37 protein-coding genes, 2 tRNA genes and 3 rRNA genes (2 of these 42 only partly in view) are annotated in these 57,671 nt (G+C 33.8%); 19 read left to right on the forward strand and 23 right to left on the reverse strand.

All coding sequences use genetic code 11. The features are described 5' to 3' along the window. Positions 1-80, forward strand: a 5S ribosomal RNA gene (gene rrf / locus ACVEGE_RS11770) (it extends 30 nt beyond the left edge of the window). A gap of 146 nt (positions 81-226) precedes the next feature. Here the strand turns inward: rrf and ACVEGE_RS11775 are convergent. From ACVEGE_RS11775 to ACVEGE_RS11795, 5 genes are read right to left on the reverse strand one after another with little or no spacing between them, the layout of a single operon-like run. Next, a complete protein-coding gene (locus tag ACVEGE_RS11775; protein WP_192501650.1) occupies positions 227-1,210 on the reverse strand; it encodes an ISAon1 family transposase in 984 nt (327 codons plus the stop codon). After that, positions 1,194-1,556 (reverse strand): ISAon1 family transposase N-terminal region protein, encoded by a 363-nt coding sequence (locus ACVEGE_RS11780; RefSeq protein WP_458008540.1) that lies wholly within the window; start codon positions 1,554-1,556, stop codon positions 1,194-1,196. Before ACVEGE_RS11780 ends, ACVEGE_RS11775 begins: the two co-directional genes overlap by 17 nt. Before the next feature lie 13 nt (positions 1,557-1,569). Beyond that, complete coding sequence (locus ACVEGE_RS11785; RefSeq protein WP_458008541.1) at positions 1,570-1,863, reverse strand: transposase; 294 nt, start codon at positions 1,861-1,863, stop codon at positions 1,570-1,572. Continuing rightward, positions 1,847-2,581, reverse strand: a complete 735-nt coding sequence (locus ACVEGE_RS11790) for an ISAon1 family transposase (protein WP_458008651.1) — start codon at positions 2,579-2,581, stop codon at positions 1,847-1,849. Before ACVEGE_RS11790 ends, ACVEGE_RS11785 begins: the two co-directional genes overlap by 17 nt. Continuing rightward, positions 2,571-2,864 carry an ISAon1 family transposase N-terminal region protein gene (locus ACVEGE_RS11795; protein ID WP_225738034.1) on the reverse strand — a complete coding sequence of 98 codons (294 nt, stop codon included), beginning with the start codon at positions 2,862-2,864 and terminating at the stop codon, positions 2,571-2,573. Before ACVEGE_RS11795 ends, ACVEGE_RS11790 begins: the two co-directional genes overlap by 11 nt. Positions 2,865-3,223: 359 nt before the next feature. Here ACVEGE_RS11795 and ACVEGE_RS11800 point away from each other — a divergent pair, with 359 nt between their 5' ends. From ACVEGE_RS11800 to ACVEGE_RS11820, 5 genes are all read left to right on the forward strand, one after another. Further along, positions 3,224-3,376, forward strand: coding sequence for a hypothetical protein (locus tag ACVEGE_RS11800; protein ID WP_458008652.1), 153 nt, complete (start codon positions 3,224-3,226; stop codon positions 3,374-3,376). A gap of 32 nt (positions 3,377-3,408) precedes the next feature. Continuing rightward, positions 3,409-3,693 (forward strand): transposase, encoded by a 285-nt coding sequence (locus tag ACVEGE_RS11805; protein ID WP_225738037.1) that lies wholly within the window; start codon positions 3,409-3,411, stop codon positions 3,691-3,693. Between the two features lie 84 nt (positions 3,694-3,777). Beyond that, on the forward strand, positions 3,778-3,906 hold the full coding sequence (locus ACVEGE_RS11810) for a hypothetical protein (RefSeq protein WP_255505322.1): 129 nt from the start codon (positions 3,778-3,780) through the stop codon (positions 3,904-3,906). 1,691 nt (positions 3,907-5,597) lie between these two features. Continuing rightward, complete coding sequence (locus ACVEGE_RS11815) at positions 5,598-6,110, forward strand: CAP domain-containing protein (protein WP_192499794.1); 513 nt, start codon at positions 5,598-5,600, stop codon at positions 6,108-6,110. Between the two features lie 176 nt (positions 6,111-6,286). Then, complete coding sequence (locus ACVEGE_RS11820; protein ID WP_192499795.1) at positions 6,287-6,805, forward strand: CAP domain-containing protein; 519 nt, start codon at positions 6,287-6,289, stop codon at positions 6,803-6,805. 4 nt (positions 6,806-6,809) lie between these two features. On the opposite strand, the gene ACVEGE_RS11825 is transcribed toward ACVEGE_RS11820, so the two are convergent. The 9 genes from ACVEGE_RS11825 to ACVEGE_RS11865 all read right to left on the reverse strand — a co-directional run bounded on the left by ACVEGE_RS11825 (position 6,810) and on the right by ACVEGE_RS11865 (position 22,733). Further along, positions 6,810-8,747, reverse strand: coding sequence for an OmpA family protein (locus tag ACVEGE_RS11825; RefSeq protein ID WP_192499796.1), 1,938 nt, complete (start codon positions 8,745-8,747; stop codon positions 6,810-6,812). 50 nt (positions 8,748-8,797) lie between these two features. Beyond that, positions 8,798-9,154 (reverse strand): tetratricopeptide repeat protein, encoded by a 357-nt coding sequence (locus tag ACVEGE_RS11830; protein WP_225738036.1) that lies wholly within the window; start codon positions 9,152-9,154, stop codon positions 8,798-8,800. 40 nt (positions 9,155-9,194) lie between these two features. Next, a complete protein-coding gene (locus ACVEGE_RS11835) occupies positions 9,195-10,106 on the reverse strand; it encodes a tetratricopeptide repeat protein (protein WP_192499797.1) in 912 nt (303 codons plus the stop codon). Between the two features lie 11 nt (positions 10,107-10,117). After that, positions 10,118-11,026 carry a PorP/SprF family type IX secretion system membrane protein gene (locus ACVEGE_RS11840; RefSeq protein WP_173857373.1) on the reverse strand — a complete coding sequence of 303 codons (909 nt, stop codon included), beginning with the start codon at positions 11,024-11,026 and terminating at the stop codon, positions 10,118-10,120. A 75-nt stretch (positions 11,027-11,101) separates the two neighbouring features. Beyond that, the gene (locus ACVEGE_RS11845) at positions 11,102-17,770 is read right to left on the reverse strand and encodes a DUF7507 domain-containing protein (protein ID WP_458008542.1); all 6,669 of its coding nucleotides are present in this window, start codon (positions 17,768-17,770) and stop codon (positions 11,102-11,104) included. Between the two features lie 48 nt (positions 17,771-17,818). Further along, positions 17,819-18,271 carry a hypothetical protein gene (locus tag ACVEGE_RS11850; RefSeq protein ID WP_173854720.1) on the reverse strand — a complete coding sequence of 151 codons (453 nt, stop codon included), beginning with the start codon at positions 18,269-18,271 and terminating at the stop codon, positions 17,819-17,821. 960 nt (positions 18,272-19,231) lie between these two features. Beyond that, complete coding sequence (locus ACVEGE_RS11855; RefSeq protein WP_173854719.1) at positions 19,232-20,122, reverse strand: Ppx/GppA phosphatase family protein; 891 nt, start codon at positions 20,120-20,122, stop codon at positions 19,232-19,234. A 48-nt stretch (positions 20,123-20,170) separates the two neighbouring features. Next, a complete protein-coding gene (ppk1, locus tag ACVEGE_RS11860) occupies positions 20,171-22,240 on the reverse strand; it encodes a polyphosphate kinase 1 (protein ID WP_173854718.1) in 2,070 nt (689 codons plus the stop codon). Positions 22,241-22,247: 7 nt separating this feature from the next. Further along, positions 22,248-22,733, reverse strand: coding sequence for a SixA phosphatase family protein (locus ACVEGE_RS11865; protein WP_192499800.1), 486 nt, complete (start codon positions 22,731-22,733; stop codon positions 22,248-22,250). A gap of 711 nt (positions 22,734-23,444) precedes the next feature. Between ACVEGE_RS11865 and ACVEGE_RS11870 the strand changes: the two genes are divergently transcribed. From ACVEGE_RS11870 to ACVEGE_RS11880, 3 genes are read left to right on the forward strand one after another with little or no spacing between them, the layout of a single operon-like run. After that, on the forward strand, positions 23,445-32,990 hold the full coding sequence (locus tag ACVEGE_RS11870; protein ID WP_458008543.1) for a T9SS type B sorting domain-containing protein: 9,546 nt from the start codon (positions 23,445-23,447) through the stop codon (positions 32,988-32,990). 52 nt (positions 32,991-33,042) lie between these two features. Continuing rightward, positions 33,043-33,954 carry a PorP/SprF family type IX secretion system membrane protein gene (locus ACVEGE_RS11875; RefSeq protein ID WP_173854651.1) on the forward strand — a complete coding sequence of 304 codons (912 nt, stop codon included), beginning with the start codon at positions 33,043-33,045 and terminating at the stop codon, positions 33,952-33,954. A gap of 10 nt (positions 33,955-33,964) precedes the next feature. Then, positions 33,965-35,902, forward strand: coding sequence for an OmpA family protein (locus ACVEGE_RS11880; protein WP_192499803.1), 1,938 nt, complete (start codon positions 33,965-33,967; stop codon positions 35,900-35,902). Between the two features lie 470 nt (positions 35,903-36,372). Here ACVEGE_RS11880 and dnaN read toward each other — a convergent pair whose 3' ends face one another. The 5 genes from dnaN to ACVEGE_RS11905 all read right to left on the reverse strand — a co-directional run bounded on the left by dnaN (position 36,373) and on the right by ACVEGE_RS11905 (position 41,244). After that, a complete protein-coding gene (dnaN, locus tag ACVEGE_RS11885; RefSeq protein WP_173854653.1) occupies positions 36,373-37,491 on the reverse strand; it encodes a DNA polymerase III subunit beta in 1,119 nt (372 codons plus the stop codon). Positions 37,492-37,599: 108 nt separating this feature from the next. Beyond that, positions 37,600-39,285, reverse strand: coding sequence for a gliding motility-associated ABC transporter substrate-binding protein GldG (gene gldG / locus ACVEGE_RS11890; RefSeq protein ID WP_192499804.1), 1,686 nt, complete (start codon positions 39,283-39,285; stop codon positions 37,600-37,602). Continuing rightward, entirely contained in the window at positions 39,285-40,010 is a 726-nt protein-coding gene (gene gldF / locus ACVEGE_RS11895) for a gliding motility-associated ABC transporter permease subunit GldF (RefSeq protein ID WP_192499805.1), read from the reverse strand. Before gldF ends, gldG begins: the two co-directional genes overlap by 1 nt. A gap of 53 nt (positions 40,011-40,063) precedes the next feature. Next, positions 40,064-40,360: a putative quinol monooxygenase gene (locus tag ACVEGE_RS11900; RefSeq protein ID WP_173854656.1), complete on the reverse strand. Its 297-nt coding sequence runs from the start codon at positions 40,358-40,360 to the stop codon at positions 40,064-40,066. A 53-nt stretch (positions 40,361-40,413) separates the two neighbouring features. Further along, positions 40,414-41,244 carry an SAM hydrolase/SAM-dependent halogenase family protein gene (locus ACVEGE_RS11905; protein WP_192499806.1) on the reverse strand — a complete coding sequence of 277 codons (831 nt, stop codon included), beginning with the start codon at positions 41,242-41,244 and terminating at the stop codon, positions 40,414-40,416. Positions 41,245-41,439: 195 nt separating this feature from the next. Between ACVEGE_RS11905 and ACVEGE_RS11910 the strand changes: the two genes are divergently transcribed. Both ACVEGE_RS11910 and ACVEGE_RS11915 read left to right on the forward strand, forming a co-directional pair. Continuing rightward, positions 41,440-42,390: a PhoH family protein gene (locus ACVEGE_RS11910; protein ID WP_173857488.1), complete on the forward strand. Its 951-nt coding sequence runs from the start codon at positions 41,440-41,442 to the stop codon at positions 42,388-42,390. A 107-nt stretch (positions 42,391-42,497) separates the two neighbouring features. Next, complete coding sequence (locus tag ACVEGE_RS11915; protein ID WP_192499807.1) at positions 42,498-43,313, forward strand: SDR family NAD(P)-dependent oxidoreductase; 816 nt, start codon at positions 42,498-42,500, stop codon at positions 43,311-43,313. Positions 43,314-43,359: 46 nt separating this feature from the next. Here ACVEGE_RS11915 and ACVEGE_RS11920 read toward each other — a convergent pair whose 3' ends face one another. Continuing rightward, positions 43,360-43,791, reverse strand: coding sequence for an RrF2 family transcriptional regulator (locus ACVEGE_RS11920; RefSeq protein ID WP_192499808.1), 432 nt, complete (start codon positions 43,789-43,791; stop codon positions 43,360-43,362). 11 nt (positions 43,792-43,802) lie between these two features. Continuing rightward, positions 43,803-45,002, reverse strand: a complete 1,200-nt coding sequence (gene hmpA / locus ACVEGE_RS11925; protein WP_192499809.1) for an NO-inducible flavohemoprotein — start codon at positions 45,000-45,002, stop codon at positions 43,803-43,805. 234 nt (positions 45,003-45,236) lie between these two features. On the opposite strand from hmpA, the gene ACVEGE_RS11930 reads away from it, so the two are divergent. From ACVEGE_RS11930 to ACVEGE_RS11940, 3 genes are all read left to right on the forward strand, one after another. Beyond that, the gene (locus ACVEGE_RS11930) at positions 45,237-46,067 is read left to right on the forward strand and encodes a Cof-type HAD-IIB family hydrolase (protein ID WP_192499810.1); all 831 of its coding nucleotides are present in this window, start codon (positions 45,237-45,239) and stop codon (positions 46,065-46,067) included. 74 nt (positions 46,068-46,141) lie between these two features. Beyond that, on the forward strand, positions 46,142-48,496 hold the full coding sequence (locus ACVEGE_RS11935) for a S9 family peptidase (protein WP_192499811.1): 2,355 nt from the start codon (positions 46,142-46,144) through the stop codon (positions 48,494-48,496). 90 nt (positions 48,497-48,586) lie between these two features. Beyond that, complete coding sequence (locus ACVEGE_RS11940) at positions 48,587-49,534, forward strand: phosphoribosylaminoimidazolesuccinocarboxamide synthase (RefSeq protein WP_192499812.1); 948 nt, start codon at positions 48,587-48,589, stop codon at positions 49,532-49,534. Between the two features lie 93 nt (positions 49,535-49,627). Here the strand turns inward: ACVEGE_RS11940 and ACVEGE_RS11945 are convergent, their stop codons facing one another. Both ACVEGE_RS11945 and ACVEGE_RS11950 read right to left on the reverse strand, forming a co-directional pair. Then, positions 49,628-50,227 (reverse strand): DUF2238 domain-containing protein, encoded by a 600-nt coding sequence (locus ACVEGE_RS11945; protein WP_192499813.1) that lies wholly within the window; start codon positions 50,225-50,227, stop codon positions 49,628-49,630. Between the two features lie 116 nt (positions 50,228-50,343). Continuing rightward, the gene (locus ACVEGE_RS11950) at positions 50,344-51,432 is read right to left on the reverse strand and encodes a M42 family metallopeptidase (RefSeq protein ID WP_192499814.1); all 1,089 of its coding nucleotides are present in this window, start codon (positions 51,430-51,432) and stop codon (positions 50,344-50,346) included. Between the two features lie 81 nt (positions 51,433-51,513). Between ACVEGE_RS11950 and ACVEGE_RS11955 the strand changes: the two genes are divergently transcribed. From ACVEGE_RS11955 to ACVEGE_RS11975, 5 genes are all read left to right on the forward strand, one after another. Further along, a complete protein-coding gene (locus ACVEGE_RS11955) occupies positions 51,514-52,191 on the forward strand; it encodes a DUF4294 domain-containing protein (protein ID WP_173854667.1) in 678 nt (225 codons plus the stop codon). 845 nt (positions 52,192-53,036) lie between these two features. Then, positions 53,037-54,550 (forward strand): 16S ribosomal RNA (locus tag ACVEGE_RS11960). 184 nt (positions 54,551-54,734) lie between these two features. Next, positions 54,735-54,808, forward strand: a tRNA-Ile gene (locus tag ACVEGE_RS11965). 90 nt (positions 54,809-54,898) lie between these two features. After that, positions 54,899-54,972: transfer RNA gene (locus tag ACVEGE_RS11970), tRNA-Ala, on the forward strand. Positions 54,973-55,161: 189 nt separating this feature from the next. After that, positions 55,162-57,671, forward strand: a 23S ribosomal RNA gene (locus tag ACVEGE_RS11975) (it continues 374 nt past the right edge of the window). The 16S and 23S rRNA genes sit together here with 2 tRNA genes alongside, the layout of an rRNA operon.

Here is a 57,671-nt window from a genome sequence, read left to right on the forward strand (position 1 = left end):
TTCCCATCCCGAACAGAGTAGTTAAGCCCGCCTGCGCAGATGGTACTGCAGTTATGTGGGAGAGTATGTCGTCGCCTTTCTTTAAAAACCCCTATCCTTATCGGATAGGGGTTTTTTGTTTTAAATTAATTATGTATTTATGCGGGAGCTCTCCTGAAAGTTTTTGGTATTAATCGATACTGTACTAAAAAAGGGATCATAACGAAAACCTGTGGGGAAGTAAAAATTAGGCATATATATTTGTTAGCCTAAAAAGGAAGAACTCGATGTTTCTTACTCCTCTAAATTGAGACCTAAAAGCTTTTATCTTTGCGTTAAAAGATTCTGCAGACGCATTTGTACTTCTGTTATCAAAGTAGTTTAGTATTGTTTGATAATGATTCTGTATCGTTCTAGATATTGTATTAAAGGATTTAAATTCTGCTTGATTTACTTTTTCATGCCATTTAGCTAATCTGGTTAGTGCGTATATTTTATCAGTTGTGTTTTCAAAAACATTTCGTAAATCTTGAGCTAATCCGTACGCTTTTTCAATATCGGGGTATAATTCGAATAGCAATTTGGCTCTTTCCGTTTGTTTTTCTGACCATTTTGATTTGTTTTTATACAAGATGTATCGACTTCGGGCTAGTAATTGCTTAATGGTATCTCCATTTGATAAAATTGTAGGTTCGAATTTTTTCTTGTTTTTCTTAGCTTTTTCTATAGCCTCGTTTTCGTGGTCTATTGCTTGCCAACGGTATTTTATTCTTATTTCTTGTAAAGCCTCTGTAGCTAGTTTTTGTACATGAAATCTATCAGTAACTCGTGTTGCATTTGGGAAGCATTTCTTGGCGATTAGACCCATATTTCCTGCCATATCTAAAGTGATTTCAGTGACTAAATTTCGTCGCTTAATTGGGATTTTTTCAATGATTGAAATTACTGTTTCAGCTTTAGTGCCAGCAATCATAGCTACTATAGCTCCTTTTCTTCCTTTTGCAGTTTTGTTTGTCAAAATAGTATAGAGTTCACCATTGGATAGTGAAGTTTCGTCTATAGACAAACGTTTGCCAATATTTTGGGCAAATAGAAGCCATTGTTTAGCATGTGGTTTTTGATCCCAAATTTTAAAATTACTTAAAAAATCCTTGTATTGATGTTGTAGATTTTTTCCTTTAACTCCATAAAAAGAGGCTATGGCATTACAGTCATTAGCCTTGGAATCTATTGATCTCTTTTAAAAAAGACGCAAACTCTTGTGTTACTCGAGTTCCGTCTGCTACTAAATTCCAATCTCTAAATACAACTTTACTAGTGTCTTCATTAAGCCATCTTCTGCGTGTGATATGAAGATAAACCTGATGTCCTCGAATGGGAAAATCTTGAACTGTTATTTCATCAAAGAATCCCTTGGAACTTAGTTTCTCATTACGATATTCTTTAGGGGGGGAATTAATCTCTTTTAAGTATAAATGCAAAACTTCATCTGCTTTCTTGTATGAGGTTAACTCAAAATAGTCAACAATAATTTCGGGTAGTAATAATTTGAGAAGTTCGGTAAAAGAATCTTGCATTTGTATCTTATTTTTAAAAACACAAATATCCCTTTTTTAATATTTCCCCACAACTTTTAGACTTGATCCGGAAGTATCCTATATTTCTAACACCTCTAAATTTTGATCTGAAGGCTTTTATTTTGGCATTGAATGATTCTGCAGAGGCATTGGTACTTCTGTTGTCAAAATAATTTAATATTGTCTGATAATGATTTGTAATTGTACGAGAGATTGTTCCGAAAGATTTGAATCCGGATTGATCTACTTTTTCATGCCACTTAGCTAGTTTTGCAAATCCAATTATTTTATCAGTTTTTTTTTTCAAAGATGGTACGCAAGTCTTGTGTTAAATCATATGCTTTTAGAATGTCGGGATATAATTCAAATAATAAACTGGAACGTTGCGTTTGGTTTTGAGTCCATCTTGATTTGTTTTTATATAAGAAATAACGACTTCTAGCGAGTAATTGCTTAAGTGTATCTCCATTTGAGAGTATTTGAGATTCGAAATTTGATTTGCTTTTTTTTGCTTTTTCAATAGCATTATTTTCTTGATCAATAGCTTCCCAACGATATTTAATCCTGATTTCCTGTAAAGCCTCTGTAGCTAGTTTTTGAACATGAAATCGATCTGTAACACGAGTTGCATTAGGAAAGCATTTTTTGGCAATCAAATTCATATTTCCCGCCATGTCTAAAGTTATTTCCTCAACTAGATTTCGTTGTTTAAGAGCAATTTTTTCTATAACTGCAATAACTGTATCGGCTTTAGTTCCTGCAATCATAGCTACAATAGTTCCTTTTCTTCCTTTTCCAGATTTGTTAGTTACAATAGTATAGAGTTCGCCATTTGAAAGGGAGGTTTCATCTATTGACAGGTTCTTTCCAATGTTTTGCGGAAAAACAAGCCATTTTTCTGCATGTTTTATTTGATCCCAAACTTTAAAATCACTTAAAAAGTCTTTGTATTGACACTGGAGGTTTCTACCAGTAACTCCATAGAAAGAAGCAATAGTATTACAATCATTTGGGCTAGAATCTATTGATCTCTTTTAAAAAAGATGCAAACTCCTGTGTTACACGAGTTCCGTCTGCTACTAAATTCCAATCTCTAAAAACTACCATCCCTATGTCTTCGTTAAGCCATCTTCTACAAGTGATATGAAGATATACTTTATAACCACGGATAGGGAAATCCTGGACTGTTATTTCATCAAAAAATCCTTTTGAACTTAATTTGTTTTGACGATATTCTTTAGGTAGTGAATTAATCTCTTTTAGATAAAGATGGAGAGCTTCTTTCCTTTTTATAAGAAGTAAGTTCAAAATAGTTTATTATTATCTCAGGTAGTAATAATTTTAGGATCTCATTAAAAGATTCTTGCATTGGGATAAGATTTTAAAATACAAATATCCTTATTTAAATATTTCCCCACAACAATATGTATTGATCCGATTTTACTCTATTTTATTAAATGTTCTTTATGAATAAGATCAAGAGGATAGAAAGTTAATTTTTTCACTGTATAAAAAGGGACTAACAATTGAACAAGTTAATGATATCTACGACGAAATTTACGGCAAAGAATATAGTAAGCAGTAGATGAGTTATTTAATGAAGGATAGTCGAGAAATGTCTCGATATAGCTTCAACACAAATTAGAATCTCATTATTTGTACTTTACATCGATGTTATTTTCGTTAATACTCGCGGAGATAAATCTGTTAGCAAAGAAGAATATTATACGATTCTAGGTATTAAAGCAGATGGATTAAAGGAAATTTTGAGTATTGTAAACACCCAACTGAAGGAGCATTATTGTGGGAACATGAATTAGAGGAGTTTCCAGCGTAGGTTTAGTGGTTTATGATGGGACTAAGTTCTATTGAAAATACTAAAGCAAAAGAATTTCCAAAAGTAAAGCATCAATTGTGCTTAATACATATAAAACGCAATATATTGGAGATTTTTCCCAGAATAAAACGATTAGAAATAGCAGAAGAACTATTGCAAGTTTTTGCTATTGACAGTAAAGCTGTAACACCTGTTGAAGGATTTGAAAATTTATGTAAATTAGTAGAGAAGCACAAAAAGAGTTATACTAGTTTGAAGTCATTTTTAAACCAGCGGAATACCGCTTATTTTACGTGTTAAACTACCCGATTTCAATACAAACAATGGTATATTCTACTAACATGGATTGAATGATTAAATCGTGATTACAAACGTGTTTTAAAAATGAGGGGAGCGATGCCAAGTCCTGAATCAGTCCTGTTTTTAATGGTTACAGATGCTATGGGAAAAGAAAATAAATCATATAAATTCCCTGTATTTGCCTTTAGTGAAGTTGCCGAATTAAAAGAATAATGAAACAGTAAAAATAACTTTTATACACTTTTTAGTACATTACCAAAACATGTTGCGGCAGTCGTTTGCTTTAGTATTTATTAATTTCTTTTAAAAAAGCCGTAAGCTCATGATAAATAATGCTTCCTTGTGCTACAATACCCCAATAGTACTGTATAATTTCTTGAGATTCTTTGTCAGACGAACGTCTCTTCTTTATGTGAAGATATAGAAAGGAGAGTCCTGAATTATAATTTCATCTAGAAAGCCTTTAATGATAAGTCGTCTATTATGTTTTTTTGAATGTGTACTTTTTTCTTCAAAATACAAATGCATTTTCTCTTGCTTGATTTTGGTATTTACCAAATCAAAATGTTCTATTAATAATTATGAAGATGAGTTTTAAGAATTTTAGTTGATTTTAAAAAACTTGTTGTTTGGTAGCTAAATTATGAAATCTTAAATTTCTCTCCAGGTTTTGTTTTGAGTCATTAAATTTGCTGTAGAAATATTGTGTTTGTATAATTTGGAAACACAAAAAACTAGATTTTAATATTTACTTATAATTTTAGTGATGATCATTTTTTCTATAATAGGTCAAAACTTATGGCTTGAGAATATAGTAACTATAATTTTTTTTTTCTCTTTTTTGAAATTTTTTAGATATAGCTCTCCTTTAAATAAGCTAATTTTATTTATAGAGCGTTTTCCTAATTTTTTCGTTTAAATCAACCTGTTTTTAAGACTGTTTAATATTTGCATGTTTAAAATTATTCAATGAATTTTTATACTCACGTTAATGTTTCTTTCAATCGATATCAATTAATCCAGAATTTTAAGGTATAAGAATTGAAAGACTTAATAATGAACTATCTCTTTAAAAAGGAGGTAAACTTTTAGTGAAAAAAGTTTTTTTATAACCAAATTCGAATTTTTTCAAATAGGTCACGAATATATTTATCTGACCAATCTCGTCTTTTGACATACAAGAATACTCAATTACTACTTAAGATGAAGTCTTGGGTTTTAAGTTCATTAATAAAACCATTAGCTATTACAATTCGATCTCTAGTTTTAATTGGTAAGATATTACGTTTCTCAAAATTAAGGTACGTTTTCTCATTCTTTTTAACTGTTCTAACTAAATAAAAAGATATTACAAATCGGAGAGTATTAATTTTATTAGATCTGATTAGTTATCCATAGGAGTATTATTTTATGCAAAATTCAAAACTTTTTTTTAATTCACGAATGCTATTTAATCTTTATCCTTTATATTGGATAATCTAGATAAGTAATTAATCAATGTTTTTAGTCGTTTGAAATGATTTCAAACCTAGGAACACTTTTATATTTCTTTACACAATTAAAGAAATTTTCAAATACATTAACATGTGATAGATCTTTAGTGTTAATTTCAAAACTTGTATTATTTGGATCGCTATTTATAATTTTTATTCTAGAGAAAACTGCCAGAATATTACGTTTGATTTTAAAATTATATGATTTTTTACTTTTTATAAAGTTATTAACTCGTTGTCAGTTTAGTTGAATAGTAGGTTTTTGGTTACCTTTGTTTGTTTTAAATGTATTTAAACGATTTTATTTGTTTTTAAACGATAAAAAAACATATATTTGAATAATGAAAATATATTATCTAATCGTTTTTAAATTTTCGCCCTGAATCTTTTTAAACTCAATCTACTATTATTATGAAAACAAAATTACTTAGTATCTCATTATTTTTAACAGTAATATTTACAATGAATTCATGTTCATCAGATTCTTCGGAAAGTAAAAACGATTCAGATAGCGCAAAAACTTCCAAAGAAGTAGAAGTTTATAATTACTCTATTTCAGAATTAGATGCAATGAATTTGATTAATGAATATAGAGTAAGTGTAGGTTTAAATAGTTTAAAAAAGATAAATCATATTTCTTTTAAATCAGAAGAGCATGATCATTATATGATCATTAACAAAGTTGTTAATCATGATGATTTTGTTGCTCGTTCACAAAATATAATAGAAGTATTACATGCTAAAAAGGTAGGTGAGAACATTGCTTATAATTATAATAGCCCTCAAAGTGCTTTAACCGCTTGGTTGAATAGTCCAGCACATAAAGAAAATATTGAAGGTGATTTTACCCATTTTGGAATTGCTATTAAAGAAGACCCAGCTACTGGAAAAAAATATTACACGAACATATTTGCAAAAATATAGTTGCTTTATTGTTTAGTTTAATTATACTATGAGCAACTTTTTTAAGAAAGTTAAAACTTACTTTATTATTATTTAAGTGTAGTTAATCGGTTTTTTTTTTATTTCATTGTTATTTATGCTATGTTTGCTTCAAAAATAGTAGCCCCAAAATCTACGACCTATTTAATTTGCTTTTTATGAAAAAAAACATAGTTTTTATTGTTGCATTTTCTTTAACTCTTTCTTTCTTTATTTCTTGCACTTCTGATAATAATTTAAATAATGAAACTACTGTTACGAAATTAGAAGATTCATCTGAATATGAAACAGCTTATACTTATACTTCTTATGAAGTAGAAGTTATTGATCTAATAAATAATTATAGAATTAATATAGGTTTAAAACCTTTAAAGTTATCCAATTTTATTTCTAATAAATGTGCTGAACATGATCAGTATATGATTGAAAATAATGTGCTAAATCATGATAATTTTGATATACGTTCACAGAGTATTATGACGACTTTGTCTGCTAAAAAAATTGGAGAAAATGTTGCTTATAATTTTGATAGCGCTAAGTCAGTTTTAGACGCTTGGTTATCAAGTCCAGATCATAAAAAGAATATTGAAGGGGATTATACTCATTTTGGTTTTTCAATTCAAACAGACCCTAAAACAGGTAAGATATATTACACTAATATTTTTGCTAAAATTTAATAAATTAAAGTGAAGTGATTATAAATTCACTTCTTCTATTGAGTTGATGCTCTTCTTCACTGCATTCTACACCGTCTGAACATTTATTTATTAATTGATTTTCTCCATAACCATTACCAATAATTCGATTAGAATTAATTCCTCTTTCGAGTAGCCAATTAATAGTTGATTTTGCTCTTCTATCTGATAATTTTTCGTTGTAAGAGCTACTTCCTCTACTATCAGTATGTGATCTAATGTCTAATTTCATTGTTGGTATTTGATTCAATACATCTAATATTTTCTCAAGATCTATAGCTGCTTCAAGTTGGATATTTGATTTGTCAAATTCAAAATAAATCATTTTAATTCCAAAACATTTACCTAAATCACCTCCTACTGCAACTTTACAAATTTCTTTATCTAAATCAAAATCTAGTAATGTGGTACCTGTTATTTCTTCAACATCAATTTTTTTCTCTTCAGTGATATACTCTTCTTTTTCGGCTCTTACTCTATAAGTTTTCCCACACTCTATTTCAAAAGCATATCTCCCTTTCTCATCAGCATATGTTGTACCTATATTTTTGAATTCATTTTCATATAATGTAAGTTTACAATTAGCTATAAGTTCTTTAGTTTTTAAATCTGTAATAGTCCCAGCTAAACTTTGTTTGCATTTTTTAAAATTATCTTTAAATTGATATATATCATCTGATCCCATTCCTCCATCTTTATTTGATGAGAAAAAACCTTTTTTCAACTTTTTATTTATTATAAAAGCAAAATCATCTTTTGAGGAATTAATATCACTACCTATATTTTCTACTGGTCCAAAGCTTCCATCTTTATTAATTTTAGATTCAAATATATCAAGACCACCTAAACCAGGGTATCCATCTGACGAAAAATATAATTCACCATCAGTTAAAAATGGAAATGTTTCTTTACCAGAAGTATTTATAGAATTACCTAGGTTTATTGGAGTACTCAAAGTCCCATCTGGATTAATTGAGGATTTAAATATATCTGATTGACCAAGAGTTCCAGGCATGTCAGAGACAAAATACAATGTCATTTCGTCAGGACTTAATATTGGGTGGGCTAGATTATATAAATCACTATCAATATTTAAAGCAGTTATATTTGACCATTTCCCTTTTTCATAAGTGGCTTTGTAGATTTTTAGTAAAGTAGTATTATTTTCATTTTTACCCTTTTTTCCATTTAGATAATTATTTCGAGTAAAATACATTGTTTTACCGTCCTTTGTGAAAGTAGGTGTAGATTCATGAAAACGTGATCTAACAGTGGCGTCAAATTTAGTAGGGTTTGCAGTTGTCAAAGAATCATCAACATTCGCCTGATATAAATTGGTAAAATATTGGTCTGTCCAAGAATGTTTTCTTTGTTGTAGTCCTCCAGTATCTCTAGCGGTAGTGTATACGATTTTGTCAAGAAAAAAGCGTGTACCATAATCAGAATATTGAGAGTTTAAATTTGTAGCATTTTGAACTTCATAACGTCCCTTTCTAGCTTGTATTTTGCTGATATATTTTTCGTTATTTAAAAAATATTTTCCTCTACGATCATTATGATTGAGTTTGTTAAATTCAATCATAACTTCATTTGCTTTATCATTATTATTAATGCTTCGTAATGATTGGGCATATCGATAGTAGTTTTCTGTTTTGACTTGAACAGTGTCGATGGTAAATAATTCACCATACCACTTTGCAGCTTCATCAAATTTTGAATTAAAATAATATGCGTTTGCTAGTTTTTCAAACATATCAGCTGACTTGTAACCTTTGTTTGCTACTTTTTCATAGGTTTTTATAGCATCTATATAAGCGTAGTTTTCGTAGTTTTTATCAGCTTTGGCTATTTTGTTTTTTTGCGAATATAAATTGCATGAAAAAACAGTTATTAATGCTATACAAAAGAATATTTTTTTGCTCATAATGATATAATTTATATAAAACGTATAATTTTGTTCAGTTTTTTTGTCAATTAATTGATTTTGGGCATTATTTTTTTTGCGTTTTCTTCTTGACCAATAGCATTCAAAGCATTAGAATATCTATAATATAATTCAATATCAAGATGGTCATTCATTGCAAAAAGTTCTTTATACCATTTTGCAGCTTCTTCAAATTTTGATTTAAAATAATAGGCATTTGCAAGTTTTTCAAATAGCTCAGCAGATCTATAACCTTTATTAGCTATTTTTTCATATGTTTTTATGGCATCTACATAAGCATAATTTTCCTTGCTTTTTTCAATGTTGATCGTTTTATTTTTTTGAGAGTATAAACTACATGAAATAAAACTGAATAATATAATACAGGAGAATAGGCTTTTTTTCATCAGATTTCTGTTTTATATAAAATTGATAATTCTAAATTATTTAGTTTTTTGCTATCAATTGATTGAATTTTTTCATTAAGTTCTTCGCATTCTCTTCTTGACCAACTGCTTTTAATGCGTTAGAATATCTGTAGTATAATTCAATATCTAAATCTTCATTCATTGCAAATAGCTCTTTGTACCATCTAGCAGCCTTATCCATTTCATTATTGAAATAAAAATTATCACCTAATTTTTTAAAGAGACTGACTGATTTATATCCCTTTTCGGCTACTTTTTCATAGGTCTTTATAACATTGATATATGCATAATAATTTTTCTTTTTAGGGGCAGAACTATCTTCAATTTTATTGTCTTTAGCTGTACTTACTTCAATAGAAGAATATATCATCTCATTTAATTTCTTTTCATCTTCTTCTTTAGATAGTTTTATATTCTTATTATCAATAACAATACTGGTTGAATTATTATTAATTATACGTTTTTTTGGTTCATCTTTTATAATTGTTAAAACTGGATTGCTCTTCTTAAAAAGTGTGGCTTTTTGCTCTTTAACTATTGTATTTTCTTTTATTATAGAAGGTTTATTAGGCTTGTTTAATGCAATTGCTGTATTTCTTGGGTCAATGTGTTTTAGAGCAGGTTTTTTGGATTTAATAATGTATTCAGCTTTAGTTCCGTCAGTATATTGTATGTAGACTACACGTTTATTATCTGGACCTAAATCATTGTTACTAATTAAACGTATATCAGATACATTATAGGTAGTCACACTTCCTCCAAACCTCATGTTTATTTGTTCTTTAACGTGGTAATGTTTTATTTTTTTATCTTTAGAAATAGGATCAGACAGTTCTTTATCATTATTATTTAATTCAGCGTTTGATTGTGCGGTAATTTCATGTGAAAACAGAATAAACACGATTAGCGTTAAAATAGTTGTTGTTTTCATAATAATCATATTTAAAAGAATCTTGGGGTATTTATTCTTTTGTTGTTTTTAAATAGTTCAAATCTTAAAAAGATTTCGTGTGAACCTGAGTTATAGTTTTCAAGTTTTGTAGTTTCTAAATCATATCCATAACCTATATAGAGTCCATTTGATACCTGAAAGCCTGCCATTGCACTAACTGATGCACTCCACCTATAAGCTAATCCTAATGTAAACTTATCATTATACATGAAATTTGTTGATAGGTCTATTTGCAGTGGAGCTCCTTCAACTACTTTTGTAAGTATGGCAGGTTTGAATTTTAAATTATAATTAAGATCAAATACATAACCTGCAATTAAGTAATAGTTTATTTTTTCTTTATAGATAGCTATCTCATTATCATCATATCGATTTGTTTCAATGAAATTTGGTACAGATAAGCCTAGATAAGCTTTACTCGAATGCCAATATAATCCAGCTCCTATATTTGGTGTAAACTTATTGCTGTAATTTTGTAGGTTTGGATCACTATCCACTGGGTTTAAACGAGAAACATCTAAATCAAATAAATTTCCTGTTGCTTTTAAACCAAATGATAGTTTCCACGTTTCAGAGGTAGGTATTGTATATGCTAAGTCGGCTGATATTGTGTTTTCATGTGTTGGACCAATTTTATCGTTTACAATTGATACACCTAGACCTAGCCTGCTACTGTTTAAAGGCGTGTTTAAGGATACCGCGTTAGTAGTAGGTGCGCCATCAAGGCCTACCCACTGTGTTCTATGAAGTGCAAAGATACTTAATACCCCTCTAGATCCAGCATATGCAGGATTAATATTTACAGTATTATACATATATTGCGTATATTGAGCATCTTGTTGTGCAAAGCCTGCAATTGATGTCAGCATCATAAGTAAAGAAAGTATTTTTGTTCTCATAATGTACTTTATTTATAAGTATCAATCAGCTTGTAGTGATTGATACTTAGCTTAAAATTAAATTTGGTATTTGTTTTAATTACTTAAGTATAAATACCCGTCTTTTCTATTTAATATTTTTTGGCCTTTGTCACCAAGCGATGTGTAGTTTAATATGTAAAAATAAGTTCCTGACGGTAAACGAGAAGATTGTTTAATTGTCGTTCTTCCTCTTGAAATTCCGTCAAAAGCATTTGTTTTATTATTGTAATTTGTAGTTTCAAAAACTAAAATTCCCCAACGATTGTATATTTCTACCTGATTCTCTGGATAGCACAATATATCATCAATATTATCAATGGTAAATAATTCATTTATTCCATCACCGTTCGGTGTAAAAGCATTATGAACAATTATCGACCCACATCCTAATACTATTGCGGCTTCAACTGTTTCATCATCTGATGCACTTATAGGCGTTTCATTTGGTGTAAGTCCATTTGCGTATGCAATATTAATAACGAATTTATCATCAATATCATTTTGATTTACATTATATGTTTGATTAAATTCTTCCGTAGCGCCTGGTAATAAAAATGGAATAGTTGTATCTAAACCGGTTAGTGGATCAGTTACTTTTATATCATGAAGTGTTACGCTTCCTGAGTTTGTAACCTGAATAAGATAGCTTATGGTATCTCCTACAGCATTATAATTCTCAGTAGAAGACGTTTTAATTACGGTTAAATTTGAATTTTCGGTTAACTCAACAACAGTAGGTGTATCGTTGTCAATAGTAGTTCCCGAAGTATCTGTTACATCCTTATTTTTAGGGTCTTTGGCAGTAGCCAAAGCGGTATTAATAACTTGTCCCGCATCAATATCTTCTTGAGTTAAAATGTAGCTGGCGGTAAAGTTCGTTTCATTAACATCACCAGGAGCTAGGGCTGCAATTGCAACGCCATCGACAGTTACTTTAGGATCTGTAACTACAATTTGTGTAAGGGTTACATTTCCAGTATTGGTCACTGAAAAAGTGTAGTTAATTGTTTCGCCAACTTGCGCAAAACCATCGTTATTTTCATCTGCGAAAACACCTTTTTTCACTAAAGCAACTTTCGGATTTTGCTTATCGTCGATCACTACAACAGTAGGTGTATCGTTGTCAATAGTAGTTCCCGAAGTATCTGTTACATCCTTATTTTTAGGGTCTTTGGCAGTAGCAAAAGCGGTATTAGTAACTTGTCCTACATCAATATCCTCTTGAGTTAAAATGTAGCTGGCGGTAAAGTTCGTTTCATTAACATCACCAGGAGCTAGGGTTGCAATTGCAGCACCGTCGACAGTTACTTTAGGATCCGTAACTACAATTTGTGTAAGGGTTACATTTCCAGTATTGGTCACTGAAAAAGTGTAGTTAATTGTTTCGCCAACTTGCGCAAAACCATCATTATTTTCATCTGCGAAAACACCTTTTTTCACTAAAGCAACTTTCGGATTTTGCTTATCGTCGATCACTACAACAGTAGGTGTATCGTTGTCAATAGTAGTTCCCGAAGTATCTGTTACATCCTTATTTTTAGGGTCTTTGGCAGTAGCCAAAGCGGTATTAGTAACTTGTCCTACATCAATATCCTCTTGAGTTAAAATGTAGCTGGCGGTAAAGTTCGTTTCATTAACATCACCAGGAGCTAGGGTTGCAATTGCAGCACCGTTGACAGTTACTTTAGGGTCTGTAACCATAATTTGTGTAAGGGTTACATTTCCAGTATTGGTCACTGAAAAAGTGTAGTTAATTGTTTCGCCAACTTGCGCAAAACCATCATTATTTTCATCTGCGAAAACACCTTTTTTCACTAAAGCAACTTTCGGATTTTGCTTATCGTCGATCACTACAACAGTAGGTGTATCGTTGTCAATAGTAGTTCCCGAAGTATCTGTTACATCCTTATTTTTAGGGTCTTTGGCAGTAGCCAAAGCGGTATTAGTAACTTGTCCTGCATCAATATCCTCTTGAGTTAAAATGTAGCTGGCGGTAAAGTTCGTTTCATTAACATCACCAGGAGCTAGGGTTGCAATTGCAGCACCATCGACAGTTACTTTAGGATCCGTAACTACAATTTGTGTAAGGGTTACATTTCCAGTATTGGTCACTGAAAAAGTGTAGTTAATTGTTTCGCCAACTTGCGCAAAACCATCATTATTTTCATCTGCGAAAACACCTTTTTTCACTAAAGCAACTTTCGGATTTTGCTTATCGTCGATCACTACAACAGTAGGTGTATCGTTGTCAATAGTAGTTCCCGAAGTATCTATTACATCCTTATTTTTAGGGTCTTTGGCAGTAGCCAAAGCGGTATTAGTAACTTGTCCTGCATCAATATCCTCTTGAGTTAAAATGTAGCTGGCGGTAAAGTTCGTTTCATTAACATCACCAGGAGCTAGGGTTGCAATTGCAGCACCATCGACAGTTACTTTAGGATCCGTAACTACAATTTGTGTAAGGGTTACATTTCCAGTATTGGTCACTGAAAAAGTGTAGTTAATTGTTTCGCCAACTTGCGCAAAACCATCATTATTTTCGTCTGCGAAAACACCTTTTTTCACTAAAGCAACTTTCGGATTTTGCTTGTTTGAAAGGTTGACTATGTTTTCGTCATCATCAGTTACATCTTTATTATCAGTGTCTTTCCCTTTTGTAAAAGCGGTATTGGTAACTTGTCCTGCATTAATATCTTCTTGCGTTAATTCGTAAACAGCGGTAAAATTATTTTTGTTTGTATCGCCAGGTGCTAAAGATGTAATAGCATTACCAATTACAGTTACTTTTGGGTCGGTTATAGTGATTTGACTCAAAATAACATTTCCAATATTGGTAATTGTAAAAGTATATTTAATTGTTTCGCCAACTTGTGCAAAACCATCATTATTTGTATCGTTGAAAGTACCTTCTTTAATGATATCTATTCCAGATTGTGTTATTTCATAAGAATAGTTTATTGTACATTCTTGTTGGTCTGTGATTGTGACATTATAGTTTCCTGTTGCTAAATCAGCTATGTCTTGTGTTGTAGCGCCATTAGACCATAAATAAGTATAAGGAGCTGTTCCTCCAGTAGGGTTAATATTTAGAATTCCATGACTACATGTGATGCAATTGTTATTATTGGTTATTTCGACAGTTGCGCTTAATTTTGCCGTAGGTTGATTAATCATTACAGAACAATTAGTTTTATATCCCAACTCATCAGTAACAATAACTTTATGTAACCCAGAACTCAAAGCTATTGCTGTGGCAGTAAATTCGCCATTATCCCATAAATAAGAATAGTTTTTATTACCTCCAGATGCTGTTACCGTTGCAATTCCGTTGTTTTCTCCAAAACATTTTACAGGAGAGTCTTCAATAACATTACATGAAAAAACATTTGGTTCAGATATAGTAATTTCACAAGACGTTTGACATCCTTTAGAATCAGTTACTGTTACTTTATGGAGACCGCCGTTAAGAGCAGTTGCTGTTGCAGTTATTTCGCCATTATCCCATAAATAGGTATAATCTCCATTTCCACCAGTAGGATTTATTGTTGCTTGTCCATCACTTAATCCGTTTGAGGAAACTGCTTTTTTAGGAGTAATCGAACAACTTATAGCGACACTAGGCTGTGTTAGCGTAATTGTTTTAGAAGTTGTACAGTTTTTTGCATCAGTAACAGTTACTTCGTAAACACCGCTTGCTAGGTTGTTTAAATCTTCAGTTGTAGCAGTGATTGCGGTTCCATCTTTTTTCCAAGAATAAGTGTAGGATGCCGTTCCACCAGTAGTTGTTAGTTTGATTGCTCCAGTGTTGTCATTGTAGCAATTTACATTAGTTTGAGAGTCTAAAGAGAGTGCTAAAGCGGCATTAGGCTGCGTTAGTGTAATTGTTTTAGAAGTTGTACAGTTTTTTGCATCAGTAACAGTTACTTCGTAAACACCGCTTGCTAGGTTACTTAAATCTTCAGTTGTAGCAGTGATTGCCGTTCCATCTTTTTTCCAAGAGTAAGTGTAAGATGCCGTTCCACCAGTAGTTGTTAGTTTTATTGCTCCAGTGTTATCATTGTAGCAATTTACATTAGTTTGAGAATCGAAAGCGAGTGCTAAAGCCGCATTAGGTTGTGTTAATGTAATTGTTTTAGAAGTTGTACAGTTTTTTGCATCAGTAACAGTTACTTCGTAAACACCGCTTGCTAGGCTGCTTAAATCTTCAGTTGTAGCAGTTATTGCCGTTCCGTCTTTTTTCCAAGAATAAGTATAAGATGCCGTTCCGCCAGTAGTTGTTAATTTTATTGCTCCAGTGTTATCATTGTAGCAATTTACATTAGTTTGAGAGTCTAAAGAGAGTGCTAAAGCGGCATTAGGCTGCGTTAGTGTAATTGTTTTAGAAGTTGTACAGTTTTTTGCGTCAGTAACAGTTACTTCGTAAACACCGCTTGCTAGGTTGCTTAAATCTTCAGTTGTAGCAGCGATTGCCGTTCCGTCTTTTTTCCAAGAATAAGTATAAGATGCCGTTCCACCAGTAGTTGTTAGTTTGATTGCTCCAGTGTTGTCATTATAGCAATTAACATTAGTTTGAGAATCTAAAGAGAGTGCTAAAGCAGCATTAGGCTGCGTTAGTGTAATTGTTTTAGAAGTTGTACAGTTTTTTGCGTCAGTAACAGTTACTTCGTAAACACCGCTTGCTAGGTTGCTTAAATCTTCAGTTGTAGCAGCGATTGCCGTTCCATCTTTTTTCCAAGAATAAGTGTAGGATGCCGTTCCGCCAGTAGTTGTTAGTTTGATTGCTCCAGTGTTATCATTATAACAATTTACATTAGTTTGAGAATCTAAAGAGAGTGCTAAAGCGGCATTAGGCTGCGTTAGTGTAATTGTTTTAGAAGTTGTACAGTTTTTTGCATCAGTAACAGTTACTTCATAAACACCGCTTGCTAGGTTGTTTAAATCTTCAGTTGTAGCGGCCATTGCCGTTCCATCTTTTTTCCAAGAATAAGTATAAGATGCCGTTCCACCAGTAGTTGTTAATTTGATTGCTCCAGTGTTGTCATTATAGCAATTAACATTAGTTTGAGAATCTAAAGAGAGTGCTAAAGCGGCATTAGGCTGCGTTAGTGTAATTGTTTTAGAAGTTGTACAGTTTTTTGCATCAGTAACAGTTACTTCGTAAACACCGCTTGCTAGGTTGTTTAAATCTTCAGTTGTAGCAGCGATTGCCGTTCCATCTTTTTTCCATGAATAAGTGTAGGATGCCGTTCCACCAGTAGTTGTTAGTTTTATTGCTCCAGTGTTGTCATTATAACAATTTACATTAGTTTGAGAATCTAAAGAGACTGCTAAAGCGGCATTAGGCTGAGTGATAGTTTCGGTAAACTCTCCTGTTTTACATTTGTCTTTATCAAAAACGATTACTTTATAGGTTCCTTTTGGAATATTAAGTAGATTTTGAGTTGTGGCGTAAACAGTGGAGCTGCCATCTTTTTTCCATTCGAATGAATAAGGGGCAGTTCCGCCAGAAGCTGTTATTTTAATATTTCCAGAACTTTCTCCAAAACATTTTACATTTTCTTTTGAAGCTAAATCAATTTGCAAACAAGGGAAATTATAGGTTCCGTTTTCAATAGTTTTAGTGTCTGGATTACATGATGAATTTACATAATTTAATATTGATTCGCTGATTTTAGCACTCCCACAAATAGCAGTTTTAGGAGTTAAAGTATATTTAAGTGTAATAGTCTCCACGTTAAGGAATTTATTTTCCCATGTTATGGTTTGCCCTGAAAAGGATTGAGTACCGTTATTAGTTGTTACTACATTGATAGTATAATTGCTAGGAATTATTTCTTTCTCAGAAAGATTTTGTGCTACCCATGATAGTTTGGCTGCAATATCGTTGTAAATAGTAGTAAGGTTTGCTGCATTTTGAGTTATAATAGCAGGACTTCCTTGGATACCATCTAAAGTGTATTTTGCTATATATTGTTGACTTCCAGGTGTGTTTATGTTACCATTTATTCCTCCAAATAAACCTACAGAGAATATTTGATTGTTGTATAGAACTCCAGATTTAGTAGTAGTTTTAGCTTTATTAGCGGCAATTATACTTTTTTGGACACATTCGCCATTAATTCCTGACGTGCAATTTGATCCACTAGATCCAAATCTATTTACAACACCATCAGTCAGTAAAACTATGTTTCGAGAAGTATTGCAATCAAATCGTCCGTTTTGTTCTAATTCTATTTCGGCTTTAGTGATTCCGTCCTCGATGTTTGTAGATCCGTTAGCGTTTAGGGAATTTATTTTTAATTTTAATGCTGCTATACCAGCTGGATTTAAAGTTGTTAGACCAATTTCTAGTTTTGCTGTGTTAGCGTAAGAAACAACTGAGATTCGGTTGTTGGGATTTTGAGAAGCACTATTTATAAAAGAGTTAGCAGCAGTTTTAGCATAATCAATAGAGGTTTTTATATCCCCAGAAATGCCATATCCCATACTCCCAGATACATCAATTACTAATATTATATCAGAATCTTTGTTAGTTGGGTTAGCACCAGTAATATCTAGTTGAACATCTATAGCATTACAAGAGCTGGCGCTTTGAGTAACGGTTCTTTTTGTTGTTATAGTTTGCCCATGAAAAATTGTAGATACAAACAATAATACTATTGTTATCCCTATTTTATTTATGTCTTGCAAGTAATTGCTAAAAAAGAGTAAAGTTTTTTTCATCAGATAATTATTATAAATGTGATAAAATAGATGTTGGTTTTGTTGTTGTTAATCTTTTGATGGATCAATAATGTAGGTATGCAGAATAGTTTCTGTTTTGTAGTTAGTACAATTCCCCGATTGGACGAAAAGAGAGGTACAAGCCCATTTTTCTTTTTTTGTAGCGGGATTTAGAGTGACATGAGCATAAAAATTGATCGACTCACCTGGATTAACACTAATAGTGTTGATGGGATTTTTATTAACATCAATAAAGTCTAAATTTATTAATACATTTTCGGCAGTAGTGGAGCCATCAGGATTTTGGCATGTTGCATTTATATCTTTTGAGGCAAGTGTATATGTATCAACAGCAACGCCATTATTTTTTATAAAAAGTGAATAATAGGTTCCTGAAGGAGGTGTGCTCCTAATATTTCCATCATTCTCTACCTTTAGAGTTGCATTACAAACATTAGATTGTCCGTAAGAAAGAGCGCTTGCTAATATTAGAAATAGCATGACTATATTAAAAGTTATGTTATTTATATTAGGTAAATAAAATTTGTTAGGTTGAGTAGAATTTGATTCCATATTATTCTAGTTTAATTTTAGTAATAGCTTTAGTAAAATATATTGTTATCCAATAAAAATTAGTTTGGGTTACTATTTTTATTGTATAGTTAAAGTCAATATTTTTTAAAGTGTAGGGTATCCTATTTATGCTAAAAATCTTTTAGAATAAATACTAAACTTTATGTAGGTTCAATATTTTTATTTTAGCATCTAGTCAAGATGCCAAATTTTCAGGAAAATAATTATTCTTTTTTTTGGGGTTAAAAAGAATACTCTTTGTAGGTAAATTATTCCTGTACCTCTCTGTTTTACAGAGTGGTATCATTATTTCTTTTATAAATGTAATTGTAAAGTTTATTAATGATTAATTTTTTCTATAATTAACCAATATAAACGTTAAAGAGCAGTTTTTAAGCGTGTTTGAGCAAGTAAATTAGTGATTTTATTGTATAATGGCGTATTGACTATTTTATTTTTGTGTGAAATAGGAGGGGAGCACTACTGTTGAATTATAGCCCCGATTGTAGTGTAAATCCTTTTACTTTATTCTTTAAAAAGTAAAAGATTGCAACGGAAAGCGGGAATACACTTGATAATAAACGAGAAGTTGTGCTACAATAAAATTTAAGTAGTAGTTAGGGGAACTACTTTATTATTTAAAGCGTTAACTTTTTAGATCCGAATGTTTGTTATCAACCCGATAATAGCCAATGAAAATTATTGTAAAAGGAAGTCAATATACCAACTAAATACAAAAATTAAATATAGCCAATAATATGGAGAAAGGGTTAGTAGATTATTAAGATTGATGCCTTCAGTAACTTTAGTGTGTTGAGCCATTATTGTAATTATGTTTGCTATGACTGCGTTACTAAAGGCTTATGGTCTACTTTTAGTTATTATAAATTATATTTTACCGTGATACATTGCTTTTACAATCCCATCAGATAATCCAATTTTAGGAACATATATTTGTCGGGCGCCGCTCCATTTCATAGCGTTAAGATAAATTCTAACAGCAGGAATGATTACATCGGCACGGTCAGGGTTTAGTCCTAGTTCCGATATTCTTTGATCGTATGTTAACGAATTTAAGAAGGCATATTGTGAGTTGATATAGATGTAAGATAAAGGCTTTTCTTGTGTTTTTCCAGACATTTTAAAAAGCTTATTGATATTTCCTCCAGAACCTATTAAGGTTACCTCTTCAAAATCTTCAGTGTTTATTTTTATCCATTTTTCAATTTCTTCCCAAACTAAGTCGCAAACCATATTGTTTAATAAACGTACAGTTCCAGCTTTGAAAGATCTTGAGGTAATGATTTTTCCGTTAGAGAAAATAGTGAATTCAGTGCTTCCACCACCTACATCAACAAATAAATAAGTTTTGTCAGTATTTAATAGATGTAACAAATCGGTTGAGGCAATAATAGCAGCTTCTTTTTTACCGTCAATAATTTCGATGGTAACATTTGATTTTTCCTGAATGAGTTCTACAATTTCTTTTCCATTGTAAGCTTCTCGCATTGCAGATGTGGCAAATGCTCTATAGGATTGTACTTTATGTACTTTCATTAATAAATTAAAAGCGGTCATTGCATCAACCATTCGGTCAATATTTTCCTGAGATATTTCGCCCACAGTAAAAGCGTCTTGCCCTAACCTAATAGGTACACGTACAAGAGAGCTTTTATTAAACTGAGGTTCTTTTCCTTCTTGTTCAATAATATTTACAATCAACAATCGCATGGCATTAGAACCAATATCAATTGCGGCATATTTTTTTAAGTTAATCATTGTTGATGATGATTTTTAATTTTTGAAATAAATAGAAAGAAGGATAATTTAAAATTCTTCATTTAAGGAATCTACTTTGCTTTGATAGTACTTATAGGTTTCAATTTGTGCTCTAAATATGGGTTCGTTATCACTATCTCTATATTTATTATCTAGTTTTGATGAATGGTATCTTGCCTTAACATTTCCTTTCCAGGCAATATCAAAGTTGTCAATAAGCTCTTGTTTTATTTCTTCATCATATATAGGACAAGTAACTTCGACTCTTCCGTCTAAATTACGAGTCATAAAATCAGCCGAAGAAATGTATACAGCCGTTTGCCCACCGTTAGCAAAAATATAAATTCGGGAGTGCTCTAAATAATTGTCTACAATACTTATGGCTTCAATATTTGCGCTCATTCCTTTTACGCCGGGAATCAACGAGCAAATTCCGCGAACTTGCAATTGTATTTTTACACCGGCATTACTAGCTTCGTATAATTTATCAATCATTCTAAAATCAGACAAACTATTCATCTTTAATTTTATATAGGCTTTTCGACCTGCCTTAGCATTCAAAATTTCTCTGTCAATAAGTTTATAAAATCGTGTTCTCGTATAATGAGGGGAAACAATAAGATGTTTATAGCGGTGGATTCTATAATTTATATCAAAAAATTCAAATACTCTGTTAATGTCTTTTAAAATTTGCTGATGACTGGTAAAAAGAGTGACATCCGTATAAACTTTTGCGGTAGCTTCATTAAAATTTCCGGTAGAGATAAAACCATAACGTTTTGTTTTTCCGTTTTCGTTTCTTTCGATAACACATACTTTGCTGTGTACTTTTAATCCTTTTATTCCAAAAATCAATTCGATACCTTCTGTTTGCATTTGTTCAGCATAAGAAATATTCGAGGCTTCATCAAAACGAGCTTGTAGTTCGATCTGGACTACTACTTTTTTTCCGTTTTTAGCTGCGTTAATTAACGAACTAATAATTTGCGAATTTTTAGCAAGTCTATACAAGGTAATTTTTATAGAAGTAACCTTTGGATCTAAGGCTGCTTCACGCAAAAACTTGGTTAGATAAGAAAATGACTGATAAGGTGCGTTTAACAAATAATCTTTATTGCTTATTTTTTCTAAAATACTTCCTTCTAAGCTTAAACCTGGAATAGGTAAAGGGTCATTTTTTTTATACAACAAATCAAACCTACCTAAATTAGGGAAATCCATATAATCACGTCTGTTGTGGTACCTTCCTCCAGGGATAATACTATCAGTAGAAACAATTTTCATTTTATCTAAAAAGAATTGAAGGGTGTCAGTTTCAATTTCTTGGTCATAGATAAAACGAACCGGTTCTCCTATTCGTCTTTCCTTTACACTAGTAGATATTTTTTCAAGCATACTTTTACTTAAATCACTATCAATGTCAAGTTGTGCATCACGACTTATTTTAATCATGTGTGCCGATACACTTTCGTAATCAAAAATATTAAAGATGCTTTTAAGGTTATGTCTAATAACATCATCTAATAATATCACATATTGTTTATCGTCGTCAGATGGTAATACCAAGAAACGATTCATTGTTTTAGGAATCTCAATAATAGCATAACGAACTTCGGCCTCTTTTTTCATGACTAGCTTAATGGCTAAGTAGCCCATGTTGTCTTTTAATAAAGGAAACTCGGCTAGGTCATTAAGTATAATGGTAACAAGTTCTGGACTTAACTTTTGAATAAAAAAATCTTTTAAAAATTTTTCTTGCTCAATAGATATTTCATTTTCATCAATGATAAAAATGTTTTTTAATTTAAGTTCGTTTTCGATACTTTTTAAAATAACCAAACTTTCTGTTTGATCCTCAATAACTATCTCAGTAATGTCTTTAACTAGCTGTTGAGCCGAAATTCCGCCAAGAATCTTCTGGCCACTTTTACCAGACAAGCTCAATCTTCTAATTGCCGCAAATCGTACTCTAAAAAATTCATCTAAATTATTAGAGAATATTCCTAGAAAGCGAAGGCGGTCTAATAAAGGTACTGTTGGGTCAGCGGCTTCTTGCAAAACGCGTGCGTTAAATGCTAACCAACTTTTTTCTCTATCTATGTATTTTTGTTCTAACACTTATTTTTTATTTTAAATCTTTTGGAGTCACTATTTTTATAGTTTTTCCGTCCTTAATATCGTTCCAATTATTTACTTCAAATGCTAATGATACAAAACCAGTTGTAGGTACATTAGTAATGAAAACATCCCCAAATTTATTAACAAAATTTGTAATAGCGGCATTATGACCAAAAAGAATAATACTTTCAATAGAATTATCAGTTGATTTGATGGTTTTTTCTAATTGTGACTCATCAAAAGTGTATAATTCAGGTTTATAAATGATACTTTCAATAGGGTAGTGCAGGTTCTGTGCAAATATTAATGCGGTTGCAGTTGTTCTTTTAGCTGTACTGCAATGCATTACATACGTTTTTGGAATAAAATTTGAGATATTTAAAGAAACTAAGTGAGCGTCATTAATGCCTCGTTGATCTAATGGTCTGTCAATATCCTTCAATGGAGTGTCCCAGTTAGATTTTGCGTGTCTTATTAATAGTAGTTTTTTCATAGTTAAAAATAAATAAGTTGAACAGAAACAGAAAGGTACAATTTAAAAGTATTTTTAATCAAATATTTTTTTTATATTTTAAAACCGTTGTTAGTACGATTGCGTAAATATAAAGTGTTGCTTTTTATAATAAGAGATAAAATAGTAGTTTTCAATTGTATGAACAAAGTGTTTTAATAAAAAAATATGAAAATATTAGGTTTATATTTACGAATAAATACCTTTCAACGGTTTTATTAGGTTTTTATAGATGAAAATTTAAATTTGTTAGAATGATAACTAACTTTGTGTTTAAAATATTTGCCTTTATTATAATTTTGGCTGCCCCAAATTAGAATATGATATATAAAATTACTTCGAACACCATTATTGGACTTATTAATGACGCACTATTTTTAACGAGTAGATTTTTTTCTAACGTTAAAAATGCTACAGTGCTGTCTTTTCCTATGTTTATAAATCAAGGATTTGTTGATGCATTTATTAAGGGTTTTTCTAAAGAAAAAATCTTTGACGAAATGCTATTTTATTATAATCAGGAGGTACTACTTTTTTACCCTAATAGAAAGTTATACAGATTAAGAGTCAATAGTTATATTAAACCTGTGCCAATAGAATGATGATATTTAATTGAATCATTGCACAATCAAAATAGTTACACAGTAAATTAATCTTATAGAGATTAAAATCAAAACACAAGATTTCCACATTATGAAATACAATTATCTTAAATCTTCTAATAAAAAGAAAATAAGTCTTACCAAGTTGTTCTTTTTTCTTTTTACTTTAATGGTTTCCCTTAGTTCTTATTCGCAATATTATACTCAACATTATGTTGCCCCTGCTCCGTGGAGGTATTTTAATAACGCAAATGAATTAGTAATCGCTACTGAATCTACTACTCCAGTTTCTGTTGTTGTAAAAAAAAGTGATGGTACTTTAATAACTAATTTATCAGTCGTAAAAGGGGCTCCTACAGTTTATAGATTTGAAGGGAGTCCTACTGCATTAGGAACTGGCTATTATGAAATTAATAAAACTATAAAAGCTGCAGGTTTAAATATTACTGCAACAGCGCCAGTATCTGTTAACATCAGAAATGTTGCTTCAGATGAAATAAAAAACACCAATGGTGGAACTAGTACAAGAGATGCGGATCAAAATTACATTAAAGGAAACGCATCATTAACAAGTTTTGGTAATGCTGGAATTGGTGTAAGTTTTAGAGTTGGATACTATAGAGATGGTGAACTTGGTAATTTTAGTAATTATGGTTTTAAGAAGCCAATATATGTTGTAATGGCAATTGATAATAGTACCACATTAAAGATTAATGGAGTAATCATTACAACTCTTAATGCAGGTGAAAGTTATTTGTTTGAGGATAAAATTGGTTCATTAGTCGAAACTTCAAGTCCTGTAGTTGTAAATACATCTGCAAAAATTGATACACCAGGAGGTTGTGGTGATGGAACCTTAGATCAAGTGCCTCCTATTTCTGTATTAGGTAAAGAATATATAATTGTTAAAGGTCGAGGAAATGATGTTGCTGAACAAACTACTATTGTTGCAACAGAAGCCAATACGGTTGTCAAAATACAACAATACAAACAAGATGGGAGTTTAGATTTGGCAGAGTTTACAGTAAACCTTGCCGCAGCAGGAGATTTTTATACTTACAAACCCGGTACAACAACAGTTGTTTCATCTAAAGATGTTATTACTGTAGATGCTTATTCTTCATCTAGAATTTTAAGTGATAAAAATGTAGCTGTTTATTCTGGAACTGCAATTACATGCGAGGTAGATATTACAAGTGTAGCTCCAGTTTCGGCTTGTGGAGGATCTAATTTTGTAGAAACGTATAAATTTAGAAATTTCACAAAATCTGATCTTCCTTATTTCGGTTATATTTTACTTAATAGTGCAACAGAATTAGTTAAAGTAAATGGTGCAAACATCGAAACTTCAGTTGGAAATAGAAGACAATTAGGTACTTCAGGTTGGTATATGATCACTTTTAGAGACACTCAAATTAGTTCTCCAAATAATATAACAATTGAAAGCGCTTCTAAAATGACAGTTGGTCTTGTTCAACAAGGTGGTGGGTTTTCAATGGCTGCTATTTTTTCTAGTTATACCCTAATTCCTGATGCACCAACTGTTACTCCGCTTACTGCAAGTACAGCTTGCGCAAATGAAGCAAATTTAAAAACAGATCCTGATTTTGGTCCTTATCAATGGTTTTTTGATGGGGCTGCTATATCTGGAGCTACAACTAATACCTATAAGGCCACAAAAAGTGGTAATTATTCAGTATCATCCACTCTATCTTGTGGTGCGTCAGTTCAGTCTTCAACTATTGCAGTAAATATTTGTAGTGATGTTGCCGTTTCGAAATCGGTAAATATTTCATCTCCATGTGTTGATACAAATGTTGTTTTTACAATAACCGCAAAAAATAATGGACCAGGGAATGCTACAGGAGTTTCTGTAATTGATGCGCTGCCTTCTGGATACACTTATGTGTCGTCAACAGTAGACGTAGGAACATATACTAATACTTCAGGAAATTGGTCTATAGGAAGTTTAAGTGATAATGCAACTGCGGTTTTAAAAATTACTGCTAAAGTTAATGCTTCAGGTGAATATAAAAATGAAGCTAAGATAAGTGCTTCGTCTGATTCTGATTTAACTAACAATCTTGCTAGCGTAACAACGACTCCAAATCCTACTTCAAAAATTGTATTGACTTCTAGTGCTGTGACGCAAAATCAAACCGTTTGTTCAGGAACTGCTATAACAAATACAGTATATACTTTTGGAGGAAGTGCAACTAGTGCAGTGGTTACTAACTTACCTGCTGGATTGTCATCTAATGTAAATACAACTGCTAAAACGATAACTATTAGCGGTACACCTACTGCTTCAGGTACTTATACTATAACAACTTCAGGGCACACTACGCCTTGCATCGCAGCAACTATTAGTGGAGCAGTAACGGTAAATACAACGCCAACAGTTCCTACATTGAGTCCTGCTGTTCATCCAAGTTGTACAACGGCAACGGGTAGTTTTACAATTACTAATTACGTTGAAGCTAATACCTATACAGTTAGTCCTTCAAATGGAGTTACCAGATCAGGAAGTATAGTTACGGCTCCGTCTGGAACGTATACGGTAACTGCAACTTCATCATCGTGTACTTCAAGCGCTTCTAGTAGTATTGAAATTTTGCCAAACCCTAAAACTACTTTAGATACTGATGGTGATGGAATTTCGGATATATGTGACGAAGACGACGATAACGACGGTATTTTGGATATTAATGAATTAAATTGTCCAAGTGGCTTTATTGATTTAGGGCAAACATTCGACAATAATACTGCTAACCCTGGTACCGTAAATAATATTTATAATTATGGAGATGTAACAGGAACTTTTAAATATGAACTTCTAGGAGGTGCTACATGGAACTCTGGTATAAATAGTCAAAGTTCTTCTAATGTAACTGGTAGTTATATAAATTTACAAGCTAGGGATACTGATTTCCCAACTAATAAAGTTGCAGTTTACACCCTAACTTTTAGTAAACCAATTTATAATTTAAATTTTAAGTTAAGTGGTTTAGATAATAATGATAGAGCTGATTTTACTGCAAATAATTCTGGAGTTAATGTACCGGTTTCTATTTCAAATATAAATTTAACAAATGGAGATTTCGTAGGACAATCAATCAATAGTAGTAATAGTGGAGCTAATGCACCTGCAAATAGTGTTGCTGTAAATAGTACAGGGCCAATAAACCAAATAATTATTACAACTGCCAAAAACGGTGGTAATTCAGCAGATATTACTTTACAGATTAATGAATTAAGTTATTGTATTGCAATAGACTCTGATGGTGATGGAGTACCAAATCATTTAGAATTAGATTCTGATAATGATGGTTGTTCAGATGCTAATGAATATTATAATTCATCAACTGCCGATGGTGGGGATGGAGGAGTTTATGGAACTGGAACACCGGCTATTAATACTAATGGAACTGTTAAAGCAGCTTCGTATACAGGATCATATACTAATGTAACTGCTGCGGGATCAGCAAGTACTATTGCTACTGCAGGACAGCCTACAAATCAAACGGCATCAACAACATTTACTGCCGCTTTTACAGTTACTGCTACTGGTGGATCAGGAATAACTCAGTATCAATGGCAAGTAGATAGCGGTTCTGGATTTGTTAATGTAACCAATGGAACTATATATTCGAATGCTACAACCGCAACATTAAGTTTAAAGAATATTACTTGCGCCATGAACGGCTATAAATACCGAGTTATAGTTAGTCAGTCAAACTATATTTGCGGAAATGTAACTTCTAGTTCAGCTACTTTAACAGTGCTTAATAATACAACTACGGCAGCATCTACGACGCCTACATTATGTATCAATACTGCTTTAACAGCAATTACTCATACAACTACTGGAGCAACTGGAATTGGAACTGCTACAGGATTACCTGCAGGAGTTGCAGCAAAATTTGATTCAAACGAAATCACGATTAGTGGTACACCAACAGTAGCAGGAATTTTTGACTACTCAATCCCTTTAACTGGAGGTTGTGGAACTGTAAATGCTACAGGAAAAATTACCGTTACAGCAGACAATACAACTACGGCAGCATCTACAACGCCTACATTATGTATCAATACTGCTTTAACAGCAATCACTCATACAACAGTTGGAGCAACTGGAATTGGAACTGCCACAGGTTTACCTGCAGGAGTTACAGCAAAATTTGATTCAAACAAAATCACGATTAGTGGTACACCAACAGTAGCAGGAACTTTTGACTACACAATCCCTTTAACTGGAGGTTGTGGAACTGTAAATGCTACAGGAAAAATTACCGTTACAGCAGCGCCAGATGCAGGAACATTATCAGGAACACAAGCAATTTGTGTTGACGGAACGACTACATTATCTTCTACTACTACCGGAGGTACTTGGTCAACTAGTGCAGCAGCTACTGCAACAATTGATGTTTCAACAGGAGTAGTTAAAGGTTTAAAAGCTGGAACTGCTACAATGACCTATACTGTTAAAGGTTCAGGTGGATGTGATGATGCTACAGCTACAAGAGTAGTTACAGTAACAGCAGCGCCAGATGCAGGAACATTATCAGGAACACAAGCAATTTGTGTTGACGGAACGACTACATTATCTTCTACTATTAAAGGAGGTACTTGGTCAACTAGTGCAGCAGCTACTGCAACAATTGATGCTTCAACAGGAGTAGTTAAAGGTTTAAAAGCTGGAACTGCTACAATGACTTATACTGTTAAAGGTTCAGGTGGATGTGATGATGCTACAGCTACAAGAGTAGTTACAGTAAATCAACTTCCAGTAGCACCAATAACTAGCACGCCAACTCAGCCTACATGTTCTGTAGCTACAGGAAGCTTGAAATTGAGTGGTTTACCTTCTGGTAACTGGACAATAACTCCAGGGAATTATACTGGAAACACTTCGGATTATACAATTACAGGTTTAAGTACAGGTAAATATAAATTTACTGTTACAAATTCATTAGGATGTTCTTCAAGTGAATCAGTAGAGGTTATTATAAATATGCAACCAACAGCACCTGCAGCACCTATTGCTACAATAAGTGTTCAGCCTAAATGTGGGGCTATTACAGGTACGGTAATAATTACATCAGCTGGTACAGGTTTTGAATATAATGTTGATGGTGGTAACTATCAATCGGAAACTACTTTTGCAAATCTAACACCAGGAACTCACAAATTTACAGTTCGTAATACAAAAGATAACACATGTGTTTCTAATGAAACTACTGTTGTTCTAAACAATTATATATGTGCAAAAGATGATAAAGGAGCAGACATAAATGGATTAAATGGAGGAACTACCGTTGCTAACGTATTAGTGAATGATGAGTTGAATGGTAAAGCAGTAGTTGCAGCGGATGTTACAACAACATTTGTATCTTCTACTAACGCAGGAGTTACCTTAGATGGAACTTCAGTAAAAGTTGCGCCAGGAACCCCAGCAGGAGAGTACACGTTAGTTTATCAGATTTGTGAGGTATTGAATACTACGAATTGTGATTCAGCTACAGTTACAGTAAAAGTAACAGCAGCGAAAATCGATGCAGTAGATGATAAAGGAGCAGACATAAATGGATTAAATGGAGGAACTACCGTTGCTAACGTATTAGTGAATGATGAGTTGAATGGTAAAGCAGTAGTTGCAGCGGATGTTACAACAACACTTGTATCTTCTACTAACGCAGGAGTTACCTTAGATGGAACTTCAGTAAAAGTTGCGCCAGGAACCCCAGCAGGAGAGTACACGTTAGTTTATCAGATTTGTGAGGTATTGAATACTACGAATTGTGATTCAGCTACAGTTACAGTAAAAGTAACAGCAGCGAAAATCGATGCAGTAGATGATAAAGGAGCAGACATAAATGGATTAAATGGAGGAACTACCGTTGCTAACGTATTAGTGAATGATGAGTTGAATGGTAAAGCAGTAGTTGCAGCGGATGTTACAACAACACTTGTATCTTCTACTAACGCAGGAGTTACCTTAGATGGAACTTCAGTAAAAGTTGCGCCAGGAACCCCAGCAGGAGAGTACACGTTAGTTTATCAGATTTGTGAGGTATTGAATACTACGAATTGTGATTCAGCTACAGTTACAGTAAAAGTAACAGCAGCGAAAATCGATGCAGTAGATGATAAAGGAGCAGACATAAATGGATTAAATGGAGGAACTACCGTTGCTAACGTATTAGTGAATGATGAGTTGAATGGTAAAGCAGTAGTTGCAGCGGATGTTACAACAACACTTGTATCTTCTACTAACGCAGGAGTTACCTTAGATGGAACTTCAGTAAAAGTTGCGCCAGGAACCCTAGCAGGAGAGTACACGTTAGTTTATCAGATTTGTGAGGTATTGAATACTACGAATTGTGATTCAGCTACAGTTACAGTAAAAGTAACAGCAGCGAAAATCGATGCAGTAGATGATAAAGGAGCAGACATAAATGGATTAAATGGAGGAACTACCGTTGCTAACGTATTAGTGAATGATGAGTTGAATGGTAAAGCAGTAGTTGCAGCGGATGTTACAACAACATTTGTATCTTCTACTAACGCAGGAGTTACCTTAGATGGAACTTCAGTAAAAGTTGCGCCAGGAACCCTAGCAGGAGAGTACACGTTAGTTTATCAGATTTGTGAGGTATTGAATACTACGAATTGTGATTCAGCTACAGTTACAGTAAAAGTAACAGCAGCGAAAATCGATGCAGTAGATGATAAAGGAGCAGACATAAATGGATTAAATGGAGGAACTACCGTTGCTAACGTATTAGTGAATGATGAGTTGAATGGTAAAGCAGTAGTTGCAGCGGATGTTACAACAACACTTGTATCTTCTACTAACGCAGGAGTTACCTTAGATGGAACTTCAGTAAAAGTTGCGCCAGGAACCCCAGCAGGAGAGTACACGTTAGTTTATCAGATTTGTGAGGTATTGAATACTACGAATTGTGATTCAGCTACAGTTACAGTAAAAGTAACAGCAGCGAAAATCGATGCAGTAGATGATAAAGGAGCAGACATAAATGGATTAAATGGAGGAACTACCGTTGCTAACGTATTAGTGAATGATGAGTTGAATGGTAAAGCAGTAGTTGCAGCGGATGTTACAACAACACTTGTATCTTCTACTAACGCAGGAGTTACCTTAGATGGAACTTCAGTAAAAGTTGCGGCAGGAACCCCAGCAGGAGAGTACACGTTAGTTTATCAGATTTGTGAGAAATTAAACCTTACGAATTGTGATTCAGCTACAGTTACAGTAAAAGTAACAGCAGCGAAAATCGATGCGAAAGATGATGTTGCAGGACCAATCAACGGAAAAGTTGGAGGTGACGCAGGAATCAACATCCTTGATAATGACGAATTAAACGGAACAGCAGTTAACCCAGCAGATGTAGTTATTACTTCTACACCAAACGGACCATTAACAGTAAATACAACAGACGGAACAGTAGCAGTTGCGGAAAATACTCCAGCTGGAACATACACAGTTCAGTACACAATTTGTGAGGTATTAAATCCAGGCAATTGTGATACCGCAACGGTAACAGTAACAGTTGAAGAGTCAGTAATTAATGCGGTAGATGATTTTGCAGGACCAATCAACGGAAAAGTTGGAGGTGATGCAGGAATCAACATCCTTGATAATGACGAATTAAACGGAACAGCAGTTAACCCAGCAGATGTAGTTATTACTTCTACACCAAACGGACCATTAACAGTTAATCCAGCAGACGGAACAGTAACGGTTGCAGCGAATACTCCAGCCGGAGACTACACGGTACAGTACACAATTTGTGAGGTATTAAACCCAGCTAACTGTGATACAGCAACGGTAACAGTAACAGTTGAGAAATCGCAAATTGATGCTATTGATGATGTCGCAGGACCAATCAATGGAGTAGCAGGAGGAGATTCAGGAATCAATGTTTTAGATAACGATACGTTAAACGGAACAGCAGTTAACCCAGCAGATGTATTTATTACTTCTACACCAAACGGACCATTAACAGTGAATATAGATGGAACAGTAACAGTTGCACCGAATACCCCAGCCGGAGATTACACGGTACAGTACACAATTTGTGAGGTATTAAACCCAGCTAACTGTGATACAGCAACGGTAACGGTAACAGTTGAGAAATCACCAATTGATGCAGTTGATGATATCGCAGGACCAATCAATGGTAATACAGGAGGAACAACTCCAAGTGTATTGACAAACGATACTTTGAACGGAATACCAGTTAACCCAGCAGATGTAGTTATTACTTCTACACCAAACGGACCATTAACAGTTAATCCAGTAGATGGAACGGTAACAGTTGCACCGAATACTCCAGCCGGAGACTACACGGTACAGTACACAATTTGTGAGGTATTAAACCCAGCTAACTGTGATACAGCAACGGTAACGGTAACAGTTGAGAAATCACCAATTGATGCAGTTGATGATATCGCAGGACCAATCAATGGTAATACAGGAGGAACAACTCCAAGTGTATTGACAAACGATACTTTGAACGGAACACCAGTTAACCCAGCAGATGTAGTTGTTACTTCTACACCAAACGGACCATTAACAATGAATCCAGCAGACGGAACGGTAACAGTTGCACCGAATACTCCAGCCGGAGACTTCACGGTACAGTACACAATTTGTGAGGTATTAAACCCAACCAACTGCGATACAGCAACGGTAACTATTAGTGTTTTTGGAAATGTGATTCAGGCTAATAGTGATAATTTTACTAAATACAATTGTGAGGTTTTAGGAGCTGATACAAGTATTGTTGGAAACATATTTTCAAATGATACGCTTAATGGTACTGCTGTTAAGAGTACAGAAGTTAATTATAGTATTTTAACGGGTGGTACTCTTGGTATTTCTATCGATAATTCAGGTTATGTTATTATTGGTGAAAATGTTACTGTAGGAACTTATAATATTACTTATGAAATTTGTGATAAAGTGAGTACGGGTAATTGCAGTACAGCTACATTGGTTATTAATGTGGTTGGAGTTACTAATGGCGAGAAAACATTGACGGCTGAAGCGTGTAATACGGATACATTGCCAATTGATTTAGCTACTTTATTGCCAGCCGGAGTTCCTACAACAGGGACATGGATTGATGACAGTACAGGGAAATTAGTTGGAAGTGAATTTACGCCACTAAATGTTCCTACAGGAAGTTATATCTTTAAGTATTTTGTTGAAACAGCTACTTGTCCAATTAACTATGCTTTGAATATGACAATTAAAGATGATTGCGGAATTGTATTAGGATGTGGAGCAATTAAAGTTCATAATGCATTTACACCTAATGGTGATGGAATAAATGATATATTTGTAATTGATAATATTGATGATACAAGTTGTTATCCTGAAAATACGGTTGAAATTTACAACCGATGGGGAGTATTAGTTTATGAGGTCAAAAATTATAACAATCAAAATAATGCTTTCATAGGTATTTCACATGGAAGAACAACCATAAGTCAATCTGTTGGTTTACCAGTAGGAACATACTTCTATATACTTAATTATCTTTCTATTGATGGAAGTGGAAAAGTACAAACGAATAAAAAAGATGGATATTTATATCTTACTAGATAAATAAATTTACTAGCTGTGTCCTTAAAAAGGCACAGCTATAAAAAATAAATACATGAAAAAAATAGCATTAGTATACACACTTGTATTCACTGGATTAGTAGGATTTGCACAACAAGATGCTCAATATACCCAGTATATGTATAATACAATTAATATTAATCCAGCTTACGCTGGTTCTAGAGGAGTCATGAGTATTTTTGCTCTTCATAGGACACAATGGGTAGGTTTAGATGGAGCTCCAGTTACAAACGCTGTATCTATAAATACTCCTTTAAATAATAGTAATTTAGGTTTAGGGGTGTCGTTAGTAAATGATAAAATAGGGCCAACTCATGAGAATACTTTGTCAGTTGATTTATCTTATACAATACCAACTTCGGAAACTTTTAAATTAAGTTTTGGGATTAAGGGGACTGCGAATTTATTTGATGTAGATGCTTCTGTTTTAAATCCAGAAACATCAGGTGATCGCGCGTTAACAGATTATAATAATAAGTTTACACCAAACATAGGTGCTGGTTTATACTTGCATTCGGATAAAGCATATATAGGTCTTTCTGTTCCTAATTTTATAGAAACTAATCGCTATGATGATAATGAAATTGCAATTTTTAAAGAAAAAATAAACTACTATTTAATAGCAGGTTATGTATTTGATCTTGATTATAATTTGAAATTCAAACCTGCATTATTAACAAAACTAGTTGAAGGTGCACCTCTTCAAGTAGATGTGTCAGGTAACTTCTTATTCAATGATAAATTTTCTGCTGGTTTAGCATACAGATGGAGTGCAGCTGTGAGTGCAATGGTAGGTTTTCAGGTTTCAGATGCAATATATATTGGATATGGTTATGACCTTGCTACAACTAAATTAAACAATTACAACTCGGGTTCGCATGAAATATTTTTCAGATACGAATTATTTAAAAATAATAAAAGAATTACAACACCAAGATTCTTCTAAAATAAAAAAGATGAAAAAGAGCAAACTCCTTTATTTATTATTACTTAGCATTTTCACAATTAGTGCTTTTTCACAAGAAGCAAAATTAGACAGAGCAGATGCAAAGTATGACAATTACGCTTTTGTTAATTCAATTAAAACTTATGAACGAGTTGCAGATAAAGGATACAAGTCCGCAGCACTTTTTCAAAAGTTAGGAAATGCCTATTATTTTAATGGCGAATTACCAAAAGCGGCAAAATGGTACGAACAACTATTTGAGACTGGATCAAATTTTGATGCAGAATACTATTATCGTTATGCACAATCATTAAGATCAATTGGTGAAAATGACAAAGCAAATAAGGTACTAGAAAAGTTTAGTAAAGTTGCTGAAAATGATAGTAGAGCAAAGCTTTTTATGGAAAATGAAAATTACCTTGATCGTATAAAAGCAAACTCAGGTATATATGAAATAAGTAAAATAGATATTAATTCGAAATATTCAGATTACGGCTCTACCGTTTATTCAAATAAGTTAATTTTTGCTTCAGCAAGAGATACGGGGAGCTTTGGTCAAAGAAAACACAGTTGGACAAATCAACATTTTACAAATTTATATAGTGCCGAATTAGATGAAGATCTTAACCCAAAAAAAGTAGAAAGATTTGATACTGATTTAAAATCAAAGTTTAATGAGTCAACTCCTGTTTTTACTAAAGATGGTAAAACAGTTTACTTTACTCGTAATAATTATTTAGATGGAAAAAAGGGTAAAAACGGTAATGGAATAACTCTTATAAAAATTTACAAAGCTACACTAAAAAATAATGTATGGACAAATGTTGTTGAACTTCCTTTCAATAGTGATAATTATAGTACAGCACACCCTGCATTAACCCCGGATGAAAAAACTTTGTATTTTGCATCTGATATGCCAGGAACATTAGGACAATCTGATTTGTTTAAAGTGGCAATAAAAGAAAATGACACTTATGGTTTACCTGAAAATTTAGGTTCTAGAATCAATACTGCAGGAAGAGAGACTTTTCCTTTTATTAGTGAGGATATGCATGTTTACTTTGCTTCGGACGGACACCCAGGTATGGGAGGTTTGGATGTATTTGTATCTAAAATTAATATAGACGGTACTTACAATCGAATTTTAAATGTAGGATCGGATATAAATTCTCCAAATGATGATTTTGCTTTTTGGGTTGACCCAAATTCTAAATATGGCTTCTTTTCTTCAAATAGAGAAGATAGTAATGGTTACGATGATATTTATAAATTTAAACAAGTTAAAGATGTCGTTTGTGAACAAGAGTTAAGCGGTGTTATTACAGATATTGAAACTTTAGAAATACTAGCAAATTCAAAAGTATCACTACTTGACGAACAATATACCATTTTAGGTACCACAATAGCAGACTCGAATGGTAAATATACTTTTACCGTAATTTGCGGAGAGAAATATTATGTGAGAGCTGAAAAAGAAAATTACGTAACTAAAGAAGTTAAGGTAACTATTAATAACGAAAATGGTGATACAGACTTGCCTATCGCATTGGAGTCCTCTGTTAAGAAAGTTAGAATAGGTGATGATTTAGCTAAAGTACTTGAAATTCCAATTGTTTATTTTGATTTAGATAAATCAAATATCCGTAAGGATGCAGCATTAGAATTAGAAAAAGTATTGGATGTTTTAAATCAAAATCCTAATATGAAAATTGATATTCGTTCGCATACTGATAGTAGAGCAACTACTAAGTATAACGAATCATTATCAGAACGAAGAGCTAAATCTACCATGAAATGGTTAATTGATAATGGGATAACTCCTGATAGATTAACTAGTGAAGGTTATGGTGAAAGCCAGTTGATCAATAAATGTTCGGATGGAGTTTCTTGTACCGAAGAAGAACATCAGTTAAATAGACGTAGTGAATTTATCATTACTGAATTATAAATTTCTTATGTTTATAACTTAATAAAATAGCGAATAGAAAAGGGCAGTTTAACTGCCCTTTTCTATTCGCTATTTTTAAATAACTAATTTCATGTAAAATGATTAACAATAATATAGTTATTTAATACAGTATCTCTTTTGAAAAAAGAACTCTTATTAGAAGGCTTGTTTTATTAAAATAAAAATAATAACTAGTATAGTATAATTTTTGTCACACCGAGTGGAATCGAGATGTAATTGAAGTACTTAACTACGCTTGAATTCATAATTGGGAGTATTCTATAAATAGTATTTATATTAAATAGAATAGACAGTATTTTTTGGACATGAAAAAACCGCTAATCTTTAAAAAAGAAATAGCGGTTTTTTAGTATAAAAACTGGTTTGGTTAATAGCTTGTTCTGGATTACAATGATAAGTAATATAATTGAATTACAAAAACCGAACTACAACAAAAACATACAGTATTGTTAACTATTAAGCATTACTGGCATTACTAGCATAGTTACTGTTTCACCTTCTTCTAAACCATCTACAGGAGTTAAGATACCAGCTCTGTTAGGTAAGGACATTTCTAACATAATCATATCCGACTGTAAATTGGTAAGCATTTCTGTTAAGAAACGAGAGTTGTATCCTATTTGCATATCATCTCCTTGGTAATCACAAGTTAGTCTTTCTTCAGCTTTATTCGAATAGTCAATATCTTCAGCAGATACATTCAACTCAGCTCCAGCAATTTTCAAACGAATTTGATGTGTAGTTTTGTTTGAGAAAATGGCAACACGACGAACAGAACTCAAAAATTGTGAACGATCAATCATTAATTTGTTTGGATTCTCTTTTGGAATAACTGCTTCATAATTTGGATACTTTCCATCAATTAAACGACACATTAAGATGTAGTTGTCAAAAGAAAAAGTAGCATTAGAATCATTATATTCTATTTTTACTTCAGCATCTGATGTTGCAAGAATGCTTTTTAAGATAGTCAATGGTTTTTTTGGCATAATAAAATCAGCCACTTGAGATGCTTTTACATCTGTACGAGCATATTTTACTAATTTATGTGCATCTGTTGCAACAAAAATTAATCCTTCTGGTGAAAACTGGAAGAATACTCCTGACATTACTGGACGTAAATCATCATTTCCTGCAGCAAAAATAGTTTTACTAATTGCAGTTGCTAAAACGTCAGCAGGTACTAAAGTTACTGCTGGCTCTTCTAGATTTACCGCTTTAGGAAATTCTTCGCCTGGAGCGTATGCTAATGCATATTTTCCTGAATTAGAACTAATCTCTATTGTACTGTTCTCTTCAACTGTAAAAGTTAAAGGTTGCTCCGGAAACGTTTTTAAAATTTCTAATAGCAATTTTGCAGGTACTGCTACACTTCCTTTGCTTGTAGAATCAATCGATAAATTAGCTGACATAGTAGTCTCTAAGTCAGATGCAGAAACGGTTAATTCATTATTGTCTAATTCAAATAAAAAATTATCTAAAATAGGTAAAGTATTGCTACTATTAATTACACTTCCTAAAACTTGTAATTGCTTTAATAAGTAAGAACTCGATACTATAAATTTCATCTGTTTTGTTTTATTTTTTGTGGTATCTATTTAATCCAATTTTAAGATACAATACATTTTACAAATATATCGTAAACTAATCTAGTATTGAAACTTTTTTATCAACATCTACTTACTGTATTTCCTTTTTCGAAGAAATGTAAATAAAAGTCCAAAAATCCCCAATATTAGGATTGGTAACCCGATAGTTATAGCTTGTGTAAGACTATAGTTTTCATAAACTTTTTCTTTATCTAAAAGAGGTAAGTCAAGATCCTTGCTTCTAATGTTAATAAGTCCTGTGTCATCAAGTAAATAATTCACGCAGTTTAGCATGAAATCCTTATTGTCATATAGTTTTCCGGAGCGTTGGTCAAAACCTAGTTCAACTGGTTCAAAGTTTTTATCTAATTGGTTTTTAACTAAATCCCCGTCAGAGATTACAATCATTTTGTTTTTTACTCCATTCGATTCATAATTTGATTGATCAAATGGCAAAACTCTATTTTGATACATTGATTTAAAAGAGCCTTCAAGTAAAACTGATAACGGAATGTAACCTGTATTGATATAATGATTAGGGCTCGTTTCTTCAGCAACGATATCTAAACTAATTTCAGCAGGTGTACCTACTTTTTTTGAATATTGAGAAGATTGTAACAGAATTGTTTTTTTGATTCCGTTTTTTAAAGTGTCAATAGGATTTGCAAAATCAAATTTGATTCCGCCCAAATTTTTAACAATAGGGTGTTTGCTTTGTGGGTAAACTAGTGGAGCAAATTTCCAATTAAAATCTTGAAATTGTGTTGCGCTTCCTTGTTCTCCGGTAGCTAGTTTTATAGGGCTTCCTTGTTCATCTTTTACAATATCAGGATTGATTCTAAAACCATATTTAAAAAACATGTCGTTTAAATTCAAATCCCTCGGGAAGGCTAAAGTAGCTCCGGAGGCATTATACAAACTGTCCATTTCTACTGCAACTTCATCAATTAACCACAATGTTTTACCACCATGCATAATATATTGGTCAAGAACTTGTTTTTCAGCATCAGAAAAAGTAATCGTAGGTTTGGCAATAATCGCCAAATCATATTTTTCTAAAGCCTCTAAGCTTCTCGTAGGATTTGTTGCTACGGAGTCTAAAGTAAAAGGACCTATATGGTAACTTTCTCTCATTTGTAAAAGAAATTTGGCCATAAAAATATCCTGTAATTCTCCATTTCCTTTAAGTACAGCAATTGTTTTTTGCTTTGGAATAGTGATTTTATTTATAGCGTCAGCAATGGAGTATTCAAGGTGCTGTACAGATCCAATTACTTTTTCAGTAGTGCTAGCGCCCATTATATTTTTTAATAAAGGAATGTTAACTTCTTTATTGTCATAAACGGCAATTGCCCAAGGGAAAACCATTGCTTGAGACTGCTTTCCTTTATCTTCAACTGTAATATTTACCGGTGTTAACCCTTTACTGTATAATTGTTTAATGTTATCCATGCTTTGGTCCTCGTTTTCTAAAGGATTCACAAATTCAAAGAATATATTACTATTGTAAGCTTGAAACTCTTCAAGTAATTGTTGTGTTTCCTGCTGTAAACGTTTAAAATCAGAGGGCAAATCGCCTTGCATGTATATTTTTATCGAAAGCGGATTTTTTACCTGCTTGATAATAGTTAAGGAAGTTTGAGATAGCGTGTATCTTTTATCCTTCGTTAAATCAAAACGATGAAAAAAGAAATTTCCAATAGCATTTACAGCTACTAACAATGCAATTACAAACAGTAACGATTTTAAGTTTTTTTGATTAGCTGTCTTCATTACAATTTAATAGTTTTAAGTTTATAAACAGTAAACGATAGAAATAAAACCATGATACTTGCAAAATAAAGGATGTCTCTGGTATCAATAACTCCGCGTCCCATACTTTTAAAATGATCTTGCATTCCTAACGCCGCTATGTAAGCAGATAATGAGGGGGATAATGTAGCAATTCCTTCAAATCCAAAATAGAAAAAGAAACATACAAAAACAGCAAATATAAAAGCCACTATTTGATTGTCAGAAAGCGTAGAGCTAAATATTCCAATTGCTGCATACGCTCCAATCAAAAATAATAACCCAAAATAGGCTCCTATTGTACTTCCCATATCGATATTTCCTTCAGGCATGCCTAATTTAGAAATTGCAATAACATAAATAAATGTAGGGATTATTGCCATAATAATTAAAGCAACTGCTGCTAGAAATTTTCCGTTTACGATTTCCCAAATACTTAAAGGTTTTGTTAGTAATAACTCTAAAGTTCCTTGTTTTTTTTCATCCGAAAAACTGCGCATTGTCACAGCGGGGATTAAAAAGATAAATATCCATGGTGCCAAAGTAAAAAACGGACTTAAATCAGCGAAACCCGTATTTAAAATATTGTAATCTCCCTGAAAAACCCACAGAAACAATCCGTTAAGTATCAAAAATAGGCCAATGACTAAATAGCCTATGGGTGAACCAAAAAAAGATTTAATCTCTCGTAATAATATTGCTTTCATTTTTTAACTTTTGTTTAAAAGTATGCGTTTATAGTTGTTGCTTTAAATATAAATTAAGCTAAAGAAGCTAGTTTGTCAACACTCCAAGCTTCGGGTTTGTCATTGAATAATTTCTTTGTAAATGTCCAAACCTCATTGAAGAATTCTGATTTTCGATATGCTTCTAAATCGGCTTCAGTTTCCCAGTAACTGTAGGTAAAAAAGATATTTTTGTTGGTTTTATCCTGATACAATTCTAAAAGACGGTTTCCAGGAGCTGAACGAATGCGGTCCTTTATAGATTCAAAATTCTCTAAGAAAGCACTAATGTTTTCTTCGTGGAAACTCAATTTTACTATTCGTACAAACATTTTATTTTTTTGAATTTATGATTAAGCTTTTGCAAAAGCATTTATATATGATTCTAATTTTTAAATTCTAGTGTAACTACATCTCTATAGTTCAGTCCTAACAAGCTATGAGCTGATCCTACTGTTGCAGGATTGCTTCTAAATACGGCGATTTCTAAATAACCTGCTTCATTAAAAATGGCAAGCTTTTCTCCTTCATAATTCTTAATCGAATATTTTTCAGAGCTAGCAATAGCTGAATAATTAGGTAGTATTGTTTTGATGTTTTTAGTCTTCATGATGATTTCATAAGGACGCCCCTTGGCAACTTCTAAGAATTGTTTCTTGGTAATATTTGTTACCACATTCCCAAAATGATCAATATAAATAACATGGCCTTTAATGGTGTTATTAGTGTCTAAAGTCACTGCTTTCAAGGCTGTGATTTCCTTTATAGCTGTAGTTTCTCTACCTATAACATTTAATAAGCCTCCCTTTGCAATATGGCAAGCCACTTTTACAAAAACATCTAATCCAGAAGCATCACTTGGCAATCGGTCGTGAATATTAATGGTAACAATCTTTTGCGGAACAATTTTTTGCGAAAGCATACTTAAAATTCCGTTATCAGCAGCAATAAAGTAAGAATCATTCCATTGCATGGCAATATGCTGGTTCTCTTTGTTTAATTCCATGTCTACACCTATAATATGTACAGTGCCTTTTGGAAAACTAGAATATGCCGCTCCAATAATGTAACTTGCTTCTACAGTGTTGAATGGATCAATGTGATGCGAGATGTCAATAATTTTAGCCTCTGAATATTCAGATAAAATCTTCCCTTTCAACGCACCTACAAAGTGATCTTTCAAGCCGTAATCTGTCGTAAGGGTAATTATTGACATAAATTTGTTTATAACTATTGGTGTTACCTAAAACTAATTTTCATTAAATTTGAGAAATGCAAAGCTAATAATAGTATTTTCAAAAACGCAAAAAACAAATATAAATTCTAACTATTAAGAGAAATAAAACTAAGGTTTAAAACTAAAACGTATTAGACTTATTTATTGTTTAATTTTAATATAAAACTACAACTTTTGAACGAAAGAATAATTGAACTGATAGATATTGCACCAAAAGATTTTTGGGGCGCACAAGATACTCATCTTGAATTAATTAAAAAGTATTATCCCAAGCTTAAAATAGTAGCTAGAGGGACTACATTAAAAGCCTTTGGAGAGAAAGAAATCTTAGATGAATTCGAAAAACGTTTTCAACGATTGATGCTCCACTTTAGCCGATACAATAATATAGATAATAATGTCATTGAACGCGTGATTTTAGGTGATCCTCAAGATGATCGTAAAATGGCAGGAAACGATAAGATTTTAGTACATGGAGTAGGAGGTAAGATCATTAAAGCAATGACACCTAATCAGCAATTACTTGTAGATACAATCAATAAAAACGATATGGTATTTGCAGTAGGCCCTGCTGGAACAGGAAAAACATACACTGGAGTTGCAATGGCGGTGAAGGCCTTGAAGGAAAAACAAGTTAAACGTATTATTTTGACTCGTCCTGCAGTTGAAGCAGGTGAAAATTTAGGTTTCCTCCCTGGTGATATGAAAGAAAAATTAGATCCTTACATGCAACCACTTTATGATGCATTAAGAGACATGCTTCCTAATGAAAAATTAGAAGATTATATTTTAAAAGGAATTATCCAAATTGCGCCATTGGCATTTATGCGTGGTAGAACACTTGATAATGCATTTGTAATTCTAGACGAGGCACAAAACACAACCCATTCTCAAATGAAAATGTTCTTAACCCGTATGGGGAAAAGTGCTAAATTTATGGTTACCGGTGATCCTGGTCAAGTAGATTTACCTCGCCGAACAATTTCAGGACTTAAAGAAGCTTTGCTTGTTTTGAAAGATATTGAAGGAATTGGGATAATTTATCTCGATGATAAAGACATTGTACGACATAGATTAGTGAAGAAAGTAATCGACGCTTATAAATATACCGAAAATCCTGATTAATTTTTTTGTAAGTCAAAAATAAAAAATATATATTGCCGAAAAATACGACTACATTGTGGTCGTATTTATTGGCTAATTTTTTGCAGACATATATTAAATAAAATAAATTGAAGAATATACTGATTACGGGAGCTTCAGGTGGAATAGGGCAAGAAATGGCTTTTTACTTTGCTCAAAATGGATGGAATGTTATTGCAACAATGTTATGTCTCAGTCATGGAACAGCACTTGTAGATAAAAAAAATATATACTGTTATGTTCTTGATGTAACCTCTACTGAAAGTATTGCTGCAGCAAAAGAAAAAATATTGAGCGACTTTAAAACTATTGATGTAGTTGTTAATAACGCGGGTATTGGTTACCGAAGTATTGTAGAACTTTCAGAAGACACACAAATTAATAGTATTGTAGATATAAATTATTTGGGCGTTGTAAAAGTTTGTCGCGCATTTATTCCCGTTTTTAGAGAACAAAATTCAGGACAGTTTATAAATATTACTTCTATTGCAGGTTTAGTAAACTTACCATTGGGGAGTTTTTATCATTCTACAAAACATGCTGTCGAAAGTTTTTCAGAATGTATGGCTTATGAATTGGCAGGTTTTAATATTAGTGTTGCAACAGTCCAATTTGGAAATACCCCTTCTGATTTTCAAAAAAATGTAACAAAATCAGAGCGTTCTTCGCTGCAATGTTACAATGATTTAATGGACAAAATTAGCGCAGTAGTAGAAAATAAAACCAAAAAGAATAAAGACTTAAAGCCTCAAATAATTAGAAAAATATTTAAAATTGCAGCGCATCCTTCACGTAATTTTAAAAGATACACTATTGGTTTTGACGCTAATTTACTTAATATAATTAGATCGAATATTGGGTATCGTTTATTTGGTAAGATTATCAGACTATTCGTTTTTAAGTAAAACACTAGCTTAAATCACGTCAAAAATATTGAAAATTATTTTATACCTATTCATTATTTTCAAAAATGGAATTCCAATCATTAAATTCAAGATCAGCTAAATTATATTCATTTAAACTTTCGATAAAAACAAGATAGGCTTTGTTGAATATTGATTTCAATTTGCAATTGTGAGATTTAAAAACGCAAGGTTTTGCATCACAATTTACAACGGGAGAATCATCCTGCTCTAATAAATGAATTAAATCTCCTATGGGGATTATTTTAGCTTTTTCGGAAATCGTTATTCCGCCATTTTTTCCTCTTTTGGTTTGAACCAAATCATTTGCTGCCAAAAATTGAACCACTTTAATGAGATGGTTTCGTGAGATTTTGAAAGCATTGGCTAAATCATCTAAAGAGCTTTGAGAGCTGTCTTTTTTTTGATTTAAATACATCAATACACGCATACTAAAATCTGTAAAGTGGTTTAATTTCATATTTTTTGAGCTTAATTTAATGTTATTAGTTGTGGTCCAAATTCTTCGTAAAAGATAGCCTCTCTTGTTACGCCAAGTTCTATCAATGATTGATATTGTTTCCTAATAAATAATTCAGGTCCGCAAATATAATATTTTGCATCGTTAATAATTATCTCTTCTTTATATTGATGCAATTCGGCTCTTCCTTCAATTGCATTTGTTGGTGATTCAGGTAGTGTTTCGTAAAAAACGAAAGACGTTAGCCAGTTCTCATTATTGTTCAAGTCTTCAATAGTCTCTTTAAAAGCGTGCACATTTTCATTACGACAGCTATGAACCCAAACTGTTTTGTTTTTTTGGAGTGCCTTTTTATTTGCTTCTACCATACTCATTAATGGAGTTATCCCAACACCGCCACTAATCAAGACTAATGGATTTATCGATTCAGGATCAGCATAAAAAACTCCCGCTGGTGCTGTTACATCAATTGTGTCTCCCGCTTTTTTGGCATGCAATACATTCGAAACAATTCCGTCTGGTGTTGTTCTCCCTTTTTCGCTTTTTATAGATATTCTATAATACTCTTCGTTAAAACTACTAGACAAACTATATTGTCTCGGTTGGTCGTAGCCTAGTTCAGGTACAAATGTTTTGATAGAAATATATTGACCAGGAAAAAATGATGCAATCGCATTACCATCTTGCGGTTTTAGATAGAAAGATTTAATTTCATCACTCTCAGTTACTATTTTATCAATTATAAATGTTCTCCAACCTTTCCAACCGCCTTTACTATTTGCTGTTTTCTGATACATTTCTTCCTCAATAGAAATCATTATTTGTGCTAATTCTCCATAGGCGCATACCCAAGCGGCTACTAAATCCTCTGTGGCTGTATCTCCTAATACTTCTTTAATGGATTCTATTAAATGATGACCAACAATGTCATATTGTTCAGGTAAAATATGCAGACTGACGTGCTTGTTTCCAATTGATTTTAAAACGTTTATTAAAACCGATGGATCATCTATATTTTCAGCGTAAGCGAGTACAGCTCCTGTTAAAGCACTTTGCTGTTTACCATTGGCTTGATTAGCCATATTAAAAATATTTTTTAACTCGGGATTGTTTTTTAACATTCTCTGATAAAAATAATTTACTAAAATATTTCCGCTTGATTTTAATATAGGAACGGTAGCTTTTACTATTTCTTTTTGAGCTGTATTCATGATTTTCGTATTTTGTTTTAACAAAGGTAGTACAAAAAACTTATTGTTATATTTAAAATGCAACAATAAGTTTTTTAATTTTATGCAATAGAAATGTTTTTACTAGAAAGGAGCAGGAAATGAAAAGCTTTTTAAGTAATCATGTTGTAGTTTTATTCTCTTAAATGTTTTACAAACAATTGGTATTCTATTTAAAATTCAATATTTTTGAAAAGATTGCAAACGAACACAAAAATGAAAATTAAAGACAATATTAAAGTTATTATTAGTGATCTTGATGGGACTTTATTAGATACTAATCATCAAATATCCAGTTATACACAAACTATTTTTCAAGAATTATACAAGCAAAATTATTTGATAATCGTAGCTACAGGTAGGCATCATTTAGACGCTATGCCATTAATTGCAAGTTTGGGTTTTCCAGTGTATTTAGTAACTTCTAATGGCGCCCGTATACATTCTCCTAAAAAGGAATTGTTGTTTTCATTTGATATTGAAAGTGACGCAATCAAATCGGTTTTACAATTAGAAATCGACGCTGAATTTACTACGGTGCTTTTTAAAGAAAATGTTTGGCAAACCAATAAGCACAACGAGAAATTAAACAGTTTTCAAAAAGAATTAAATTACGCTCCTGAACTAGTAAACTTTAATGAAGTGGCGGATCTAAAATCCATAAAGATGTTTTTTACTCATGAAAGTCACGGAAAGTTAATTGAATTAAGAGACCGTATCTTAGTTAATCATGCTGAAATATTTAGCCATGCTTTTAGTTTGCCTCACTGCTTAGAATTCATGGACAAATCTGTCGATAAAAGTGTAGCAATTGCAAAGATTTTAGAAATTGAAAACTTTAATTTTGAGCAAACAATTTCTTTTGGGGATGGTTATAATGATGAGAAAATGCTTAATGCTTCCGCAAAAGGATTACTAATGGGGAATGCTCCAGATAGTTTGAAAAGTAAGTTGTCAAATCTAGAAGTAATTGGTACAAATGCTGAAAACGGAGTAGCTACTTATTTGTCTGAGAAACTGTTGAAAGAACCAGTTTTAAGTATTTAACGTTTCTAAATTCCTAACGACTTTTTTAAATACTTTACAAAGTGTATTTTTGTGTGAAACAAACTTCACATAAAATGATTAGAGCTTTTTTTATACTCACATTTTTATTTTTATCAATTTCTGGTCAAAGCCAAACGCTCCAGTTAGAAGAAATAATGAAAGGCGATACTTTTATAGGTGAACAGCCTTTTTATGGTAGATGGTCCTTAGATAATAAAAAAGTGTATTTTGAATGGAATCCCAATAATGATTTGGGTTCTAGCACTTATTTCTGGCAAGCGGGGATGACTAAACCGCAATTGGCTACATCTTTAGAATCTGCCTTTTCTAAATTAGAATTTAAAAGTAAACCTAATGCAACTATTGTTTATTATATTGATAAAGGTGCTTTGTATTCATATAATATTCCAAATAAAATCTCAAAAAAATTACTGCAACAATCCAATCCTATAACTGACTTACAGTTAGGCAAAGAGACAGGTGTTTTGTTTTTTATACAAAATGAAAATATCTTAAAGTTTGATACCAATAAAGGAACTGTTGTTCAGCTTACAAATTTTAAGTCGGGTGAGGATGAAGCGATAGAGGATAAGAAAGATTCTTTTTTGCAAACACAGCAAAAAGAATTATTTCAGTTTGTAAGAGATCAAGAAGCTAAGAAAAAGTGGAACAAGGCTAAAGCCGATGAAAATAAAACTGATTTTCCTAAATCGTATTATTATGGTAAAGATTCTTTTGAAAGTCTAAAGGCAAATCCAAAAGGAAGTTTTGCTACGTTTAGACTGGCTGAAATTGTTGAGAATAAAAGTGAAATCATGGAAAATTTTATCACTGAAGATGGATACAATAAATCAGTGAATACCAAAGAGAAAGTCTCTGTCACTAACTTAAATAAATCGAGATTCGGGATTTATTCTGTAGCTAAAGATTCCGTTTACTTTATGAACTTTTCGTCTTTAAGTCATATCCAAGAACAACCTACTTATTATAAGGAATACGATAATTTAAAAAATAAAGAAAAAGAGGATAGATTGATTTTTACACAAGAGCCTACTTACAGTGAAGATGGGGCTCGTGCAGTTACTGAAATTAGGAGTCTTGACAATAAAGACAGATGGATCGTTGAACTAAACTTAGAAAAAGGAACTTTCAAGGAATTAGAGCACCAGCATGATGAAGCTTGGATTGGCGGACCTGGAATTCCATCCTATACTTATAGTTCAGGAACATTAGGTTTTTTAAATGATAATGAAACTATTTATTTTCAATCAGAAGCTACGGGTTATTCACATTTGTATTCTTATAATTTAAAAACAAATAAAAAAAGCCAACTTACAAAAGGCAATTGGGAAGTAAGAGATGTTACCCTTTCTAAAGATAAGAAAACATTTTACTTAACTACAAATACAACACATCCTGGAAATAGGGATTTTTATAAAATGGATATAGCTGATGGCATAATGCATCCCATTTTAACTAAAGACGGTGCGCACGAAGTGGTTCTTTCGCCTGACGAAAGTACATTACTGGTTCGTTATTCCTATAAAAATAAGCCTTGGGAATTTTATATAGCTGCCAATAAAAGAGAAACAGCATTATCTGCAATAACGCATTCTACTACTAAAGCATTTGAATCTTACTCTTGGCGAACTCCTGAGGTGATTACTTTTAAAGCTCAAGATGGAACCAATGTAAATGCAAGATTGTACAAACCAGAATCGAGTAAGGCGAATCAAGCAGCTGTTATTTTTGTTCATGGTGCGGGTTATTTGCAAAATGCGCACAATTACTGGAGTAGCTACCACAGAGAATATATGTTTCATAATCTATTGACTGATTTGGGATACACTGTTTTGGATATTGATTATAGAGGGAGTGATGGTTATGGCCGTGATTTTAGAACCGGAATTTACCGTTTTATGGGTGGAAAAGATTTATCAGATCAGATAGATGGTAAAAAATATTTGGTTCAAAATTTAGGTATTGATGCAAATAGAGTAGGAATGTACGGTGGGTCATACGGTGGTTTTATTACTTTGATGGCTATGTTAACGCAACCAACCGAGTTTAATTCGGGTGCTGCAATCCGTTCTGTTACTGATTGGGCGCATTACAACCACGGCTATACTGGAAATATTTTAAATTTTCCGGAAACAGACCCTATTGCTTTCAAGAAAAGTTCCCCTATTTATTTTGCTGATAATTTACAAGGTGACTTGTTAATGTTACACGGTATGGTAGATGATAATGTAGAATATAAAGATATTATTCGTTTGTCACAGCGCTTTATCGAATTAGGAAAAAAGAATTGGAATCTAGCTTCGTTTCCTGTTGAAGCTCATGGATTTAAGGAAACCTATTCTTGGGTAGATGAGTACAGCAGAATCCTGAATTTATTTAATAATACGCTTTTAGAAAACAAGAATTAAATGCTATGAAATAGGCGTAATAATATGACAACTATTTTGTGTATTTCTTTGAAAGAAACTACTTTTGCAAAACACAACACAACTTAAAAGATGAACACTATAACAACTACGAATTTTAATTTTCCAAATCAAAAATCCGTTTACCACGGTAAGGTAAGAGAGGTTTATAATATTAATGATGAACTTCTTGTTATGGTGGCTACAGATAGGCTATCAGCTTTTGATGTGGTTTTACCCAAAGGGATTCCGTATAAAGGACAAATCTTAAACCAGATTGCTACAAAGTTCATGGAGCTTACACAAGATATTGTTCCCAACTGGTTAATTGCAACACCAGATCCTAGTGTAGCTGTGGGGCATTTATGTTCTCCTTTTAAGGTCGAAATGGTAATTCGTGGGTATTTGTCAGGTCACGCTGCACGTGAATACGCTCTAGGTAAAAGAGAAATTTGTGGGGTAACAATGACCGAAGGTTTAAAAGAGAATGATAAATTCCCTGAGCCAATCATCACGCCAACTACAAAAGCAAATAATGGAGAACACGATGAAGATATTTCTCGTGAGGACATTTTAGAAAAAGGGATTGTAACTGAAGAAGATTATTTAGTTTTAGAAAAATATACTAGAGCCTTATTTCAAAGAGGAACTGAAATTGCTGCAAGTCGTGGATTGATTTTGGTAGACACCAAATATGAATTTGGAAAAACTAAGGAAGGCGTAATCGTATTAATTGACGAAATCCACACGCCAGATTCTTCTCGTTATTTTTATTCAGAAGGATATCAAGGTAGACAAGACAATGGCGAAGAGCAAAAGCAATTATCGAAAGAGTTTGTTCGCCGTTGGTTAATAGAAAATGGGTTTCAAGGAAAAGAAGGACAACAAATTCCTGATATGGATGAAGCTTATATCACTTCGGTTTCTGAGAGATATATAGAGTTGTATGAAATGATTCTTGGAGAGAAATTCGTAAAAGCAGATATATCAAATATTGATAGTCGAATAGAAAAAAACGTTTTGAGTTATTTGTCAAAATAATAACAAGAAAACAATAATATAAAAAGCCGCAATTCTATTAAGAATTGCGGCTTTATTATTTTATCTCTTTTGAAAATTATACTAAGCTAAAAGTTAGCTTATTTTTAAAAGTTGTTTGTTTTGAATTTTTGAAAATAAAATCAAACCTGTGATTGCACCAATTGTAGCGAACAACATGTCAGACTGGGTGTCCCAAATATCTCCCTGAGTTCCTAAAAAAGCATCTCCACCATCACCAGTTGCTAATGATACAAACCATTCGATCCATTCATAAGCTGCACTAATAGCTAAACAAATACTAACTATGATAAAGTTAAAAAAGCTTTTATTACTAATCACTTTTTTACGAATAAATAATTCTCTTGTAATCATAGCAGGAACTAATCCTTGAGCAAAATGCCCTAGCTTATCATAGTTATTCCTAGTTTGATGAAATGTCTCCTTGATAAAGTCAAAGAAGGGAACTTCGGCATAGGTATAATGCCCACCTATGAATAAAATAATACAGTGAATCAGAATCAATAAATACGTAAAATTGGTAAATCTAAATTTGTTAAACGTAAAAGCTAAAACTAGAAACCCAATAATGGCAGGTATAACTTCTAAGAAACAAGTGAAACCTTCATTTGGATTTATTACAGACCATAAAAAAAATCCAAAATATACAATTAGCATTAAATAGAGGTACTTCATAGTTTGTTTTTTAGCCCTGATAGAAGCGGCATCTCCCGATTTAGAAAAACAAGGCTTTTTTTGCCGTAGTTTTTGTTAATCGGGAATACAGCGGATAGCAGGAATAGTTCCAAATATTATTTAAAATAAGAGAATGTTTCGTTGTTCTCTATTTTTAAAAGTGTTTCGTATATCAATTTGATTACATTTTCAACATCATCGCGGTGTACCATTTCTACCGTAGTATGCATGTAGCGCAATGGTAACGATATCAATGCCGAAGCCACACCACCATTACTGTAAGCAAAAGCATCAGTATCAGTACCAGTCACACGTGACGAAGCCAAACGTTGAAATGGTATGTTCTTTTCTTCGGCAGTATTTAAAATTAGTTCTCTCAAATTATTTTGAACGGCAGGAGCATAAGTCACTACTGGTCCTTTTCCTATTTTTGTTTCTCCTTCAATTTTTTTGTCAATCATAGGAGTAGTAGAGTCGTGGCACACATCAGTAACAATGGCTACATTAGGCTTGATTGTTTGAGTGATCATTTCAGCTCCGCGTAAACCTACTTCTTCTTGAACAGAGTTTGTAATGTATAAACCAAAAGGTAATTTCACTTTATTCTCATGCAGTAAACGGGCAACTTCGGCAATCATAAAACCACCCATACGATTATCAATTGCGCGACAAACAAATTTATTTTCGTTTAATACCATGAATTCATCAGGGTAGGTGATCACGCAACCTACATGTACTCCTAGTTTTTCAACCTGCTCTTTAGTTTCACAACCTAGATCTATAAAGATATTGCTTATTGAAGGCGCTTCCTCTTTGTCGCGATTACGTGTGTGAATTGCTGGCCAACCAAAAACTCCTTTTACAATTCCGTTTTTAGTGTGAATATTTACTCTTTTTGAAGGTGCGATTTGGTGATCTGATCCACCATTTCTAATTACATAAACCATACCTTCATCATTAATATAGTTTACATACCATGCAATTTCGTCTGCATGTCCTTCAATGACTACTTTGTATTTTGCGTCTGGATTAATGATTCCCACAGCAGTTCCATAAGTATCTGTGATAAAAGTATCAACGTATGGTTTTAGATAATCCATCCAAATTTTTTGTCCTTCAGCTTCAAATCCAGTAGGGGAAGCGTTGTTTAGGTATTTTTCTAAAAATGTAAGAGAGGATTGATTTAATATTGATTGTGTGCTCATAAAAATTATTTTTTGCTAATTTATAAATTTGGCATCACAGTTGCACATATAATCCATAATTTTACATTTAAATTATGCCCTATGAAAATTGTTGCTGTATTGCTATTTTTATTTTTGTCGATGATTACTAATGCACAGATCATTCCTATTGATCCTTCACGGCCCACTGTCGAGATCGATGAAGACTATGATATTAAAAAAGATACTATTGCGCTAGATGAAATTGTAGTTTCTAAAGAAAAACTCGATCCTGATGCTAGAAAGCAATTTTTAATTCTTCAAAACCGTGTACTTCGGGTGTATCCTTATGCAAAATTAGCTTCAGAAAGATTGACGCTATTGAATAAGGGAATGGAAAAACTAGCTACTAATAAGGAGAAGAAAAAATATTTCAAAATTGTAGAAGACTATCTTAATAATGAGTTCGAAGCAAAACTTAAAAAATTATCACGAAGCCAGGGTCGAATATTAGTTAAATTGATTCATCGTCAAACAGGATCTACGACATTCGAATTAGTAAAAACTTTAAAAAGCGGTTGGAAGGCCTTTTGGTCTAATACAGCGGCTGGTGTTTTTGATATAGACCTAAAGTCAAAGTACAGTCCTTACGACGTAAATGAGGACTTCTTAATTGAGAATATCTTACAACGTGCTTTCGAAAGCAGAAGATTGCAAAATCAACCAGCTGCAAATCCAGTTGATATAGATGCTTTGAATGATTTCTGGCAGTCGAAAGCCGAAAAGCAAAAGGAGTCGTAAATGGAGTCTTAGTGTTATCTATATATAATAAGAAGTCCCATATGATTTCATTTTTAAAAATCAGGAGCTATTTCCTGCTATCCGCTACAATCTAGTTCGCTAATCCCGATAGTTATCGGGAGGCTCACTAGGATTTTCACTACTATCAGGGCTAGGGAGGAGTGGGGTTGATTGAATCAAGATTTTGCTACCTATATATAAGGAGTAAGTAATTTATTCGAGTCGCAACTTTAAAAAAGAGAAGACTTCCTTTAAAAGTCAAACAACTTGTACAAAGTACCTCTTTCCTGTATAGAAGTTTAATGAAAGGTATTTTAAGCGAGTTGCAACTTAGGGAAAACAATAAATAGGTCGTAAATCTAATAAAAACCCAATCTACAATAGTAATAATTCCTACTTTTACTCAAAACTGCACCAGCAGCTCTTTTTCAAAGATAAGATTTCCAGCAATTTAAAATTAAAGTTATAAAAACATTAAAAAAAGGCAATCAAAAGTATTGTTTAACGGAAAAGAGTTAGTACTTTTGCACCCGCAACAGCGAATAAGTTCTTTACATTATGGCAAGCAAAACGGAATAAGTTGAAAATTTATTTTCAGATTATTTTAAAAAAAGCTTGTGAGAAATAAAAGAGTTTATTACTTTTGCACCCGCTTCGGGAAACATGTTTAACATGCAAACGAGGTTGAAAAAAAGATAAGAACACGTTCCTAGACATATTGAATTGACAGCCGTTTTAACAGAGATGTTAGAACAAAAGAATAAGAGTAATAGAATAGATAGATTAGAGTATAACCAATAGATCTTCAGTCAAAAATAAATAGCTTAGTAATAAGCAAATAATATACGATGAAGAGTTTGATCCTGGCTCAGGATGAACGCTAGCGGCAGGCTTAACACATGCAAGTCGAGGGGTAGTTATCTTCGGATAATGAGACCGGCGCACGGGTGCGTAACGCGTATGCAATCTACCTTTCACAGAGGGATAGCCCAGAGAAATTTGGATTAATACCTCATAGTATAGTAGTCTCGCATGAGATCACTATTAAAGATTTATCGGTGAAAGATGAGCATGCGTCCCATTAGTTAGTTGGTAAGGTAACGGCTTACCAAGACTACGATGGGTAGGGGTCCTGAGAGGGAGATCCCCCACACTGGTACTGAGACACGGACCAGACTCCTACGGGAGGCAGCAGTGAGGAATATTGGACAATGGGCGCAAGCCTGATCCAGCCATGCCGCGTGCAGGATGACGGTCCTATGGATTGTAAACTGCTTTTATACAGGAAGAAACACTGGTTCGTGAACCAGCTTGACGGTACTGTAAGAATAAGGATCGGCTAACTCCGTGCCAGCAGCCGCGGTAATACGGAGGATCCAAGCGTTATCCGGAATCATTGGGTTTAAAGGGTCCGTAGGCGGTCAGATAAGTCAGTGGTGAAAGCCCATCGCTCAACGGTGGAACGGCCATTGATACTGTCTGACTTGAATTATTAGGAAGTAACTAGAATATGTAGTGTAGCGGTGAAATGCTTAGAGATTACATGGAATACCAATTGCGAAGGCAGGTTACTACTAATATATTGACGCTGATGGACGAAAGCGTGGGTAGCGAACAGGATTAGATACCCTGGTAGTCCACGCCGTAAACGATGGATACTAGCTGTTGGGAGCAATCTCAGTGGCTAAGCGAAAGTGATAAGTATCCCACCTGGGGAGTACGAACGCAAGTTTGAAACTCAAAGGAATTGACGGGGGCCCGCACAAGCGGTGGAGCATGTGGTTTAATTCGATGATACGCGAGGAACCTTACCAAGGCTTAAATGTAGATTGACCGGTTTGGAAACAGACTTTTCGCAAGACAATTTACAAGGTGCTGCATGGTTGTCGTCAGCTCGTGCCGTGAGGTGTCAGGTTAAGTCCTATAACGAGCGCAACCCCTGTTGTTAGTTGCCAGCGAGTCATGTCGGGAACTCTAACAAGACTGCCAGTGTAAACTGTGAGGAAGGTGGGGATGACGTCAAATCATCACGGCCCTTACGCCTTGGGCTACACACGTGCTACAATGGGCGGTACAGAGAGCAGCCACTGGGCAACCAGGAGCGAATCTACAAAACCGTTCTCAGTTCGGATCGGAGTCTGCAACTCGACTCCGTGAAGCTGGAATCGCTAGTAATCGGATATCAGCCATGATCCGGTGAATACGTTCCCGGGCCTTGTACACACCGCCCGTCAAGCCATGGAAGCTGGGGGTGCCTGAAGTCGGTGACCGCAAGGAGCTGCCTAGGGTAAAACTGGTAACTAGGGCTAAGTCGTAACAAGGTAGCCGTACCGGAAGGTGCGGCTGGAACACCTCCTTTCTAGAGCCTTAGTGTTAGCTAAGTATTGTTTTTAATGAATAAGTATTTATACTTAAGAATTAAGAATTAAGAAAAGCACGGTAGGGAAAGAGACGAAAAGAGACATTGGGGTCTGATTTAGAAGCTTTATTACTCTTGCTGTTAATTTAAAGAAATTGAATAAAAAATAATTTAAGAATAAGAGTGTCTCGTAGCTCAGCTGGTTAGAGTACTACACTGATAATGTAGGGGTCGACAGTTCGAGTCTGTCCGAGACAACTATTAAAAACTTAAAGGAAATTCTAGAGTTGAAAAGCAACAAAATTAGTGCTAGTCACTAATTACTGTTCACTAGTCACTCATGAAATTGGGGGATTAGCTCAGCTGGCTAGAGCGCCTGCCTTGCACGCAGGAGGTCAACGGTTCGACTCCGTTATTCTCCACAAATCCCCTCCTAACCTCCCCAAAGGGGAGGAACCCAGAGTAATCGGCTCTCCCCCTTCGGGGGAGTTGGAGGGGGATTAAAGTTCATTGACATATTGAGATAAGAAAAATATTAAAAGTAGAAAGCGTTTTTTACTAGAGATAGTAAAAGACAAAAAAAACGGTCTTAATTAACTTTAAGATTGGTACAATAAGCAAAATAAGGGCGTATGGGGGATGCCTTGGCTCTCAGAGGCGATGAAAGGCGTGATAAGCTGCGAAAAGTTACGGGGACAAGCACACATTGATTGATCCGTAAATACCTGAATGGGGCAACCCACTAGATTGAAGATCTAGTACACCTTCGGGTGGGCAAACCCGCTGAACTGAAACATCTAAGTAGGCGGAGGAGAAGAAAACAAAAGTGATTCCGTAAGTAGTGGCGAGCGAACGCGGATTAGCCCAAACCAATGTTGTTACGGCAATGTTGGGGTTGTAGGACCACGTTATTTGTTGCGGATAGAATTAGAATTTACTGGAAAGTAAAGCCAAAGAAGGTGATAGCCCTGTATAAGTAATAGAAGATAACAATAGTGGTATCCTGAGTAGGGCGGGACACGAGAAATCCTGTCTGAATTTGGCGGGACCATCCGCTAAGGCTAAATACTCCTGAGAGACCGATAGTGAACCAGTACCGTGAGGGAAAGGTGAAAAGAACCGTGAATAACGGAGTGAAATAGATCCTGAAACCATACGCTTACAAGCGGTCGGAGCCCTTTAGTGGGGTGACGGCGTGCCTTTTGCATAATGAGCCTACGAGTTAACGTTGCTGGCAAGGATAAGTGGTTAAGCCACGGATCCGTAGCGAAAGCGAGTCTGAATAGGGCGCTTTAGTCAGTAGTGTTAGACGCGAAACCGTGTGATCTACCCATGGACAGGTTGAAGCTTTGTTAACCCAAAGTGGAGGACCGAACCCGTTGACGTTGAAAAGTCTTGGGATGATCTGTGGGTAGGGGTGAAAGGCCAATCAAACTCGGAAATAGCTCGTACTCCCCGAAATGCATTTAGGTGCAGCGTTATGTTTAAAGTTATATAGAGGTAGAGCTACTGATTGGATGCGGGGGCTTCACCGCCTACCAATTCCTGACAAACTCCGAATGCTATATAATGTTTCGTAACAGTGAGGGCTTGGGTGCTAAGGTCCAAGTCCGAGAGGGAAAGAACCCAGACCATCAGCTAAGGTCCCCAAATATATACTAAGTTGAAAGAACGAGGTTTGTCTGCATAGACAGCTAGGATGTTGGCTTGGAAGCAGCCATTCATTTAAAGAGTGCGTAACAGCTCACTAGTCGAGCGGACGAGCATGGATAATAATCGGGCATAAGTATATTACCGAAGCTATGGATTTACAATTTATTGTAAGTGGTAGGGGAGCATTCTCACAGGGTAGAAGGTGTATCGTAAGGTATGCTGGACCGGTGAGAAAAGAAAATGTAGGCATAAGTAACGATAATGCGGGCGAGAAACCCGCACACCGAAAGACTAAGGTTTCCACAGCTATGCTAATCAGCTGTGGGTTAGTCGGGACCTAAGGCGAACCCGAAAGGGACAGTCGATGGACAACGGGTTAATATTCCCGTACTACTGTTAACTGTGATGGGGTGACGGAGTGATGAAAGTGCCGCGAACTGACGGAATAGTTCGTTGAAGTACCTACCTATAAGCTGCGCAGGCAAATCCACGCGGCTTGGGGAAATACGATAGTACTCGGCGTCTTCGGACAAAGAGATAGTGCACCTAAGGGCTTCCAAGAAAAACCTCTAAACTTCAGGTTAATAGTACCCGTACCGCAAACCGACACAGGTAGTCGAGATGAGAATTCTAAGGTGCTCGAGAGATTCATGGCTAAGGAATTAGGCAAAATAGACCCGTAACTTCGGGAGAAGGGTCGCCAGCAGCAATGCTGGCCGCAGTGAAGAGGTCCAGGCGACTGTTTATCAAAAACACAGGGCTCTGCAAAATCGTAAGATGAAGTATAGGGCCTGACACCTGCCCGGTGCTGGAAGGTTAAGTGGAGATGTTATCTTCGGAGAAGCATTGAAATGAAGCCCCAGTAAACGGCGGCCGTAACTATAACGGTCCTAAGGTAGCGAAATTCCTTGTCGGGTAAGTTCCGACCTGCACGAATGGTGTAACGATCTGGACACTGTCTCAGCCATGAGCTCGGTGAAATTGTAGTAGCGGTGAAGATGCCGCTTACCCGCAGTGGGACGAAAAGACCCTGTGCACCTTTACTATAGCTTAGTATTGACTTTGGACAAATGATGTGTAGGATAGGTTGGAGACTGTGAAGTGGCGTCGCTAGGCGTTGTGGAGTCATTGTTGAAATACAACCCTTTGTTTGTCTGAAGCCTAACCCCGCATTGCGGGGGACATTGCTTGGTGGGTAGTTTGACTGGGGTGGTCGCCTCCAAAAGAGTAACGGAGGCTTCTAAAGGTTCCCTCAGTACGCTTGGTAACCGTGCGTAGAGTGCAATGGCATAAGGGAGCTTGACTGAGAGACATACAGGTCGATCAGGTACGAAAGTAGAGCATAGTGATCCGGTGGTTCCGCATGGAAGGGCCATCGCTCAAAGGATAAAAGGTACGCCGGGGATAACAGGCTGATCTCCCCCAAGAGCTCATATCGACGGGGGGGTTTGGCACCTCGATGTCGGCT

The organism is Flavobacterium sp. PL002 (assembly GCF_054165825.1).

Bases quoted from the DNA above. Each gene is read 5' to 3' on its own strand.
- ACVEGE_RS11865 (WP_192499800.1), bottom strand. From the start codon at position 22,733: ATGAAAAAACTACTATTAATAAGACACGCAAAATCTAACTGGGACACT.
- ACVEGE_RS11930 (WP_192499810.1), top strand. From the start codon at position 45,237: ATGAAAATTAAAGACAATATTAAAGTTATTATTAGTGATCTTGATGGG.
- ACVEGE_RS11875 (WP_173854651.1), top strand. From the start codon at position 33,043: ATGAAAAAAATAGCATTAGTATACACACTTGTATTCACTGGATTAGTA.
- ACVEGE_RS11920 (WP_192499808.1), bottom strand. From the start codon at position 43,791: ATGAAATTAAACCACTTTACAGATTTTAGTATGCGTGTATTGATGTAT.
- gldG (WP_192499804.1), bottom strand. From the start codon at position 39,285: ATGAAGACAGCTAATCAAAAAAACTTAAAATCGTTACTGTTTGTAATT.
- ACVEGE_RS11805 (WP_225738037.1), top strand. From the start codon at position 3,409: ATGGGACTAAGTTCTATTGAAAATACTAAAGCAAAAGAATTTCCAAAA.
- ACVEGE_RS11935 (WP_192499811.1), top strand. From the start codon at position 46,142: ATGATTAGAGCTTTTTTTATACTCACATTTTTATTTTTATCAATTTCT.
- ACVEGE_RS11900 (WP_173854656.1), bottom strand. From the start codon at position 40,360: ATGTTTGTACGAATAGTAAAATTGAGTTTCCACGAAGAAAACATTAGT.
- ACVEGE_RS11905 (WP_192499806.1), bottom strand. From the start codon at position 41,244: ATGTCAATAATTACCCTTACGACAGATTACGGCTTGAAAGATCACTTT.
- ACVEGE_RS11850 (WP_173854720.1), bottom strand. From the start codon at position 18,271: ATGCTATTTCTAATATTAGCAAGCGCTCTTTCTTACGGACAATCTAAT.
- ACVEGE_RS11955 (WP_173854667.1), top strand. From the start codon at position 51,514: ATGAAAATTGTTGCTGTATTGCTATTTTTATTTTTGTCGATGATTACT.
- ACVEGE_RS11820 (WP_192499795.1), top strand. From the start codon at position 6,287: ATGAAAAAAAACATAGTTTTTATTGTTGCATTTTCTTTAACTCTTTCT.
- dnaN (WP_173854653.1), bottom strand. From the start codon at position 37,491: ATGAAATTTATAGTATCGAGTTCTTACTTATTAAAGCAATTACAAGTT.
- ACVEGE_RS11810 (WP_255505322.1), top strand. From the start codon at position 3,778: ATGAGGGGAGCGATGCCAAGTCCTGAATCAGTCCTGTTTTTAATGGTT.
- ACVEGE_RS11840 (WP_173857373.1), bottom strand. From the start codon at position 11,026: ATGAGAACAAAAATACTTTCTTTACTTATGATGCTGACATCAATTGCA.
- ACVEGE_RS11835 (WP_192499797.1), bottom strand. From the start codon at position 10,106: ATGAAAACAACAACTATTTTAACGCTAATCGTGTTTATTCTGTTTTCA.
- ACVEGE_RS11880 (WP_192499803.1), top strand. From the start codon at position 33,965: ATGAAAAAGAGCAAACTCCTTTATTTATTATTACTTAGCATTTTCACA.
- ACVEGE_RS11830 (WP_225738036.1), bottom strand. From the start codon at position 9,154: ATGAAAAAAAGCCTATTCTCCTGTATTATATTATTCAGTTTTATTTCA.
- ACVEGE_RS11845 (WP_458008542.1), bottom strand. From the start codon at position 17,770: ATGAAAAAAACTTTACTCTTTTTTAGCAATTACTTGCAAGACATAAAT.
- ACVEGE_RS11815 (WP_192499794.1), top strand. From the start codon at position 5,598: ATGAAAACAAAATTACTTAGTATCTCATTATTTTTAACAGTAATATTT.
- ACVEGE_RS11780 (WP_458008540.1), bottom strand. From the start codon at position 1,556: ATGCAAGATTCTTTTACCGAACTTCTCAAATTATTACTACCCGAAATT.
- gldF (WP_192499805.1), bottom strand. From the start codon at position 40,010: ATGAAAGCAATATTATTACGAGAGATTAAATCTTTTTTTGGTTCACCC.
- ACVEGE_RS11950 (WP_192499814.1), bottom strand. From the start codon at position 51,432: ATGAGCACACAATCAATATTAAATCAATCCTCTCTTACATTTTTAGAA.
- ACVEGE_RS11940 (WP_192499812.1), top strand. From the start codon at position 48,587: ATGAACACTATAACAACTACGAATTTTAATTTTCCAAATCAAAAATCC.
- ACVEGE_RS11825 (WP_192499796.1), bottom strand. From the start codon at position 8,747: ATGAGCAAAAAAATATTCTTTTGTATAGCATTAATAACTGTTTTTTCA.
- ACVEGE_RS11870 (WP_458008543.1), top strand. From the start codon at position 23,445: ATGAAATACAATTATCTTAAATCTTCTAATAAAAAGAAAATAAGTCTT.
- hmpA (WP_192499809.1), bottom strand. From the start codon at position 45,002: ATGAATACAGCTCAAAAAGAAATAGTAAAAGCTACCGTTCCTATATTA.
- ACVEGE_RS11855 (WP_173854719.1), bottom strand. From the start codon at position 20,122: ATGATTAACTTAAAAAAATATGCCGCAATTGATATTGGTTCTAATGCC.
- ACVEGE_RS11945 (WP_192499813.1), bottom strand. From the start codon at position 50,227: ATGAAGTACCTCTATTTAATGCTAATTGTATATTTTGGATTTTTTTTA.